The organism is Streptomyces sp. NPDC002309 (genome assembly GCF_053593375.1).
Map to the genome: position 1 here is coordinate 57,194 of NZ_JBSFCI010000025.1, position 57,671 is coordinate 114,864.

45 protein-coding genes and 1 tRNA gene (2 of these 46 running past the window's edge) are annotated in these 57,671 nt (G+C 71.8%); 22 read left to right on the forward strand and 24 right to left on the reverse strand.

Going from position 1 to position 57,671, the window contains the following annotated elements:
- Positions 1-513, forward strand: partial view of a DsbA family protein gene (locus ACWCPM_RS21620; protein WP_450977852.1) — the 3' portion only. The gene continues 261 nt to the left of window position 1, outside the view; only the last 513 of its 774 coding nucleotides appear in the window; its start codon lies beyond the left edge, outside the window; its stop codon occupies positions 511-513.
- 83 nt (positions 514-596) lie between these two features.
- Positions 597-1,595: a prolipoprotein diacylglyceryl transferase gene (gene lgt / locus ACWCPM_RS21625; protein WP_450977853.1), complete on the forward strand. Its 999-nt coding sequence runs from the start codon at positions 597-599 to the stop codon at positions 1,593-1,595.
- 67 nt (positions 1,596-1,662) lie between these two features.
- Here the strand turns inward: lgt and ACWCPM_RS21630 are convergent, their stop codons facing one another.
- The 6 genes from ACWCPM_RS21630 to ACWCPM_RS21655 are packed head-to-tail and all read right to left on the reverse strand — an operon-like array spanning position 1,663 to position 8,733.
- The gene (locus tag ACWCPM_RS21630) at positions 1,663-2,490 is read right to left on the reverse strand and encodes an HpcH/HpaI aldolase/citrate lyase family protein (RefSeq protein ID WP_450977854.1); all 828 of its coding nucleotides are present in this window, start codon (positions 2,488-2,490) and stop codon (positions 1,663-1,665) included.
- Entirely contained in the window at positions 2,487-3,683 is a 1,197-nt protein-coding gene (locus tag ACWCPM_RS21635) for a CaiB/BaiF CoA transferase family protein (protein ID WP_450977855.1), read from the reverse strand. Before ACWCPM_RS21635 ends, ACWCPM_RS21630 begins: the two co-directional genes overlap by 4 nt.
- Before the next feature lie 19 nt (positions 3,684-3,702).
- A complete protein-coding gene (locus ACWCPM_RS21640; protein WP_450977856.1) occupies positions 3,703-5,070 on the reverse strand; it encodes an ADP-ribosylglycohydrolase family protein in 1,368 nt (455 codons plus the stop codon).
- Entirely contained in the window at positions 5,058-6,233 is a 1,176-nt protein-coding gene (locus tag ACWCPM_RS21645; protein WP_450977857.1) for an ADP-ribosylglycohydrolase family protein, read from the reverse strand. Before ACWCPM_RS21645 ends, ACWCPM_RS21640 begins: the two co-directional genes overlap by 13 nt.
- A gap of 8 nt (positions 6,234-6,241) precedes the next feature.
- Complete coding sequence (locus ACWCPM_RS21650) at positions 6,242-7,684, reverse strand: ADP-ribosylglycohydrolase family protein (RefSeq protein WP_450977858.1); 1,443 nt, start codon at positions 7,682-7,684, stop codon at positions 6,242-6,244.
- Positions 7,681-8,733 carry an ADP-ribosylglycohydrolase family protein gene (locus ACWCPM_RS21655; protein WP_450977859.1) on the reverse strand — a complete coding sequence of 351 codons (1,053 nt, stop codon included), beginning with the start codon at positions 8,731-8,733 and terminating at the stop codon, positions 7,681-7,683. The genes ACWCPM_RS21650 and ACWCPM_RS21655 overlap by 4 nt, the downstream gene beginning before the upstream one ends.
- A gap of 248 nt (positions 8,734-8,981) precedes the next feature.
- Here ACWCPM_RS21655 and ACWCPM_RS21660 point away from each other — a divergent pair, with 248 nt between their 5' ends.
- The 5 genes from ACWCPM_RS21660 to qcrB all read left to right on the forward strand — a co-directional run bounded on the left by ACWCPM_RS21660 (position 8,982) and on the right by qcrB (position 18,744).
- Positions 8,982-9,713 (forward strand): VIT1/CCC1 transporter family protein, encoded by a 732-nt coding sequence (locus ACWCPM_RS21660; protein ID WP_450977860.1) that lies wholly within the window; start codon positions 8,982-8,984, stop codon positions 9,711-9,713.
- A gap of 371 nt (positions 9,714-10,084) precedes the next feature.
- The gene (gene gltB, locus ACWCPM_RS21665; protein WP_450977861.1) at positions 10,085-14,680 is read left to right on the forward strand and encodes a glutamate synthase large subunit; all 4,596 of its coding nucleotides are present in this window, start codon (positions 10,085-10,087) and stop codon (positions 14,678-14,680) included.
- Complete coding sequence (locus ACWCPM_RS21670; protein WP_450977862.1) at positions 14,673-16,136, forward strand: glutamate synthase subunit beta; 1,464 nt, start codon at positions 14,673-14,675, stop codon at positions 16,134-16,136. Before gltB ends, ACWCPM_RS21670 begins: the two co-directional genes overlap by 8 nt.
- A 144-nt stretch (positions 16,137-16,280) precedes the next feature.
- Complete coding sequence (locus ACWCPM_RS21675; protein WP_450977863.1) at positions 16,281-17,006, forward strand: vWA domain-containing protein; 726 nt, start codon at positions 16,281-16,283, stop codon at positions 17,004-17,006.
- A gap of 103 nt (positions 17,007-17,109) precedes the next feature.
- Entirely contained in the window at positions 17,110-18,744 is a 1,635-nt protein-coding gene (qcrB, locus tag ACWCPM_RS21680; protein WP_450977864.1) for a cytochrome bc1 complex cytochrome b subunit, read from the forward strand.
- Here the strand turns inward: qcrB and ACWCPM_RS21685 are convergent.
- Positions 18,728-19,684 (reverse strand): acyl-CoA dehydrogenase family protein, encoded by a 957-nt coding sequence (locus tag ACWCPM_RS21685; protein WP_450977865.1) that lies wholly within the window; start codon positions 19,682-19,684, stop codon positions 18,728-18,730. The genes qcrB and ACWCPM_RS21685 overlap by 17 nt on opposite strands.
- The gene (locus ACWCPM_RS21690) at positions 19,684-20,823 is read right to left on the reverse strand and encodes an acyl-CoA dehydrogenase family protein (RefSeq protein WP_450977866.1); all 1,140 of its coding nucleotides are present in this window, start codon (positions 20,821-20,823) and stop codon (positions 19,684-19,686) included. The genes ACWCPM_RS21685 and ACWCPM_RS21690 overlap by 1 nt, the downstream gene beginning before the upstream one ends.
- Before the next feature lie 88 nt (positions 20,824-20,911).
- Between ACWCPM_RS21690 and ACWCPM_RS21695 the strand changes: the two genes are divergently transcribed.
- Genes ACWCPM_RS21695 through ACWCPM_RS21705 form a run of 3 tightly spaced genes read left to right on the forward strand, consistent with a single transcriptional unit; the run spans position 20,912 to position 23,515 of the window.
- Positions 20,912-21,700: an SDR family oxidoreductase gene (locus ACWCPM_RS21695; RefSeq protein WP_450977867.1), complete on the forward strand. Its 789-nt coding sequence runs from the start codon at positions 20,912-20,914 to the stop codon at positions 21,698-21,700.
- 16 nt (positions 21,701-21,716) lie between these two features.
- Positions 21,717-22,331: a TetR/AcrR family transcriptional regulator gene (locus ACWCPM_RS21700; RefSeq protein ID WP_450977868.1), complete on the forward strand. Its 615-nt coding sequence runs from the start codon at positions 21,717-21,719 to the stop codon at positions 22,329-22,331.
- 26 nt (positions 22,332-22,357) lie between these two features.
- Positions 22,358-23,515, forward strand: a complete 1,158-nt coding sequence (locus ACWCPM_RS21705; protein ID WP_450977869.1) for an acetyl-CoA C-acetyltransferase — start codon at positions 22,358-22,360, stop codon at positions 23,513-23,515.
- 65 nt (positions 23,516-23,580) lie between these two features.
- Here the strand turns inward: ACWCPM_RS21705 and ACWCPM_RS21710 are convergent, their stop codons facing one another.
- The 4 genes from ACWCPM_RS21710 to ACWCPM_RS21725 form a co-directional block, all read right to left on the reverse strand.
- Positions 23,581-24,639: an NAD(P)H-dependent flavin oxidoreductase gene (locus ACWCPM_RS21710; protein WP_450977870.1), complete on the reverse strand. Its 1,059-nt coding sequence runs from the start codon at positions 24,637-24,639 to the stop codon at positions 23,581-23,583.
- Complete coding sequence (locus ACWCPM_RS21715) at positions 24,639-25,484, reverse strand: CoA-transferase subunit beta (RefSeq protein ID WP_450977871.1); 846 nt, start codon at positions 25,482-25,484, stop codon at positions 24,639-24,641. The genes ACWCPM_RS21710 and ACWCPM_RS21715 overlap by 1 nt, the downstream gene beginning before the upstream one ends.
- A complete protein-coding gene (locus ACWCPM_RS21720) occupies positions 25,481-26,341 on the reverse strand; it encodes a CoA transferase subunit A (protein WP_450977916.1) in 861 nt (286 codons plus the stop codon). Before ACWCPM_RS21720 ends, ACWCPM_RS21715 begins: the two co-directional genes overlap by 4 nt.
- A gap of 140 nt (positions 26,342-26,481) precedes the next feature.
- Positions 26,482-27,237: an enoyl-CoA hydratase family protein gene (locus ACWCPM_RS21725; protein ID WP_450977872.1), complete on the reverse strand. Its 756-nt coding sequence runs from the start codon at positions 27,235-27,237 to the stop codon at positions 26,482-26,484.
- 105 nt (positions 27,238-27,342) lie between these two features.
- Between ACWCPM_RS21725 and ACWCPM_RS21730 the strand changes: the two genes are divergently transcribed.
- Positions 27,343-28,185, forward strand: a complete 843-nt coding sequence (locus tag ACWCPM_RS21730; RefSeq protein WP_450977917.1) for an SDR family oxidoreductase — start codon at positions 27,343-27,345, stop codon at positions 28,183-28,185.
- Between the two features lies 1 nt (position 28,186).
- Positions 28,187-29,098, forward strand: coding sequence for an SDR family oxidoreductase (locus ACWCPM_RS21735; RefSeq protein ID WP_450977873.1), 912 nt, complete (start codon positions 28,187-28,189; stop codon positions 29,096-29,098).
- 156 nt (positions 29,099-29,254) lie between these two features.
- Here ACWCPM_RS21735 and ACWCPM_RS21740 read toward each other — a convergent pair whose 3' ends face one another.
- Positions 29,255-30,211 (reverse strand): hypothetical protein, encoded by a 957-nt coding sequence (locus ACWCPM_RS21740; protein WP_450977874.1) that lies wholly within the window; start codon positions 30,209-30,211, stop codon positions 29,255-29,257.
- 164 nt (positions 30,212-30,375) lie between these two features.
- Here ACWCPM_RS21740 and ACWCPM_RS21745 point away from each other — a divergent pair, with 164 nt between their 5' ends.
- The 7 genes from ACWCPM_RS21745 (at position 30,376) to pyk (ending at position 40,394) form a co-directional block, all read left to right on the forward strand.
- Complete coding sequence (locus ACWCPM_RS21745; RefSeq protein ID WP_450977875.1) at positions 30,376-31,170, forward strand: S1 family peptidase; 795 nt, start codon at positions 30,376-30,378, stop codon at positions 31,168-31,170.
- A 539-nt stretch (positions 31,171-31,709) separates the two neighbouring features.
- On the forward strand, positions 31,710-32,057 hold the full coding sequence (locus ACWCPM_RS21750) for a chorismate mutase (protein WP_450977876.1): 348 nt from the start codon (positions 31,710-31,712) through the stop codon (positions 32,055-32,057).
- Positions 32,058-32,326: 269 nt separating this feature from the next.
- Complete coding sequence (gene pepN, locus ACWCPM_RS21755; protein WP_450977877.1) at positions 32,327-34,810, forward strand: aminopeptidase N; 2,484 nt, start codon at positions 32,327-32,329, stop codon at positions 34,808-34,810.
- Between the two features lie 182 nt (positions 34,811-34,992).
- The gene (locus ACWCPM_RS21760; RefSeq protein WP_450977878.1) at positions 34,993-36,351 is read left to right on the forward strand and encodes a pyridoxal phosphate-dependent decarboxylase family protein; all 1,359 of its coding nucleotides are present in this window, start codon (positions 34,993-34,995) and stop codon (positions 36,349-36,351) included.
- Entirely contained in the window at positions 36,348-37,811 is a 1,464-nt protein-coding gene (locus ACWCPM_RS21765) for a lysine N(6)-hydroxylase/L-ornithine N(5)-oxygenase family protein (protein WP_450977879.1), read from the forward strand. The genes ACWCPM_RS21760 and ACWCPM_RS21765 overlap by 4 nt, the downstream gene beginning before the upstream one ends.
- A 233-nt stretch (positions 37,812-38,044) precedes the next feature.
- A complete protein-coding gene (locus ACWCPM_RS21770) occupies positions 38,045-38,764 on the forward strand; it encodes an SIMPL domain-containing protein (RefSeq protein ID WP_450977880.1) in 720 nt (239 codons plus the stop codon).
- Positions 38,765-38,966: 202 nt separating this feature from the next.
- Positions 38,967-40,394, forward strand: a complete 1,428-nt coding sequence (pyk, locus tag ACWCPM_RS21775) for a pyruvate kinase (RefSeq protein ID WP_450977881.1) — start codon at positions 38,967-38,969, stop codon at positions 40,392-40,394.
- Between the two features lie 14 nt (positions 40,395-40,408).
- On the opposite strand, the gene ACWCPM_RS21780 is transcribed toward pyk, so the two are convergent.
- On the reverse strand, positions 40,409-41,185 hold the full coding sequence (locus ACWCPM_RS21780) for a transcriptional regulator (RefSeq protein WP_450977882.1): 777 nt from the start codon (positions 41,183-41,185) through the stop codon (positions 40,409-40,411).
- 107 nt (positions 41,186-41,292) lie between these two features.
- A tRNA-Leu gene (locus ACWCPM_RS21785) sits at positions 41,293-41,367 on the reverse strand.
- A gap of 100 nt (positions 41,368-41,467) precedes the next feature.
- Between ACWCPM_RS21785 and ACWCPM_RS21790 the strand changes: the two genes are divergently transcribed.
- Positions 41,468-42,133, forward strand: a complete 666-nt coding sequence (locus ACWCPM_RS21790; protein ID WP_450977883.1) for an ANTAR domain-containing response regulator — start codon at positions 41,468-41,470, stop codon at positions 42,131-42,133.
- A 79-nt stretch (positions 42,134-42,212) separates the two neighbouring features.
- On the opposite strand, the gene ACWCPM_RS21795 is transcribed toward ACWCPM_RS21790, so the two are convergent.
- The 8 genes from ACWCPM_RS21795 to ACWCPM_RS21830 form a co-directional block, all read right to left on the reverse strand.
- Positions 42,213-42,929 carry an ABC transporter ATP-binding protein gene (locus ACWCPM_RS21795; protein WP_450977884.1) on the reverse strand — a complete coding sequence of 239 codons (717 nt, stop codon included), beginning with the start codon at positions 42,927-42,929 and terminating at the stop codon, positions 42,213-42,215.
- Complete coding sequence (locus ACWCPM_RS21800) at positions 42,926-43,846, reverse strand: ABC transporter ATP-binding protein (protein WP_450977885.1); 921 nt, start codon at positions 43,844-43,846, stop codon at positions 42,926-42,928. The genes ACWCPM_RS21795 and ACWCPM_RS21800 overlap by 4 nt, the downstream gene beginning before the upstream one ends.
- A gap of 3 nt (positions 43,847-43,849) precedes the next feature.
- Entirely contained in the window at positions 43,850-45,676 is a 1,827-nt protein-coding gene (locus tag ACWCPM_RS21805) for a branched-chain amino acid ABC transporter permease (RefSeq protein ID WP_450977886.1), read from the reverse strand.
- A gap of 7 nt (positions 45,677-45,683) precedes the next feature.
- Positions 45,684-46,616 carry a branched-chain amino acid ABC transporter permease gene (locus tag ACWCPM_RS21810; RefSeq protein ID WP_450977887.1) on the reverse strand — a complete coding sequence of 311 codons (933 nt, stop codon included), beginning with the start codon at positions 46,614-46,616 and terminating at the stop codon, positions 45,684-45,686.
- A gap of 114 nt (positions 46,617-46,730) precedes the next feature.
- Positions 46,731-47,957: a branched-chain amino acid ABC transporter substrate-binding protein gene (locus ACWCPM_RS21815; protein WP_450977888.1), complete on the reverse strand. Its 1,227-nt coding sequence runs from the start codon at positions 47,955-47,957 to the stop codon at positions 46,731-46,733.
- Between the two features lie 903 nt (positions 47,958-48,860).
- On the reverse strand, positions 48,861-49,262 hold the full coding sequence (locus ACWCPM_RS21820; RefSeq protein ID WP_450977889.1) for a hypothetical protein: 402 nt from the start codon (positions 49,260-49,262) through the stop codon (positions 48,861-48,863).
- Between the two features lie 58 nt (positions 49,263-49,320).
- The gene (locus ACWCPM_RS21825; protein WP_450977890.1) at positions 49,321-49,809 is read right to left on the reverse strand and encodes a hotdog fold thioesterase; all 489 of its coding nucleotides are present in this window, start codon (positions 49,807-49,809) and stop codon (positions 49,321-49,323) included.
- Positions 49,810-49,918: 109 nt separating this feature from the next.
- Positions 49,919-52,198 carry an FdhF/YdeP family oxidoreductase gene (locus tag ACWCPM_RS21830; protein WP_450977891.1) on the reverse strand — a complete coding sequence of 760 codons (2,280 nt, stop codon included), beginning with the start codon at positions 52,196-52,198 and terminating at the stop codon, positions 49,919-49,921.
- Between the two features lie 465 nt (positions 52,199-52,663).
- Between ACWCPM_RS21830 and polA the strand changes: the two genes are divergently transcribed.
- Positions 52,664-55,390 carry a DNA polymerase I gene (gene polA / locus ACWCPM_RS21835; protein WP_450977892.1) on the forward strand — a complete coding sequence of 909 codons (2,727 nt, stop codon included), beginning with the start codon at positions 52,664-52,666 and terminating at the stop codon, positions 55,388-55,390.
- Between the two features lie 848 nt (positions 55,391-56,238).
- Here the strand turns inward: polA and ACWCPM_RS21840 are convergent.
- Positions 56,239-57,096, reverse strand: coding sequence for a DUF4184 family protein (locus ACWCPM_RS21840; RefSeq protein WP_450977893.1), 858 nt, complete (start codon positions 57,094-57,096; stop codon positions 56,239-56,241).
- Positions 57,097-57,418: 322 nt separating this feature from the next.
- Between ACWCPM_RS21840 and ACWCPM_RS21845 the strand changes: the two genes are divergently transcribed.
- A protein-coding gene (locus ACWCPM_RS21845) for a lytic transglycosylase domain-containing protein (RefSeq protein ID WP_450977894.1) crosses the window boundary here: on the forward strand, positions 57,419-57,671 show its 5' portion. 1,496 nt of this gene lie beyond the right edge of the window; the window shows 253 of its 1,749 coding nt (coding positions 1-253); its start codon is at positions 57,419-57,421; its stop codon lies beyond the right edge, outside the window.

Genomic DNA, 57,671 nt, shown 5'->3' on the forward strand with positions numbered 1-57,671 from the left:
GCCAAGTCGACTCTCACGGTCTGGGAGGACTTCCGCTGCCCGGCGTGCCAGTCCTTCGAGCGGACCTACCGCTCGACGATCCATGAGCTGACGGACGCCGGACAGCTGAGGGTGGACTACCGGCTGGCAACGATCATCGACGGCAACATGGGCGGCACCGGCTCCCGCAACGCCGCCAACGCCGCGGCCTGCGCACAGGACGCCGGCCACTTCACCGCCTACCACGACGTGCTCTACGACAACCAGCCGCCCGAGACGGACGACGCCTTCGCGGACGACGCGAAGCTGATCGAGCTGGCCGGGAAGGTCAAGGGCCTGGACACGCCCGCGTTCCGCACGTGCGTCGAGGACGGCCGGCACGACAGCTGGGTCGACAAGTCCAACGAGGCCTTCGGCAAGGGCGGCTTCTCGGGCACGCCGACCGTGCTGCTCAACGGCAAGAACATCTACCAGGACCAGACGATGACGCCCGCGAAGCTGAAGCAGCAGGTGCAGGAGGCCGCGGCCGGCTGAGCCGCGCCCACCGGGCCTGTTATGGAGCCGTAGCCGGGCAGCTCGACATCGGGTGTGCCCGGCACGGTAGCGTCGACCCTGCCATGGAACTTGCCTACATCCCCAGCCCGTCGCGCGGAGTGCTGTACATCGGCCCGGTCCCGCTGCGCGGCTACGCGTTCTGCATCATCCTCGGCGTCTTCGTGGCCGTGTGGTACGGCAACAAACGCTGGATCGCCCGTGGTGGGCGCACCGGCACTGTGGCCGACATCGCGGTCTGGGCGGTGCCGTTCGGCCTGGTCGGCGGCCGTCTCTACCACGTGATCACGGACTACGAGCTGTACTTCAGCGAGGGCCGTGACTGGGTGGACGCCCTCAAGATCTGGGAGGGCGGCCTCGGCATCTGGGGCGCGATCGCGCTGGGCGCGGTCGGCGCGTGGATCGGCTGCCGCCGGCGGGGCATCCCGCTGCCCGCGTACGCCGACGCCGTCGCCCCCGGTATCGCCCTGGCGCAGGCGATCGGACGCTGGGGGAACTGGTTCAACCAGGAGCTGTACGGGCGGGAGACCGACCTCCCCTGGGCGCTGCACATCACGTCCACGGAGGCCGGGCGGGTGCCGGGGTACTACCACCCGACGTTCCTCTACGAGTCCCTGTGGTGCATCGGTGTCGCGGTGCTGGTGGTCTGGGCCGACCGGCGGTTCAACCTCGGCCACGGCCGGGCCTTCGCGCTGTACGTGGCCTCCTACTGCGCGGGCCGGTTCTGGATCGAGTACATGCGGGTCGACGACGCCCACCACATCCTGGGCCTGCGGCTGAACAACTGGACCGCGCTGGCGGTGTTCCTGCTGGCGGTGGTCTACCTCGTGGTCTCCGCGAAGAAGCGTCCGGGCCGCGAGGCCGTGGTCGAGCCGGACCCCTCCGGCGACGGCACCGGGAACGCCGACAAGAGCGACGCGGCCGACGCGGCGGACGCCTCCGGCGACACCGACGCGGCGGAGAAGGACGGGAAGGCCGACGGCTCCTCGGAGGAGGCCGGCTCCGAGGACGCCGAGCCCGCGAAGGCCGAGGACGAGGCGGGGACGGCGACGAAGAAGAGCTGACGATTCCGTCGTACGCGGCCGAGGGCGCCCGGAGTTCTTCCGGGCGCCCTCTTCGTGTTCCGGCGCGTCAGTCGCGTCGGGCCAGCGCCAGGGTCCGGGTGGCCTCGCCGACCACCGCCGCGTCGACGAACGTGCCGTCCGGGAGGGCCTGCGCGGAGTGGTTGACGGCCGCCGCCTTGAGGATGGTCTCGGCCTTCTCGATCTCCTCGGGGGTGGGGAGGTAGGCCCGTTCGATGATCGGGAGCTGACGGGGGTGGATGGCGGCCCGGCCCAGGAAGCCGAGGGCCCTGCCGTGGGCGCAGGTGGCCGCGAGCCCGTCCAGGTCGCGGACGTCGGGGTGCACCGACTGGGGTGGCGGGGCGAGGGCAGCCGCCCGCGCCGCGTTGACGATGCGCGAGCGGGGCCAGTCGAGGCCGCTGTCGCATCGCACGCCGAGGTCGGCCCGCAGATCGGCCTCGCCCAGGGAGATGCCGCGCAGTGCGGGGTGGGCGGAGGCGATGGCGTAGGCGTGCTCGATGGCGAGGGCGGACTCCAGCAGCGCGTACAGGGGCGGCGGCCCGCCGTCGGCGTCCGTCCGGTCCGCGGTCTGCGTGATGTGGCGGGGCGAGGCCACCTTCGGCAGGCGCAGGCCCGACACGCCGGGGAGCGCGGCGAGGGTCTTCAGGTCCGTGTCCGCCCACGGGGTGTCCAGGGCGTTGACGCGGACGTGCACCGGCGCGGGGTGGTCGGGCTCGGACAGGAGTTCCGCGGTGGCGGAGCGGGCGTAGTCCTTGCGCTCGGGCGCGACGGCGTCCTCCAGGTCGACCACGACGACGTCGGCGCCCGCGGCGAGGGCCTTGCGGACCACGTCGGGGCGGTCGCCGGGGGCGTAGAGCCAGGTCAGCAGGGTGGTCACAGGGCGCCCTCCGCGCGCAGGGCGGTCAGTTCCTCGGGCGTCAGGCCCAGTTCGGTGAGCACCTCGTCGGTGTCCGCGCCGTGGGCCCGGCCCGCCCAGCGGATGGCGCCGGGCGTGGCGGAGAGGCGGAAGAGGACGTTCTGCATGCGCAGGGGGCCGAGGTCCGGGTCGTCGACGGTGGTGACGGTGTCCAGGGCCGCGTACTGGGGATCGGTCATCACGTCGCGGATGTCCTGGATCGGGGCCACCGCCGCTTCCGCCTTCTCGAAGGCCGCGAGGACCTCGTCGCGGGGGCGCTCCGCGATCCAGCCGCCGACCGCCTCGTCGAGGACGTCCGCGTGCCGGGCGCGGTCGGCGCCGGTGGCGAACCACGGCTCGTCGATCAGCTCGGGGCGGCCGACCAGACGCATCACGCGTTCGGCGATGGACTGGGCCGAGGTCGAGACCGCGACCCAGCTTCCGTCCGACGTGCGGTAGGTGTTGCGGGGGGCGTTGTTCTGGGAGCGGTTGCCGGTGCGGGGCTGGACATGGCCGAGCTGGTCGTACCAGAGGGGATGCGGGCCGAGGACCGTGAGGATCGGCTCGATGATCGCCATGTCGACGACCTGGCCCTCACCGGTGCGGTCGCGGGCGGCCAGGGCGGCCATCACCCCGTACGCCGTGGCGAGGCCCGCGATGGAGTCGGCGAGCCCGAAGGGCGGGAGGGTGGGGGGCGAGTCGGGTTCGCCGGTGATCGCGGCGAAGCCGCTCATCGCCTCGGCGAGGGTGCCGAAGCCCGGCCGGTGGGCATAGGGGCCGAACTGCCCGAAGGCGGTGACGCGGGTGAGGATCAGACGGGGATTGACGGCGGAGAGTTCCGGCCAGCCGAGGTCCCATTTCTCCAGGGTGCCCGGGCGGAAGTTCTCGATGACGACGTCCGCGCCAGCGGCCAGGCGGCGCAGGGTGGCCTGGCCGCCGGGCTTGGAGAGGTCGAGCGTGATGGTGCGTTTGTTGCGGCCGAGGTGCTTCCACCACAGGCCGATGCCGTCCTTGGCGGGGCCGTGGCCCCGGGAGGGGTCCGGTTTCCCGGGGTGCTCGATCTTGATGACCTCCGCGCCGAAGTCGCCGAGGAGGGTGGCGGCGAGAGGTCCGGCGAAGAGGGTGGCCATGTCGAGGACGCGGAGGCCGCCGAGGGGCGGGGTGGGCGTGGTCATGCCGTGCACTCGGTACGGGTCATGGGCGGGTCGCCTCCAGGAGGGTGAGGTGGGCCAGCGTGTCGAAGCCGGTGCCGTCGAAGTCCGCGATGGAGGTGGCGAGGCGGTTCTTGAGGGGGGCGGTCCAGTGGTCCGGGAGCGAGCCGGGGGTGCCGGCGAGGAGGCCGGCGACACTGCCGGCCGTCGCCCCGTTGGAGTCGGTGTCCCAGCCGCCGGAGACCGCGCGGCAGACGGCGCCCGTGAAGTCGCCGTCCGCGTGGGTGAGGGCCGCGGCGATCAGGGCGGTGTTGGGGACGGCGTGGACCCAGTGGTAGGCGGCGTGCCGGGTGTGCAGTTCGTCCACGACCGTCTCGAAGTCCTCCTGGCAGGACGCGAGTTGCACGGCGTGGCGGACGGCCTCGGCCAGCCGGGACCACGGGGGGACGACGGAGAGTCCGGTGCGCAGGCAGGTGTGGACGTCGGCGGAGCCGGTGGCGGCGGTGGCAAGGGTGGCGGCGGTGAACATCGCCGCGTAGACCCCGTTCGCGGTGTGGCTGAGGGTGGCGTCCCGGTACGCCTGTTCGGCCGCCGCGGCGGGGTCGCCGGGGTGGGTCCACCCGTGGACGTCGGCGCGGATGAGGGCGCCGATCCATTCGCGGAAGGGGTTGCGGTGGCGGGCGGTGTGCGGGGGCTCGATGCCGGTGAGGAGATTGCGGTAGGCGACGCGTTCCGCCGTGAAGGCGCGGCCCGCGGGGAGTTCGTCGAGCCAGAGGCCGGCCACGTCCGCGGTGGTGAAGTCCTTGCCGCGGCGCTGGAGCAGGAGGAGGTTGAGCAGGGGGTAGTTGAGGTCGTCGTCCTCGGGCATGCCGTCGATGTTCTCGGCGAGCGAGGTGCCGGCCGAGCGGCGGTTCCAGGGGTGGGTGTCGAGGAGTGACCGGGGGACTCCGCGGGCGGTGAAGTAGCCGGTCAGGGGCCAGTTGCCGGTGGCGCGGGCGAGTTGACGGATTCCGGTGAGAGGGAGCTTCTCGACGGGTTTGCCCAGCAGGCAGCCGACGGCCCGGCCCAGCCAGGCCGCGTGCAGGCGTGCCTCCAGATCGGCCGGGGGGACGGTGGTGCGCTCCGGTGACGGCCAGTCGGGGCACAGGGCCCTGATCCGCGCCAGGCCCGTCGGCTCCCGGTCCTGGAGCCGGCTGGGCAGGTCCGCCAGCTCGTCCAGCAGGTCCTCGGCCAGTTGCCGCAGGTAGCGGGAGGCCGGTCGCGGGGAGGCGCCCGCCCGGACCGGGGCGTCGGGACCGCCCGCCAGGTTCCAGCGCCTCTCGACGGCGGTCGGCCGGCGGCCGTCCTGGTGCGCCTGGTGGAGTTCGTGGCCGAGCAGGTCCTCGGGCTGGACCCAGGTCAGCCGGAGCATCCGGTGCCTCCCAGAGCGGCGAACGACTCCTCGTGGGTGCGGCGCCGGCGCACGTCCCGCCGGAAGATCTCCTGCGCGACCTCGCCGAGCGCGCGCGCCGGTTCCCACAGGTCCAGCCGGCTGGCCTCCGCCACCGTCTTCGACCACTCGTCCGGGACCGGGGAGCCCAGGGCCCCGGCCAGCGCGCCCGCCATCGTGGCGATCGAGTCGCAGTCGCGGCCGTAGTTCACCGAGCCCAGGACCGCCTGGCGGTAGTCGCCGCCCGCGACCAGCAACATGCCGAGCGCGATGGGGAGTTCCTCGATGGAGTGCAGGCGGGAGGGTCGGCGGGCGCCGAGCGAGGGGGTGCGGTAGTCGGGGCCCACGGTGTCGTAGGGGGTGACCGCCTCGCGCAGCGGCACCAGCGCCGACTCGAAGTCCGAGTGTCCGGAGGCCACCTCGCACACCGCCGCGATCGCCGCACGGGTGCCGTCCTTGGCGTGCTCCAGGCAGGTCGCCACCACCGAGTCCGGTGTCGCCCCGGGAGCGCAGGCCGCCGCCACCGCCGCCGCGAAGACGGCCGCCGCCTCGCGGCCGTACGACGACTGGTGGGCGCCCGCGACGTCCAGCGCCTCGGCGTAGGCACCCGCCGGGTTGGCCGCGTTGACCAGCCCGACCGGGGCCATGTACATCGCGGCACCGCAGTTGACGATGTTGCCGACGCCGGCCTCCCGGGGGTCGACGTGGCCGTAGTGGATCCGTGCCACCAGCCACTTCTCCGCCAGGAAGATCCGCTGCAGGGGGAGGGCCCGTGCCTCCAGCTCCGGGATCCAGCGCGGTGTGGTGATGAGGTCCGGGACCAGGTGGTCGGCGACGGCGTAGGCGTCGAGATGGTCGCGGACCTCGGTGTAGACCCGTACCAGCGCGTGGGTCATCAAGGTGTCGTCGGTGACGTGGCCGTCGCCCTTGTGGTACGGCGCGAGGGGGCGGGCCGTACGCCAGGCGCCGCCGTTCCAGGGGCCGACGACGCCGTGGACGCGGCCGCCGTGGCGCTCGGTGATCTGGTCGGGGGAGTAGCCCTCGACGGGGCCGCCGAGGGCGTCGCCGACGGCCGCGCCGACGAGGGCACCGGTGATCCGCTCACTGAGGGAGTCTGCCCGGTTTTCTTCTCCTTTGGGGGTCATGAGCCGAATCATCCTCCTGGCGGGGCCGGTTGCGCGGCTTCCAGGAGTTCGGCGAGTTCCACCAGGTCGGTGCCGGTCAGCCGGGGGAGTGCGCAGCCGGAGAGGTGCCGGCAGGCGTCGCGCCAGGTGCCGGGGATCGCCGCGCTGCCGCCGAGCGCGCCGGTGAGGGCGCCGGTGAGGGCCGGGGCGGAGTCCGCGACGCGCGAGAGGCAGGCCGCGGCGGGCACCGCCTCCGCGATCCGGCCCCGGGAGGCCACGGTGAGGGCGAGCGCCACCGGGACCGTCTCGGCGGCGGCGATGCCGTAGCTGTAGACGTGGTCCACGATCTGGTGTTCCAGGAGGGGGATCAGCGCGAAGGCGCCGACGGAGTCCGCGGCCAGCTTCAGGGCGTGGCGGGCGTTGCGGCCGATCTCCGTGCCCTCGGGCAGTTCGGCGAGCGCCGCCGTCACACAGACGTGCGGCGTGGCGCCGGTGAGGGCGACGGAGACGGCGGCGGCCATCGCGCGGGCGCCGTGCACGCCGTCGCCGTCCTGGGTGTAGCGGGCGTCGAACTCGGCGAGGGACGCGGCACGCGCGGGGTCGCCCGGGTGGGCGACGGCGAGCACACAGGCCCGGACGCAGGCGGCGTCGTCGAAGTAGTGCGGGTTGTCATGACCTGTGGCGGGCGGGCGCAGGCCGGCGGCGAGGTTGCCGAGGCCGGCCCGGACGGAGATGCGGGCGCGCAGCGGGAGGACGGCGGACTCGACCTCGGGGGCGCGCATCGCCGCCGCCGCCACCTCGCTGGCCACGGAGTTCCAGGTCAGGTCGATGGCCGCGCGTACCCGGCGTTCCCGGCTGAGGTCGCCGAGGACGGTGTCGTCGCCGGCGCGCAGCACGGCCTCGGCGGCGAAGGCGGCCCACTCGGCGTCGTCGGAGGGGCCGAGGCGGAGGGGTTCGGGGGGCTGGTTGAGGGCGATCGGGACGGGGAGGGTGGTCGTGGCGTTGTGCTCGGCGAAGGTGTCGAGTTCGCGGGTGAGGCGGCGGGTCCACTCGGGCATACGGGCGGCCCGGTGGCGGGCCGCGGGCCAGCCGGCGGCGTCGCCCGCGGCGAGGCCGAGCAGGAGGCCTTCGATTCTGCTGCCGGTGGAGGGGCGCGGGGTCTCGGCCCCGACTTCGCCTTCGGCGCTGTGTTTTTCGCCCGCACCGCCCGAACCGCCCGAACCGCCCGCACCGCCCGTGCGGCTTTCGTCGGCGGGAGTGGGTGGCCCCGGTGGGTGGTGCTCGCCGTCAGCGGGTGCGGGTGCGGGTGCGGGTGCGGATACGGATACGGGGACGAGGACGGGGCCCGGGCCCAGGTCCGGGTCTGGGCCCGGGTCCGGGTCGCTTGTCAGGGCCCCGTCCAGGTCCGTCGACGTCGGGGGCGTGTCCAGGGCCAGGGGGGCTGTCTCGTCCCACGGGGTCGGAGGTTTCATCGGTTCGCCTCTTCCGCCGCGGCCGTCGCACGGCCGGCGCGGTAGGGGCCGTCGTCCTCCGGGGTGAGCAGGTCCGCCACGTCCAGTACGTGGTGGCCGGCCATCGACGGCAGGCAGCTGCCCCGCGCCGGGCCGATCGCCGCCGCCCACTCCCGCGGGATCGCGGCCTCGCCCTGCGACGCGCCGGCCAGGGCGCCCGCGACCGCGGCCGTGGTGTCGGCGTCCCGGCCCATGTTGACGGCCGTCAGCACCGCCTCCTCGAAGTCGCCGTCGGCCGCCGCGTACGCGCCGAAGGCGAGGGCGACGGCCTCGGGGGCGAGGTCGGTCCACGGGTAGCCGCCGATGACGACGGCCGAGCGCACCGCGCGTTCCCCGCGGTGGGCGACGACCACGGCCCGTCGCAGGGAGCGCGCGGTCCAGGAGTCGTCGGGCACGACGGCGAGCGCCGAGGCGACCACGGCGGTGGCCGGGGCGCCCGCCATCGCCGCCGCGACCCCGGCCGCGACCGCCTGTCCGCCGTAGATGCCCTCGCCCTCGTGGCTGACGGAGCCGTCGATCGCGACCAGGCGGGCCGCCTCGGCGGGGCGGCCCGCGGCGAACACCCCGAAGGGCGCGGCGCGCATCGCGAGGCCGTCGCTCCAGGCGTGCCGGTGCTGGGCGGAGATCGGGGCGGCGAGGCCGCGGCGGAGGTTCTCCAGGGTGCCGCGTTCGCTGAAGCCCGCGCCCCGGAACTGGCCCTCGGCACGGTCCGCGATCCAGGCGTGCCAGGCCGCCTCCACATGGGCGGGGGTGAGGGCGGAGCCGTGCCGGGCGAGCAGCAGGCCCGAGAAGATCGCGTACTCGGTGTCGTCCGTTCCCGAGGGGCGTTCGGCGACGTAGCCGGTGATACGGCCCCAGCGGGCACGGATCTCGGACGGTTTCATGTTCTCGGCGGGGGCGCCCAGGGCGTCGCCGACGGCGAGGCCGAGCAGGGCGCCGCGGGCCCGGGAACGGAGACCGGCGGCGTCCCCGGGGGCCGGTACCGGGGGAACGCGGGCGATCGATGGCATCGCGGCCTCTCCTCTCAGGGCGGGTGACCCTTTGCGGAACTGTCCCCGGTGCGGTGCGCCGCGCAGCCTCACGAGCCTCAGAGTCACCCGGTCGACATCTGAGCGGATAGATCATCTAATGAGCGAGAACGGGTAAAACCGCAGGTTAGCGGAGCCTTTCCTTCCTGGCGGGGGCGGATTCGGCGACATAGGCTGGTGCTTGTCAAAAAGTGGAACACATCCAAGTAGGCATTCTCCGGGGGATCGGCATGGCCATCATCGAGACCGAGGCGGCGCTGCACGAGGCGCATCGCGACAACCACACGCACCGGGACGTCAACGGCGGCTGGCTGCGCCCCGCCGTCTTCGGCGCGATGGACGGCCTGGTCTCCAACCTGGCGCTGATGACCGGCGTCGCGGGCGGTGCGGTCGGCCGGCAGGGCATCGTGCTGACCGGGCTCGCGGGGCTGGCCGCCGGCGCCTTCTCCATGGCCGCCGGCGAGTACACGTCGGTGGCCTCCCAGCGGGAGCTGGTCGAGGCCGAACTGGACGTGGAGCGCCGTGAACTGCGCAAGCACCCGAAGGACGAGGAGGCCGAGCTGGCCCGGCTCTACGAGGCGCGCGGTGTGGAGCCGGAGCTGGCCCGCGAGGTGGCCCGGCAGCTGTCGGCCGACCCCGAGCGGGCGCTGGAGATCCATGCCCGCGAGGAGCTCGGCATCGATCCCGGCGATCTTCCGTCGCCGCTGGTCGCGGCGGTGTCGAGCTTCGGAGCCTTCGCGCTCGGCGCCCTGCTCCCCGTACTGCCGTATCTGCTCGGCGCGACCGCGCTGTGGCCGGCGGTGCTGCTCGCGTTGCTCGGACTCTTCGGGTGCGGCGCCGTGGTGGCCAGGGTGACGGCGCGGACCTGGTGGTTCAGCGGGTTGCGGCAGCTCGCCCTCGGCGGCGCCGCGGCCGGTGTGACGTATGCCCTGGGCAGTCTGTTCGGAACGGCCGTAGGATAGTACGGCCTGGGCTTTATGCGGAGGGTCGCATAACTAGCCGTTACTGCCTGGTTTCGAGGGTGTAATCGCCGGGCATGAGCCGTAAGCGCTGTGGGCAATGAGGCCTCCGGCGCACTCACGGGGCGAGCGGCGCTGCTCGCCCTGTCGACCGGGCCGACGGACAGGGATCCGTCCTCCCGACACCCACACATCGCTGCCGCAGAACCGCGGCGTCTTCGTCGCGCACCCTTGCGAGAAGTCCGCATGTTGGAACGGTCTATCCGCTTCCCGAGACCCGCTCCATCATGTAACCTGCACGAAATTTTGATCTCACGCGAGGGCCAGCGTCGTCCCTCGGCACTTGAAAATGCCACTTGACGACGGGAGAGCCGATGCGTACGCCGCGCCAGCCGTCCCAGCACTCCGCGAATGGCCAGAACTGGTCCTTCATGGATGCTCGCCCTGCCGCGCAGGGTATGTACGACCCCCGCAACGAGCACGACGCCTGCGGCGTCGGCTTCGTGGCCACCCTCACCGGTGAGGCGAGCCATGCGCTGGTCGAACAGGCGCTCACCGTGCTGCGCAACCTGGAGCACCGCGGGGCCACCGGCTCCGAGCCGGACTCCGGTGACGGCGCCGGCATCCTCGCCCAGGTGCCCGACGCCTTCTTCCGTGAGGTGGCCGGTTTCGAACTGCCTCAGACCGGCGGCTACGCGGCCGGTGTCGCCTTCCTGCCCAAGGACGGCACCGAGGAGTCCGTCTCACGGATCGAGACGATCGCGGCCGAGGAGGGCCTGACCGTCCTCGGCTGGCGCGAGGTCCCCGTCGCACCCGAACTGCTCGGCGCCACCGCCCGCTCGACGATGCCCGCCTTCCGGCAGATCTTCGTGACGGACGGGGTTTCCGAGGGCATCGCCCTGGACCGCAAGGCCTTCGTGCTGCGCAAGCGCGCCGAGCGCGAGGCGGGCGTCTACTTCCCGTCGCTGTCCGCGCGCACGATCGTCTACAAGGGCATGCTGACCACCGGCCAGCTGGAGCCGTTCTTCCCGGACCTGTCCGACCGCCGGTTCGCCTCCGCGATCGCGCTCGTGCACTCCCGGTTCTCCACCAACACCTTCCCGTCGTGGCCGCTGGCCCACCCGTACCGCTTCGTCGCGCACAACGGTGAGATCAACACCGTCAAGGGCAACCGCAACTGGATGCGGGCCCGCGAGTCCCAGCTGCACTCCGAGCTGTTCGGCGCCCCGGGGAAGCTGGAGCAGGTCTTCCCGGTCTGCACGCCCGACGCCTCCGACTCGGCGTCCTTCGACGAGGTGCTCGAACTGCTGCACCTCGGCGGGCGCTCGCTGCCCCACTCGGTGCTGATGATGATCCCCGAGGCGTGGGAGAACCACGACTCCATGGACCCGGCCCGGCGCGCCTTCTACCAGTTCCACTCCACGATGATGGAGCCCTGGGACGGCCCGGCCTGCGTCACCTTCACCGACGGCACCCAGGTCGGCGCCGTCCTCGACCGCAACGGTCTGCGCCCCGGCCGCTACTGGGTCACCGACGACGGCCTCGTCGTCCTCGGCTCCGAGGTCGGCGTCCTCGACATCGACCCCGCGAAGGTCGTCCGCAAGGGCCGCCTCCAGCCCGGCCGCATGTTCCTCGTGGACACCGCCGAGCACCGGATCATCGAGGACGACGAGATCAAGCGCTCGCTCGCGGAGGACCAGCCCTACGCGGAGTGGCTGGAAGCCGGCGAGATCGAGCTCTCCGACCTGCCCGAGCGCGAGCACATCGTGCACACCCACGCCTCGGTCACCCGCCGTCAGCAGACCTTCGGCTACACCGAGGAAGAGCTGCGCATCATCCTGGCGCCGATGGCCAAGACCGGCGGTGAGCCGCTGGGCTCGATGGGCACGGACTCGCCGATCGCGGCACTCTCCGAGCGCCCGCGCCTGCTCTTCGACTACTTCACCCAGCTGTTCGCGCAGGTCACCAACCCGCCGCTGGACGCGATCCGCGAAGAGCTGGTCACCTCGCTGCGCTCCTCCCTCGGCCCGCAGGGCAACCTGCTCGAGCCGACGGCCGCTTCCTGCCGCTCGGTCACCCTGCCCTTCCCGGTGATCGACAACGACGAGCTGGCCAAGCTCATCCACATCAACGCCGACGGCGACATGCCCGGCATGAAGGCCGCCACGCTCTCCGGCCTCTACCGCGTCAGCGGCGGCGGCGACTCCCTCGCCGCGCGGATCGAGGAGATCTGCGCCGAGGCCGACGGCGCGATCGAGAACGGCGCCCGGCTGATCGTCCTGTCCGACCGGCACTCGGACGCCGAGCACGCGCCGATCCCCTCGCTGCTGCTCACCGCGGCCGTCCACCACCACCTCATCCGCACCAAGCAGCGCACCCATGTGGGCCTGCTGGTCGAGGCCGGTGACGTCCGCGAGGTCCACCACGTCGCCCTGCTCATCGGCTACGGCGCCGCCGCCGTCAACCCGTACCTGGCGATGGAGTCCGTCGAGGACCTGGTCCGCGCCGGCACCTTCCTGCCCGGTATGGAGGCCGAGCAGGCCATCCGCAACCTGATCTACGCGCTCGGCAAGGGCGTGCTGAAGGTCATGTCCAAGATGGGCATCTCCACCGTCGCCTCCTACCGCGGCGCCCAGGTCTTCGAGGCCGTCGGTCTCGAGGAGACCTTCGTGGAGAAGTACTTCAACGGCACCGCCACCAAGATCGGCGGCGTCGGCCTCGACGTCGTCGCCCAGGAGGTCGCCGCGCGGCACGCCAAGGCGTACCCCGCCTCGGGGATCGCCCCGGCGCACCGCGCGCTGGAGATCGGCGGCGAGTACCAGTGGCGCCGCGAGGGCGAGCCGCACCTGTTCGACCCGGAGACGGTCTTCCGCCTCCAGCACTCCACCCGCACCGGCCGCTACGACATCTTCAAGAAGTACACCGAGCGCGTGAACGAGCAGTCCGAGCGCCTCATGACGCTGCGCGGCATGTTCGGCTTCAAGTCCGGCCGGCAGCCGATCTCCGTCGACGAGGTCGAGCCGGTCAGCGAGATCGTCAAGCGCTTCTCCACCGGTGCCATGTCCTACGGCTCCATCTCGCGCGAGGCGCACGAGACGCTCGCCATCGCCATGAACCAGCTGGGCGGCAAGTCCAACACCGGCGAGGGCGGCGAGGACCCGGACCGCCTGTACGACCCGGCCCGACGGTCGTCGATCAAGCAGGTGGCCTCCGGCCGCTTCGGCGTGACGAGCGAGTACCTGGTCAACGCCGACGACATCCAGATCAAGATGGCCCAGGGCGCCAAGCCCGGCGAGGGCGGTCAGCTGCCCGGCCACAAGGTGTACCCGTGGGTGGCCAAGACCCGGCACTCCACGCCGGGCGTGGGGCTCATCTCCCCGCCGCCGCACCACGACATCTACTCCATCGAGGACCTGGCCCAGCTGATCCACGACCTGAAGAACGCCAACCCGCAGGCCCGCATCCACGTGAAGCTGGTCTCCGAGGTCGGCGTCGGCACGGTCGCGGCCGGCGTGTCCAAGGCCCACGCGGACGTCGTGCTCATCTCCGGCCACGACGGCGGTACGGGCGCCTCCCCGCTCACCTCGCTGAAGCACGCGGGCGGCCCCTGGGAACTCGGTCTCGCCGAGACCCAGCAGACGCTGCTGCTCAACGGCCTGCGCGACCGGATCGTCGTCCAGACCGACGGCCAGCTGAAGACCGGCCGTGACGTCGTCATCGCCGCGCTGCTCGGCGCCGAGGAGTTCGGTTTCGCGACCGCGCCGCTCGTCGTCTCCGGCTGCGTCATGATGCGCGTCTGCCATCTGGACACCTGCCCGGTCGGCATCGCCACCCAGAACCCGGTCCTGCGCGACCGCTTCGACGGCAAGGCCGAGTACGTGGTGAACTTCTTCCGGTTCATCGCCGAGGAGGTCCGCGAACTGCTGGCCGAGCTGGGCTTCCGCTCCATCGAGGAGGCCGTCGGCCACGCCGAGGCGCTCGACGTCACCCGCGCCGTCGACCACTGGAAGGCGCAGGGCCTGGAGCTGGAGCCGCTGTTCCACGTGCCCGAGCTGCCCGAGGGCGCGGTGCGCCACCAGGTCGTCGCCCAGGACCACGGCCTGGAGAAGGCGCTCGACAACGAGCTGATCAAGCTCGCCGCCGACGCCCTAGCCGCTGCCGGCGCCACCGACGCCCAGCCGGTGCGCGCCCGGGTCGCCATCCGCAACATCAACCGCACGGTCGGCACCATGCTCGGCCACGAGGTGACGAAGAAGTTCGGCGGCGCAGGCCTGCCCGACGACACCATCGACATCACCTTCACCGGCTCGGCGGGCCAGTCCTTCGGCGCCTTCGTCCCGCGCGGCATCACGCTGCGCCTGGAGGGCGACGCCAACGACTACGTCGGCAAGGGCCTGTCGGGCGGCCGTGTGATCGTCCGTCCGGACCGCGGCGCCGACCACCTCGCCGAGTACAGCGTCATCGCGGGCAACACCCTCGCGTACGGCGCGACCGGCGGCGAGATGTTCCTGCGCGGCAAGGTCGGCGAGCGCTTCTGCGTGCGCAACTCCGGCGCCCTGGTGGTCTCCGAGGGCGTGGGCGACCACGGCTGCGAGTACATGACCGGCGGTCACGCGGTGGTGCTCGGTGAGACGGGCCGCAACTTCGCGGCCGGTATGTCCGGTGGCATCGCGTACGTGATCGACCTCGACCGCGACAACGTCAACGTCGGCAACGTGGAGGCCGTCGAGGCCCTCGACGAGACCGACAAGCGATGGCTGCACGAGGTGGTGCGCCGCCACCAGGAGGAGACCGGCTCCACGGTCGCCGAGAAGCTCCTGGCCGAGTGGGACACCGCGGCCGACCGCTTCAGCAAGATCATCCCCAGCACTTACAAGGCAGTGCTCGCCGCCAAGGACGCCGCCGAGCGTGACGGTCTGACCGAGTCCGAGATCACCGAGAAGATGATGGAGGCGGCGATCAATGGCTGACCCGAAGGGCTTTCTGAACCACGGCCGCGAGGTCGCCGAGTCCCGTCCCGTCGAGGAGCGCAAGAAGGACTGGAACGAGGTCTACGTCCCCGGCTCCCTGCTGCCGATCATCAGCAAGCAGGCCGGCCGCTGCATGGACTGCGGCATCCCGTTCTGCCACAACGGCTGTCCGCTGGGGAACCTGATCCCCGAGTGGAACGACTACGCCTACCGCGAGGACTGGGGCGCCGCGTCCGAGCGGCTGCACGCCACGAACAACTTCCCGGAGTTCACCGGCCGTCTGTGCCCGGCTCCGTGCGAGTCGGCGTGTGTCCTCGGCATCAACCAGCCCGCGGTCACCATCAAGAACGTCGAGGTCTCGATCATCGACAAGGCGTGGGAGACCGGCGAGGTCGCCCCGCAGAGCCCCGAGCGCCTGTCCGGCAAGACGGTCGCGGTGATCGGCTCGGGCCCGGCGGGCCTGGCGGCGGCCCAGCAGCTGACCCGCGCCGGCCACACCGTGGCGGTGTACGAGCGTGCGGACCGCGTCGGCGGCCTCCTGCGCTACGGCATCCCCGAGTTCAAGATGGAGAAGCGCCACATCAACCGCCGTATCGAGCAGATGCGCGCGGAGGGCACCCGCTTCCGCACCGGCATCGAGATCGGCCGCGACATGAAGGCGACGGACCTGAAGAAGCGGTACGACGCGATCGTCATCGCCGCCGGCGCCACGACCGCCCGGGACCTCCCGGTCCCCGGCCGTGAACTCAAGGGCGTCCACCAGGCGATGGACTATCTGCCGCTGGCCAACAAGGTCCAGGAGGGCGACTACGTCACCACCCCGGTCTCGGCCGAGGGCAAGCACGTCGTCGTCATCGGCGGCGGTGACACGGGCGCCGACTGCGTGGGCACCGCCCACCGCCAGGGCGCGGCCTCGGTGACCCAGCTGGAGATCATGCCCCGCCCCGGCGAGGACCGCGACACCGCCCGCCAGCCGTGGCCGACGTTCCCCACGCTGTTCAAGGTCACGTCCGCGCACGAGGAGGGCGGCGAGCGGGTCTACGCCGTCTCGACCACCCACTTCGAGGGTGACGAGGACGGGAACGTCCAGTGGCTGCACCTGGTCGACGTCGAGTTCGTCGACGGCAGGCTGACCCCGCAGCCGGGCACGGAGCGCAGGATCCCCGCCCAGCTGGTGACGCTGGCGATGGGCTTCACCGGCACCGACCGGGAGAACGGCCTGGTCGACCAGTTCGGACTGGACCTCGACGAGCGCGGCAACATCGCCCGCGACGCGGACTACCGGACCAATGTGCCCGGCGTCTACGTCGCCGGTGACGCCGGTCGCGGCCAGTCGCTCATCGTGTGGGCGATCGCCGAGGGCCGCTCGGCCGCCCGCGGTGTCGACCGCTTCCTCACGGGCGCCAGCGACCTCCCCGCCCCGGTCCGTCCGACGGACCGTGCGCTGATGGTCTGACGGGCCATCGAGAAGACGTCCCGTACAACGGCGTACGGGCTGGTGTCCGGGGGTTTTCCCCCGGCCCCCCGAGACGGCGCCTGACCGCCAGTCCCCGACCGGACGACAGGGCAGGCGCCGTCGCTTGTGCCGTAACCTCGCCGCGTGGCAGCCATCAGTCTCACCAAGGTCGAACAGAGCGCACCCGCACTCGTGAACCTCTTCAAGAGCGCCGCGGTCTCGCTGGCCGCACACGGCCTGGAGGGGATCCGGGCGGCCGTGTACCTGGTCGTCGACTACTCGGGGTCCATGAAGCCGTACTACCGGGACGGCAGCGTGCAGGCGCTGGCCGACCGGGTGCTCGGGCTCTCGGCGCATCTGGACGACGACGGCAGGGTGCCGGTGGTGTTCTTCTCCACGGACGTCGACGCCGTCACCGAGATCGCGCTCGCCGACCACCAGGGGCGGATCGAGCGGATCGTGGCGGGCCTGGGCCACATGGGCAGGACCAGCTACCACCTGGCCATGGACGCCGTCATCGACCACCACCTCGACAGCGGCTCCCGCGAGCCCGCCCTCGTCGTCTTCCAGACCGACGGCGGGCCCATCAACCGGCTCGCCGCCGAGAAGTTCCTGTGCAAGGCGGCGAAGCTCCCCCTGTTCTGGCAGTTCATAGGATTCGGCGATCCGCACAGCAAGCAGTTCGACTTCCTGCGCAAGCTGGACGAGCTGCCCGTGCCGCAGCGGCGCGTGGTCGACAACGCCGGGTTCTTCCACGCCGGCGAGGATCCGCGGCGGATGCCCGACGCCGAGCTGTACGACCGTCTCGTGGGCGAGTTCCCCCGGTGGCTGGCGGCCGCGCGGGAGCGGGGAATCGTGACGGGCGGCTGAGGCGCGTCGCCGGCGGCCGGGATCTTTCCGGCACCTTCGGGTTGAGCTCTCCACCGTGTCGCTGTCACCCTGAGGGGTGATCCGACGGGGAGGGCGGCGACGCATGGACGGCGCGGGATCGGTGAACACGGCCAGAGACAGGGGGAGTTCCCGGGCGCGGGGCGAGAAGGTGGCCGACTGGGCCGACGGACGCCTCGGGCTCTACTCGCTCGCCAAGGCCAACTTGCGCAAGGTCTTCCCCGACCACTGGTCCTTCATGCTGGGAGAGGTCTGCCTCTACAGCTTCCTGGTCCTCATCCTGACCGGTGTCTACCTCACGCTGTTCTTCGAGCCGAGCAGCGCCGAGGTGGTGTACGAGGGGACGTACACACCGCTCAACGGCATGGTGATGACCAGGGCCTTCGAGTCCACCCTGGAGATCAGCTTCGATGTGCGGGGCGGGCTGCTGATCCGGCAGATCCACCACTGGGCGGCGCTGGTCTTCGTCGCCGGAATGCTCGTGCACATGATGCGGGTGTTCTTCACCGGCGCCTACCGCAAGCCCCGCGAGGTCAACTGGGTGTTCGGCTGGACCCTGTTGCTGCTCGGCATCATCACGGGCCTCACCGGCTACTCGCTCCCCGACGACCTGCTCTCCGGCACCGGCCTGCGCTTCGCCCAGGGCGCCATCCTGTCCGTCCCGATCGTCGGCACGTATCTGGCGTTCTTCCTGTTCGGCGGAGAGTTCCCGGGCCACGACATCATCTCGCGGCTCTTCCCGATCCATGTGCTGCTGCTGCCAGGGATCATGCTGGGCCTGGTGGTGGCCCATCTGATCCTGGTCTTCCACCACAAGCACACCCAGTACCCGGGCCCCGGCCGTGACGAGAAGTCCGTGGTCGGCATGCCCTTCATGCCCGTCTACATGGCCAAGGCCGGCGGCTTCTTCTTCCTGGTCTTCGGCGTGCTCGCGATGTTGGGCGGACTGGCGCAGATCAACCCCGTGTGGGCCTTCGGCCCCTACCGTGCCGACCTCGTCACCACCGGCGCCCAGCCCGACTGGTACCTCGGCTTCTCCGAGGGCCTGATCCGGGTGATGCCGGGATGGGAGATCGACCTGGGCGGACACACCCTCGCCCTGGGGGTCTTCATCCCCTTCGCGCTGTTCCCGCTGATCCTGGCCGCCATCGGCGTCTACCCCTTCGTCGAGGCGTGGATCACCGGCGACCGACGCGAGCACCACCTGCTCGAACGGCCACGCAACGCCCCCGTCCGCACCGGACTCGGCGTCGCCTGGCTCACCCTGTACGTGGTGTGCCTGATCGGCGGCGGCAACGACATCGTCGCCACCCATCTGCATCTGTCGATCAACGCCATCACGTGGTTCGTGCGGATCGCGTTCTTCGCCGCGCCGGTGCTGGCGTTCGTCGTCACCAAACGGATCTGCCTGGGCCTGCAACGCCGCGACCGCGACAAGGTGCTCCACGGCCGGGAGACCGGCACCATCAAACGGCTGCCGCACGGCGAGTACGTCGAGGTCCACGAACCGCTCGGCCAGGGCGAGCTGTTCACCCTCACCCAGCACGAGCAGCCCCCGCCCTACGAGATCGGGCCGCGCGTTGACGCCAACGGTGTGCGGCGTCGCGTCACCTTCGCCCAGCGGGTGCGCGCGCGGCTGGCCCGCGCCATGTCCGGACCGGACAGCCGGATCGCGAAGCCGACGCCGGAGGAGTACCGGGAGATCACGCGCGGGCACTGAGGACGACGTCCCGGCACTCGTCGGGGCTGCCCCAGGCGCCGAGCAGGGCGCGCGCCTTGGTCAGCCAGAGGGACAGGTCGCACTCCGCCGTGTAGCCGATCGCGCCGTGCAGCTGGAGCGCCGTACGCGCCGTGGCGTACGCGGCCTCGCACGCCGTGACCTTGGCGGCGGCCACGTCGGCGGGGTCCATGGTCAGCGCGGCGCCGAAGAGCAGCGGGCGCGCGAATTCCAGGGCGATCCGGGCGTCGGCCAGCCGGTGCTTGACCGCCTGGAACGAGCCGATGGCGACACCGAACTGGGTGCGCTGCCGCACATGTGCGACGGTCCGCTCCAGCAGCGCGAGGCCCACGCCGAGCGCCTGGGCGGCGGTGGCGAGCCGGGCCCAGAGAAGTGCCTGGCCGGTGGGCGGGGCGGAGGAGAGCAGCTCGCCGCCGGGGAGGAGCGGGGTGAGCCGGCGGGCCGGGTCGAGGGAGGCGCGGGCCGGAGCGGCGGGGCCGGGGGAGAGGCGCAGACCGTCGGCCGAGAGGCTCAGATGGAGGGTGGCCGCGTCGCCGTCGAGGGCGTACGGGGAGTGCGCCGGCGTCAGTGTCGCCATCGTCGCGCCCGCCGCGAGCTGCGGGAGGAACCGCTTGGCCTGCGCCGGTTCCGTGAGCAGCGCCGCCGCCGCGACCGTCTCCACCAACGGGCCCGGGACGGCGTGCCGGCCCAGCTCGACGAAGGCGACGGCCAGTTCCACCGGGCGGGGTCCGAGCCCCTCGTACTCCTGCGGCACGGCCAGCGCGAAGACGCCCGCCTCGGCGATCCGGGACCACAGCGCGCGCCCGCCGGTGAGGTCGCCGCGGCTCCAGTCCCTGACCACGGCCGGGGTTCCGGCCGAGGTGAGCTGTGCGTCCAGGGAGGCGGCGAAGGCGCGTTGCTCGGGGTCGAGGAGGAAACGCATCAGCGACGTCCCTTCGGCAGGCCCAGCAGGCGCTCGGCCACGATGTCGCGCTGGATCTCGTTGGTGCCGGCGTAGATCGGGCCGGCCAGGGCGAACACGTACGGCTCGGACCAGGGCGTGCCGGACAGCTCGCCCTCGGGGCCGAGGAGGTCGAGGGCCGTCTCGTGCAGCGCGATGTCGTACTCCGACCAGAACACCTTGTTCAGGCTGGACTCCGCGCCGAGCGGCTCGCCGTCGAGGAAGCGGGCGGCGGCGGCGTAGGTGAAGAGCTGGTACGCGCGGGCGCCGATCAGCGCGTCGGCCACACGGGCGCGCGCGGCGGGCGGGCTGCCCTGCGCCTGCCACAGCCGGTGCAGACGGTCGGCGGCTGCCAGGAAGCGGCCCGGGGAACGGAGCGTGAGGCCACGTTCGTTGGCCGCCGTCGACATGGCGACGTACCAGCCCCGGCCGGGTTCGCCGATGACGTCCTCGTCGGGGACGAAGACGTCGTCCAGGAACAGCTCGGCGAAGGCCGGTCTGCCGTCCAGGCGGGCGATCGGACGGACCGTGACGCCGGGTGCGCGCAGGTCGAACATCAGATACGTCAGGCCCTGATGGGGTTTCGGGGTGTCCCGCTCGCTGCGGAACAGGCCGAAGGCGCGGTCCGCGAAGGGCGCGCGGGAGGACCAGGTCTTCTGGCCCGACAGCAGCCAGCCGCCGTCGGTGCGGACCGCCCGCGACGTGAGGGACGCGAGGTCCGAGCCCGCCTCCGGCTCCGACCATGCCTGCGCCCAGACGACGCGGCCCGAGGCCATGGGGGGCAGGACGCGGTCCCGCTGCTCCTCGGTGCCGTGCGCGAAGAGGGTGGGGGCGAGCAGATGGATGCCGTTCTGGCCGACGCGGGCCGGGGCGGCCGCGGCGTAGTACTCCTCCTCGAAGACCAGCCACCGCAGCAGTCCGCTGTCCCGGCCGCCGTACTCCCGCGGCCAGTCGACGACCGACCACCGGTCCGCGGCCAGCGCGGCCTCCCACGCGCGGTGCGCCGCGAAGCCCTCGGCCGTCTCCAGGGACTGCAGCGGTGGGCGCGGCACATGGGTGTCGAGCCAGGCGCGCGCCTCGGCACGGAACGCCTCGTCGTCGGCGGAGTGCGTGAGGTCCACGGTCGTCTCCCTCCCTGCTTCCCTGCCCCGGGCGTTCCCTCTTCCCGGATTCTTCCCTAACAAGTGTTTGGTAGGTTAGCGTGGCCCCATGACAGACGTCGAGGGTCCGGCCTACGAGCCCGGGCACGGTCTGCTCCGCGGCCGCAGCGCCGTCATCACCGCGGCGGCGGGCGCCGGGATCGGCGGCGCGACCGCGCGCCGGTTCCTGGAGGAGGGCGCGCGGGTGCTCATCAGCGACGCCCACACGCGCCGTCTGAAGGAGCACGAGGCCGCCCTCACCGCGGAGTTCGGCGCGGGCTCCGTCAGCGCGCTGCCCTGCGACGTCACCGACGAGGCGCAGGTGCGGGAGCTGTTCGACTCCGCCGTCGCGGAGCACGGGAGGCTCGACGTCGTCGTCAACAACGCCGGCCTCGGCGGCACGTCGGCCCTCGTCGACATGACCGACGAGCAGTGGTCCCGCGTGCTGGACGTGACGCTGAACGGCACCTTCCGGTGCACCCGGGCCGCCCTGCGCTCCATGAGGGCGACGGGCGGCGGTGTGATCGTCAACAACGCCTCCGTCGTCGGCTGGCGGGCCCAGGCCGGACAGGCGCACTACGCCGCCGCCAAGGCCGGGGTGATGGCGCTGACCCGGTGCGCGGCGATCGAGGCCGCGGAATACGGGGTGCGGGTCAACGCCGTCGCGCCGAGCCTCGCCATGCATCCGCACCTGGCGAAGGTGACCACCCCCGAACTGCTCGCGGAACTCACCGGGCGCGAGGCCTTCGGGCGGTACGCGCAGCCCTGGGAGGTGGCCAACGTGATCGTGTTCCTGGCGTCGGGCTACTCCTCGTATCTGACCGGAGAGGTCGTCTCCGTCAGCGGCCAGCACCCCTAGGACCACAATGGGTGCCGTGCCGACCAAGAAAAACCCCCAGGTGACCGCCTCCGCACCGGCGCGCCGCCACGAACTCCTGCGCACCGCCGCCGAGGTCTTCGCCGAGCAGGGGTACAACGCCACCACCGTGCGGACCATCGCCGACCACGCCGGCATGCTCGCGGGCAGCCTCTACTACCACTTCGACTCCAAGGAGTCGATGCTGGAGGAGATCCTGCGCACCTTCCTCGACGAGCTCTGGGGCGGCTACGACGCCGTCCTGGACGCCGGGCTCGGGCCGCGCGAGACGCTGCGGGCGCTGGTCACCGAGTCGTTCCGGGAGATCGACCGGCACCGCGCGGCCGTCGCGATCTACCAGAAGGAGTCCAGGCAACTGGCGGCGCAGGAACGGTTCGCGTTCCTCGCCGAGTCGCAGCGCAAGTTCGAGAAGGCGTGGCTGTCCACGCTGGAGCGCGGGGTCGCCGACCGGGTCTTCCGCGACGACCTCGACGTCCGGCTCACCTACCGGTTCGTGCGGGACACCGTGTGGGTCGCCGCGTCCTGGTACCGCCCGGGCGGACAGCACAGCCCGGAGGAGATCGCCCGGCAGTACCTGTCGATGGTGCTGGACGGGATCGCTCTACGCACATAACTCGCAGATCTTGCTGGGGAGTCGCCATGGCCGAGGCATACATCGTCGAAGCGGTCCGCACGCCCGTCGGGCGACGCGGGGGAGGGCTCAGCACGGTCCATCCCGCCGACCTGGGCGCGCATGTGCTCAAGGAACTGGTCGCGCGGGCCGGTATCGATCCGGCGGCGGTCGAGGACGTGGTCTTCGGGTGCCTGGACGCGGTCGGACCGCAGGCCGGGGACATCGCGCGGACCTGCTGGCTGGCGGCCGGACTGCCCGAGGAGGTGCCGGGCGTGACCGTCGACCGCCAGTGCGGGTCCTCGCAGCAGGCCGTGCACTTCGCCGCGCAGGCCGTGCTGTCCGGGACGCAGGACCTGGTGGTGGCCGGCGGCGTGCAGAACATGTCGCAGATCCCCATCGCCTACGCCACCCGGCAGGCCGCCGCGCCGCTCGGCTTCACGCAGGGGCCGTTCGCGGGCAGCGAGGGCTGGCGGGAGCGCTACGGGAACCGGCCGGTGAACCAGTTCGCCGGGGCCGAGATGATCGCCGCGAAGTGGGGGATCAGCCGGAGCGACCAGGAGGAGTTCGCGCTGCGCTCGCACCGCAGGGCGGTACGGGCGATCGACGAGGGGCGCTTCGCCCGCGAGACCGTGCCGTACGGGGACGTGACCGTCGACGAGGGCCCGCGACGGGACACCTCGCCGGAGAAGATGGCGGCGCTGAAGCCGGTCGTCGACGGCGGCACGGTGACGGCCGCCTGCTCCTCGCAGGTGTCCGACGGGGCGGCGGCGCTGCTGCTGGCCTCGGCACGGGCGGTGCGCGAGCACGGACTGACGCCGCGCGCCCGCGTCCACCACCTCTCGGTGCGCGGCGAGGACCCGATCCGCATGCTCACCGCGCCCATCCCGGCCACCGCCCACGCCCTGAAGAAGACCGGGCTCACCCTCGACGCCATCGACCTCGTCGAGATCAACGAGGCCTTCGCGCCGGTCGTCCTGGCCTGGCTGAAGGAGACCGGCGCCGACCCCGGCAAGGTCAACGTCAACGGCGGCGCGATAGCCCTGGGCCACCCGCTGGGTGCGACCGGCGCCAAGCTGATGACGACGCTGCTGCACGAACTGGAGCGCACGGGCGGACGGTTCGGGCTGCAGACGATGTGCGAGGGCGGCGGGCAGGCCAACGTGACGATCATCGAACGGGTCTGAGCCCTCCCCGGGGAGGGGAGGGCGTCACCGATCGGCTCCGAGCCCTTCCTGGCAGGGGGAGGGCGTCACCGATCGGCTCCGAGCCCCTGCAGCGACTTCAGCACCGCCTCCGCCTCCTCGCCGATCCGCTCGACCAGCTCCGCGCACGACGGCAGGTCGTCGATGACCCCGGCGACCTGCCCGGAGGCCATCACGCCGAGATCCGTCCGGCCGTCCACCATGGACGCCTTCAGCAGCATCGGCGTGTTCGCGGCCAGCAGGACCTGACCCCAGGTCAGGTCCTTGCCGTGCTTCATGGCGAGGCCCTCCTGGGCCATACGGCGCCACGTCAGGCCCGAGATCCGCCGGAACCCGGCCGCCCGGTGGACGGCCCGCACGAGCCGGGTGACCCGGCCGGACCCTTCCAGCGCGTCGACCAGTTCGGTGCGCAGCATGCGGTGGGGCAGGCCGTCGATCGCCGTCGTGACCGTGACGTCCCTGGCCGCCGCCGCCAGATATCTCGCCTTCACCGCGTCCGGCACCGTCGAGTCCGACGTCAGCAGGAACCGCGTCCCCATGGCCACGCCCGCCGCACCGTAGGCCAGCGCCGCGACCAGCCCCCGCCCGTCGAAGAAGCCGCCCGCCGCCACCACCGGGATGTCCACGGCGTCCACCACCTGCGGCAGCAGCACGGTCGTCGCCACCTCCCCGGTGTGCCCGCCGCCCTCGCCGCCCTGCACGATCACCGCGTCCGCGCCCCATGCCGCGACCTTCTCGGCATGCCGCCGCGCGCCGACCGACGGGATGACGACGACCCCCGACTCCTTGAGCGCGGTGATCAGTTCACGCGACGGTGCCAGGGCGAAGGACGCCACCCGCACCCCCTCCTCGATCATGATCTGCACCCGGTCGGCCGCGTCCCGTGCGTCCGCCCGCAGATTGACCCCGAAGGGTGCCGTCGTCCGAGCCCGGACCTCCCGTATCGCCTCGCGCAACCGGTCGGTGGTCATCGTGGCCGACGCCAGGATTCCCAGCGCCCCCGCGTTCGCCGTCGCCGAGACCAGCCGAGGGCCCGCCACCCAGCCCATCCCGGTCTGCACGATCGGATGCCGCACCCCGACCAGCCTGGTGAGCGCCGTCTCCATCAGGGCCGCACCTCCCGCTCCCGGCCGCCCGCGGGATCGAGCACCTCGCGGATCAGACGCAGCTCCGCCGGGGTGGGGGCGCGGGTCCGCGGTACCTCGGCCGGGATCGTCAGCTCGAAGCCGGTGGCTGCCACGATCTCCTCGACGGTCACCCCCGGGTGCAGCGAGGCGACCCGCATGGAGTGGTCCGGCGTCGCGAAGTCGAGGACGCCGAGGTCCGAGACGACCCGGCCCAGTCGGTGGAAGCGGGCCGTTCCCGGATGGCGGGCCGCACGGTCGTGACCCACCCCGCACACCATGTCGACCCGCTCCACGAAGACCCGGCGGGAGTGCCGCGGGATCCAGTAACTCGTCGGGTTGTTCAGCGTGTTGACCGGGGCCCCGCGCACGCCGAGCAGCTGCCGGGTCGGCTTGGCCCAGTCGCCGATGCAGGAGATGTTCTGGTTGCCGAAGCGGTCGATCTGGCTCGCGCCCATCATCACGTGCCGCCGGCCGCCGGTGACGTGGGTGAGATGACGGCGGTACGGCAGCCAGCCCTCGGCGTTGCCGTCGGCGTCCACCAGCGTCGCCTCGCCGTCGGTGAGGAGCAGGTCGGGGGCGAAGGTGTGCCGGGCGAGCCGGGCGCCGAGCGAGGGGATCAGGCCCATGGGGCTCGCGAGGACCTCACCGGCACCTCGCCATGCCTCGGCGCAGGCGATCACGCAGTACTCGGCGCGGGTCGGCGCGGAAGCGTCTTCGGGAGTGGGCGTGGGCGTGGGGGTGGGAGTGAGGGCGGGCGTGGGGGCGGGCGTGGGGACAGAGGTGGGAACGGGGTCGGGAACGGGGTCGGATGCTGTCGGGGTCATGGCCGCTCCTCGAAATCCGGACGCCGGACGTTCTCCTCGTGCCAGTCGCGGACCGCGGACCGGTACGCGTGCTCGTCGCCGGTGAGGAAGCGCGCGGCGAACTCCGGCCAGGGTGTGGTCGCGTAGTGCCTCTGGAATGCCTCGTCGCGCGGGTGGTCCGGCGCGCACGACGTGAAGTGGGCGCCGTTCGGGGCCTCCACCACGCCGGTCACCGTGTGCCGTGGGACGAGCAGCGTCTGGGGTGCCGCGTCCTTCGTCAGCTCGGCCGTCTCCACGATCCGCTCGCACGAGAGGAACGCCGTGTCGGCCGCCGCGCAGAACAGGTCGTCGAAGTACGGATCGGGGCCGAGATACTGTCCGTTGCCCCGCCGGTCGGCGCGGTTCACATGGACCAGGGCCGCGTCCAGGCGCAGGGCGGGCATGGCGACGAACGTCTCCCCGTCGTCGTAGGGCGAGGTGACCGTGCGCAGACCGGGGTTGACCCGCATGACGTCGGAGCCGATACCGGCCCGTACCGGCAGGAAGGGCAGCCGGTTCGCCGCCGCCCGCAGTCCCCACAGGAACATCGCCTCGTCGATCTCCATGAGCTCGAACGCCCCGCGCTCGCGTGCCGCGCGGTAGTGCGGTTCGAGCGGGATGGAGTCGAGGGTGGTGAAGGCGGCGACCAGTTTGCGGATCCGGCCGGCGGCGGCGAGCATGCCGACGTCCGGGCCGCCGTACGAGACCACGGTGAGATCGGTGACGCCGGTGCGCAGCAGAGCCCTGACCAGGGCCATCGGTTTCCGCCGCGAGCCCCAGCCGCCGATACCGAGGGTCATGCCGCTCTCCAGACGGCCCACGGCCTCGTCCGCGCTCATCGTCTTGTCGGCAGGCGCAGCCCCGGTCTCCGCCGTGCCGCTTCCGGTCTCCGCCGTGTTGTTTCCCGTCTCCGTCGCGCTGCTTCCGGTCCTCTTCGTGTCGCTTCCGGTGTCAGTCGTACGGCTTCCGGTCTTCGTCGTCACGCGTGTTTCTCCCTCCCTGCCGCTCCGAAGGTGCTCCGCACCTCGTCCGCGACCCCGCTGAGTTCGGCCTCGAAGGTGAAGCCCTGCTCGAACCGGTAGGCGCGGCGTACGTCCACGGGGTCGATACCGTTGATCGCCGCCTTGGCCAGGCGCAGCAGCCGGCCGTCCTTAGCGGCGATCTCGCGGGCCAGTTCCAGGGCCGCGCCGCCCAGTTCCTCGCCCGGTACCACCCGCCACACCGAGCCGTGCGCGTGCAGCTCGGCCGCGGTGGCCGTGCGGGAGGTGTAGTACAGCGCGCGCATGAGGTGCCGCGGGACCAGGCGGGACAGGTGCGTGGCCGCGCCGAGGGCGCCCCGGTCCAGCTCCGGCAGGCCGAAGGTGGCGTCCTCGCTCGCCACGATCGCGTCCGCGTTGCCGACGAGCCCGATGCCGCCGCCGAGGCAGAAGCCCCGCACGGCCGCCACGACCGGGACCTCGCACTCGTACACCGCCGCGAAGGCCTCCGCGCAGCCGGAGTTGGCGCCGAGCAGGGCGGCGGGTCCCCGCGCCTGTATCTCCTTGATGTCCACACCCGCGTTGAAGCCGCGTCCCTCGGCGGTCAGCACGACACAGCGGACACCGGGGTCCCGCCCGGCCGTGCGTACCGCGTCCGCCAGGGCGTGCCAGCCCCGCACCGGCAGCGCGTTCACCGGGGGGAAGTCGACCGTGACGACGCAGATCCCCTTTTCCGGGGTCGAGGTGGAGACACCCATGGCCGCATCAGCTACCTTTCCACCAAACATTTGTTAGGTGTTCGACGCTTCGAAGCTAGCAGCCGCCGGATCAGCGTGGGAGCCCCTGTGGACAACGCAGCCCCTGTGGACAACTCGCCGGTTCCACGGCGCTCTTCAGCGGCCGCGCGCCTCGACGGCCGGACCGTCGTCGTCACCGGCGGCACGCGAGGCGTCGGCGCCGGGATCGCACGGGCCTTCGCCGAGGCCGGCGCCGAGGTCGTGACCTGCGCCCGACGGCCGCCCGAAGTCCCCTTCGAGGGCGCCCGGTTCGTCCCTCTCGATCTGCGGGAGCCCGCCGCCGTCCGGGACTTCTTCGCCGCTCTGCCCCGTCTCGACGTCCTCGTCAACAACGCCGGCGGCACGCCGTACCGGCTGCTGGCCGATGTCGACGCCGAGCGGCACGCCCGGGTCGTCGAGCTGAACCTCGTGGCCCCGCTCACCGCGTCCCTCGCCGCTTACGAGGGCCTGCGGCGGACACGGGGGTGCGTGGTGATGATCGGCAGTGTCAGCGGCGGCCGTCCGTCACCCGGGTCGGCGGCGTACGGCGCCGCGAAGGCCGGTCTGGAGAGCCTCGCCCGCTCGATGGCGGTCGAGTGGGCGCCCGACGTACGCGTGAACACGCTCGTCGTCGGCATGGTCCACACCGAGTCGTCGTATCTTCACTACGGCGGTGAGGAGGGTGTCGCCGCCGTCTCCCGCACGGTTCCTCTCGGACGGCTCGCCGCCCCCGCCGACGTCGGGGCGGCCGCCGTGTTCCTCGCGTCCGACGGCGCCTCGTACATCAGCGGCGCCAGTCTGCAGGTGCACGGCGGCGGCGAACGCCCCGCCTTCCTGAGCGCCGCCACCGCCGACGCGTACGCCGTCACCGCCGACGCGTACGCCGTCACCGCCGACGCGTATGGCGTCACCGCCCCCGAGGAGCGCTGATATGAACCGTGTCCGTGAGGGACGTGTCGTCGTCGTCACCGGGGCCGGCCGGGGGCTCGGACGGGCGCACGCGCTCGCCTTCGCCGCCGAGGGAGCCCGGGTCGTCGTCAACGACCTGGGGGTGGGTCCGGCCGGGGAGCCCGGCGTCGACGGCCCGGCCGTCCAGGTGGCCGAGGAGATCCGTGAGGCGGGCGGCGAGGCCGTCGCGCACACCGGTGACATCGCCACCACCGAGGGCGCCGCCTCGCTGATCGGCACGGCGCTGGAGGCTTACGGCCGACTCGACACGCTGGTCAGCAACGCGGGCTTCCTGCGCGACCGGATGCTGGTCAACCTCGACGAGGACGACTGGGACGCCGTACTGCGCGTCCACCTCAAGGGGCACTTCCTGCCGCTGAAGCACGCCGCCGCGCACTGGCGGGCCGAGGCCAGGGCGGGGCGCGCACCAGAGGCCCGGATCGTCCACACCAGCAGCGGGGCCGGGCTGCTGGGCTCGGTCGGGCAGGGCAACTACAGCGCCGCAAAGGCCGGGATCGTCGGGCTGACCCTGGTCGCGGCGGCCGAGTTGGGCCGCTACGGCGTCCAGGTCAACGCCATCGCCCCGGCGGCGCGTACCCGTATGACGGAGCGGACGTTCGCCGAGGCCATGGCGGCACCGCGCACCGGCTTCGACGCCATGGCCCCGGAGAACGTCTCCCCGCTCGTCGTCTGGCTAGGGTCCGCGGCGAGCGCGGGCGTCACCGGCCGGGTGTTCGAGGCGGAGGGCGGCCGCATCACCGTGATGGAGGGCTGGCACGCGGGACCCACCGCGGACAAGGGCGCACGCTGGGACGTGGCCGAACTCGACGAGGTGGTACGGAAACTGCTGGCCGGGTCCCGGATGCCCGGTCCGGTGTACGGCACCCAGACGTGACGCCGCCGGCGACTGCGGGCCCAGGCAGTTGCCTTAGCCCCCGGGGCGTGACGTGGGCCCCAAGGGCAGTTGCCGTAGCCCCCGAGACGTGACGCGGCCACCGAGGCGTGACGTAGCCACCGGCGCGTGACGCGGCCCACGGGGCGCGCACGCGGCCTACGTGTCGCACTCCAGCACCGTCCGGCACAGCGCGCACCGTGCCCGCACCCGCCCTCGCACCGGCACCCTGATCCGCTGGTGACAGGTGGGGCACGGGAACGACACCCGCAGCGGGCCGCCGGCGCAGGGGGAGAAGGCGTACGGCGCGCCCGTCGCGTCGGCCCCGGCACGGTGGTCCTGGGCGGCGTGGCTCTGAGCGGCGTGATTCTGAGCGGCGTGATTCTGGGCGGCGTGGTTCTGGGCGTGGCGGCGGTCGCGGGCGTAGCGGCGGCGTCCCGCCCAGCCCGCCGCGGTGAGCGGCGGCTGCCGCTCGTCGTGCCGGGCCAGCGTCATACCTTCGGCGTACGCCGTGTACGCCTGCGGGCTGGTGAACCACGTCGAGGGGTCCTCACCGAAGACCAGGGCGCGCTTGGCGAGGACGTACCCGAACTCCTCGGGGGTCAGATAGCCCAGCTTCTGGCTGGACGCCGCGTTCTCCCGGTAGGCGTCCAGGAGCAGCCAGCCGGCACCCAGATACGTCGTCGCGGTATCCGTGAGGATCTCGTTGTCGCGCGTGCCGGGGAACGACAGGTCCAGGCGGTGCAGATAGACATGCATGATCTCGTGCGCGAGCGCCGCGCCGATGTCCCGGCGGTGGGTGCGGAACCGGTCGTTCAGCTCCACGAAGTACTCGGGACCTGCGGTGAGTTCGACGTTCGCCGCGTGCTGCATCTCGCGGAAGTTGACGATCAGGCGGGCGTCCGGCAGCCGGTAGTGCCGCACCAGTTCGCGCGCCACGCGCTGGGCGCCCAGATACAGGTCGTCGGTGTCGCAGAACGCCACGTCGGCAGGGGGGACGCTGGCCGCGAACGTCTGGATCGTGTCGTACGACAACCGTCTGTAGAGCGCCGTGACGGCGGCCCGCACCGTCTCCAGGTGTGGGTAGCCGTGTTCGACCGGTCCGTCGTTCGCCACGCCCGTACCCCCTAGACGCCGTGAACCCCCATCCACTCTACGAGGGAGAGAGCGGAATTTCCCTCGGTGGGTTGCGCGGTGGGGGCGTGAGATCAGTCCTTGTCATGGCCGCCGCTCGATCTTCATACTGGCGAGCCGCCCAATCTGCCACGAAGGGAAGTACGTTGACCCAAAACGCGACGACGAGAAACGGTCTGACCCTGGCCAAGAGAGCCGCGGCGGCCGGTGCTGTCGCTCTCGCGGTCGCCAGCCTCCAGCCCGTCAGCGCGCACGCCGCCGACACGCGTGTCATCGGGGGCAAGCCCGCTGTACAGAACGAGTTCCCGTTCATGGTCCACCTCTCGATGGGCTGTGGCGGCGCGCTCTACAAGAAGGACGTCGTCCTGACCGCCGCCCACTGCATGAACGGTTCCGGCAACAACACCGGCATCACGGTCACCGCGGGCGTCGCCGACCTCAACTCCTCCGCCGCGATCAAGGTCAAGTCGACCAAGGTCAAGGTGGCGCCGGGCTACAACGGCGTGGGCAAGGACTGGGCGCTGATCAAGCTCGCCCGACCGATCGACAAGCCCACGCTGAAGATCGCCACGACCAACCGCTACGACCGTGGCACCTTCACCATCGCGGGCTGGGGCGACACCCGTGAGGGCGCGGGTACCGGCACCACCAAGCTCCAGAAGGCCTCGGTGCCCTTCATCACCGACCGTTCCTGCAAGTGGCACTACGGCAACCGGCTCATGGCCGCGGAGGAGCTGTGCGCCGGCTACCAGCGGGGCGGCGTCGACACCTGCCAGGGTGACTCCGGCGGCCCCATGTTCCGCAAGGACGACGCCGGCAAGTGGATCCAGGTCGGCATCGTCAGCTGGGGCGACGGCTGCGCCCGCACCGGCGTTCCCGGTGTCTACACCGAGGTCAGCCACTTCGCGAAGGACATAGCCCGGGCAGCGAACGCGCTGTAGCGCCGTAGGCCGGCGGTTCGCCGGGGCGGAGACCCGTGGCGGAGCGCCCGCGGCCCCGGCCGTCCGGTCGCCGGTGGGTCCGCCGGGCCTGGAGCGGTCGTTCGGCGGGTCCTTCGGGCTCGGGCTGTTCGTTCGGCGGGTCCGCCGGGCCTGGAGCGATCGGTCGGCGGGCCCTTCGGACTTGGGCTGTTCGTTCGGTGGGTCCGCCGGGCTCGGGCTGTTCGCCCGGTGGGTTCGCCCGGCCCGGTCGTTCGGCGAGTCCGTCCGGCCCGGGTCGGTCGTTCGGCGAATCCGTCCGGCCCGGCCCGGTCGTTCGGCGAATCCGTCCGGCCCGGGTCGGTCGTTCGGCGGTTCCGCCGGGCTTCGGGCCGGTGGTCGGTGGGTCCGTGCGCCCGGCGTGACCCGGGGCGTGACCGGACCGCCGGCCGCCGTGTCGCTCCAGGTCGGCGGCGAGGACGTCGACCTGGAGGGACGCGGCCGGCCGACGCCAGGACTTCACCCGGGGCCGAGCAGATGCCGGCCGCGTAGGGTGGGCACCCATGAGCACGCGCGACACCACCCCTGACGACGTCGAACCGGCCGTCCGCGAGGAACTCTCGCGCCTGCGCGACAGCATCGACAACATCGACGCCGCCGTCGTCCACATGCTGGCCGAGCGCTTCAAGTGCACCCAGCAGGTCGGCCGGCTCAAGGCCCTGCACCGGCTGCCGCCCGCCGACCCGGCCCGCGAGGCACGCCAGATCGACCGGCTGCGCGCCCTCGCCGAGAGCGCCAAACTGGACCCCGGATTCGCCGAGAAGTTCCTCAACTTCATCATCGGCGAGGTGATCAGGCACCACGAGCGCATCGCCGAGGACACCGTGAACGCCGCCCCGGCAACGGATTGACCCCGGCGTACACCCTCCGGCACGGACCGGTCGGACCTGCGCCTCCCCTCAGGGCCGTGCGCTGATCGTCAACGGATGGGCACTGTCCGTCACAGCCCCACGGGCCCCCGTCCGTCGGATCCTCGCGGACCCCGGTGCAGGCCGAGGGAGCGGACGGCCACCAGGGACCGGCGCGCACCCGCCGCGCGTCGGCGCGCGGGACCGCGCACGACACCGGGATACCGCCCGCCCCTGTCCCGCGGTCACCGGCATCAGGCAGCATGTGATCCATGTCCGTACTCACGCGCGACGAAGCGCGAGCCCGTGCCCAGCTCATCGACGTCCGTCACTACCAGGTCGACCTCGACCTGACCACGGGTGACGAGACCTTCGACTCCCTGACGGTGATCGGGTTCACCGCGCGCACGGACGCGGACACCTTCGTCGAGCTGAAGCCGGCCGAACTACGCGCGGTGACCCTGGACGGGCAGCCCCTGGACCCGGAGAGCCTCGACGGCAACCGCCTGCCGCTGAAGAACCTCACCGCCGGCGAGCACGAACTGCGCGTCGACGCCGCCATGCGCTACTCGCGCACCGGCGAGGGCATGCACCGCTTCACCGACCCCAGCGACGACGAGACCTACGTCTACACCCAGCTGTTCCTCGACGACGTGCAGCGCGTCTTCGCCGCCTTCGACCAGCCCGACCTGAAGGCCGTCTTCGAGGTGTCGGTGAAGGCGCCGGAGGGCTGGACCGTCCTGTCCAACGGCGTCACCACGCACACCGGCGGGGTGTGGAAGGCCGCGCCGACCCCGCTGATCTCCACCTACCTCGTCGCCGTCGCGGCCGGCCCCTGGCACTCGGTGCGGACCGAACACCGCGGCCTGCCCTTCGGCATCCACTGCCGTCGCTCCCTCGCCCCCCACCTGGACGCGGACGCCGACGAGATCCTGGAGATCACCCGGCAGTGCTACGACCGGTACCACGAGAAGTTCGAGGAGCCGTACCCCTTCGACTCCTACGACCAGGCGTTCGTACCCGAGTTCAACGCGGGCGCCATGGAGAACCCCGGCCTGGTCACGTTCCGCGACCACTTCGTCTACCGCTCCGCCGTCACCGACACCGAACGGCAGACCCGCGCGATGGTCATCGCCCACGAGATGGCCCACATGTGGTTCGGCGACCTCGTCACCCTCAAGTGGTGGGACGACATCTGGCTGAACGAGTCCTTCGCCGAGTACATGGGCTACCAGACCCTCACCGAGGCCACCCGCTTCACCGACACCTGGACGGACTTCGGGGTCGTCCGCAAGAGCTGGGGCTACGACGCCGACCAGCGTCCCTCCACCCACCCCGTCGCCCCCGAGGCCGTCGACGACACCGCCGCCGCCCTGCTCAACTTCGACGGCATCTCCTACGCAAAGGGCGCCTCCGCCCTGCGCCAGCTCGTCGCCTGGCTCGGCGAGAAGGACTTCCTCGCCGGCATCAACACCCACTTCGCCCGGCACCGGTTCGGCAACGCCACCCTCGCCGACTTCATCGACTCCCTCGCCTCCGCCACCGAACGCGACGTGCACTCCTGGGCCGACGCCTGGCTGCGCACCACCGGCGTCGACACCCTCGCCCCGCGCGTCACCACCGGCGACAACGGCGTCTGCGCCCTCACCGTCGACCGCACCGGCACCCGCCCCCACCGCATCGCCGTCGGCCTCTACGACCAGGACCTCGGCGACGAGGGCCGCCTCGTCCTGCGCGAACGCCTCGACCTCGACGTCCCGCAGGCGGAAGCCCGCCCCATCGGCAAGCGCCCCACGCTGCTCCTCCTCAACGACGGCGACCTCACCTACGCCAAGGTCCGCTTCGACCCGCGGTCCTTCCGGACGGTGCGCGACGAACTGTGCGGCCTTCCCGACCCCCTCACCCGCGCGGTGGTGTGGAACGCCCTCAGGGACGCCGTCCGCGACGCCGAACTCCCGGCCGGCACCTACCTGGAAGCGGCCCGCGCCCACCTCCCCCACGAGACCGACCTCGCTCTCGTCCAGGGTGTCCTCGGCTTCGCCACCGGCCAGATCACCGGCCGCTACCTCAACCCCGAGGACCGGCCCGCCGCCCAGAGCACGCTGTCCGCCCTCTGCCGCGATCTGCTGCGCCGCACCGAGGACGGCGACAACCCCGGCCTGCGCCTGCTCGCCGTGCGCCACTTCGTGGACGTCGCCGCGCACCCCGACACGATCGCCGCCTGGCTCGCCGACGGCATCGTCCCCGGCGGACCCGAGCTCGACCCCGAGCTGCGCTGGCGCATCCTCGGCCGGCTCGCCGTACTCGGCGCGACGGACGAGGCCGCCATCGCCGCCGAGCTCGACCGCGACCCGAGCGCCACCGGCCAGGAGGGCGCCGCCCGCTGCCGCGCCGCGCTGCCCGACCCGGCGGCCAAGCGGACGGCGTGGGAGGCGATGTTCGCCCGCGACGAGCTGTCCAACTACCTGTTCAAGGCCACCGCCCAGGGCTTCTGGCAGCCCGAACAGGCCGACCTGGTGCGGGAGTACGTGCCGCGCTACTACGAGGACGCCGTCGCCCTCGCGGCCCGCCGGGGCCCCGCCATCGCCGAGGCCGCCGGCTTCTGGGCCTTCCCGGCCCACGCGGTCGACACCGAGACCCTGCGCCTGGGCGAGGAGTGCCTGCGCGACGCGGACCCGGTGCCCGCGCTGCGCCGACGGCTCGCCGACCAACTCGACGACCTGTCCCGGGCGTTGCGGGTGAGGGGGGCGGTCTAGGCCCCGCCGGGGGGCGAGCTCGGCGGCGAACCCGGGGGCGAGCTCGGGGCGAACCCGGGGGCGAGCTCGGGGGCGGTCCCTCGTCGCGGGGGAACACGCACACGCCCGGTGCGTACCCTCTTTCGGGTCGTTCTGGCAGGACGTTTCGGGCGCGTCGCCCGCCGCGCGTACAAGCTGGGTACATGCCCACGCCGCCCCTCGCCTCAGGCCCCGACGGCCCGGGCGCCCTGCGGCCGCTGCTCGACACCGTGCTCGGGGCGCTGGCCGCCGGCGGCCGGGCACGCGGCGGCCCGCTTCCCGCGGGCGGCCCGGAGGCGGTCGCCGCGCGGATGCGCGCCACGCTGGGCGACGTACTCCCGGACAAGGGCGACCCCGACGCCCTGCGCGCCCTCGTGCAGGCGCTCGCCGAGGGCGCCGCCGACCCGGCCGACCCCCTGTGCGCGGGCCATCTGCACGGCCCGCCGCTCGCCCTCGCCGCCGCGGCCGACCTCGCCGCCGGTGTCCTCAACCCCTCCCTGGACTCCTGGGACCAGGCCCCGGCCGCCTCCGCCCTGGAGGCCCTGGTCACCCGCGCGCTCGCCGCGGAGACCGGCGCCGCCGACTGCCTCGTGACCACCGGCGGCACCGAGTCCAACCAACTCGCCCTGCTGCTCGCCCGCGAGGCACACGGCGGCACCGTCCAGCTCGTCACCGCGGCTTCCGCCCACCACTCGCTCACCCGCGCCGCCTGGCTGCTCGGCCTGCCCGCCCCCGTCCTCGTCCCGGCCCCGGCCGGAACCCTCGACCCGGCCGCCCTCGACGAGACCCTCGCCGGTCTGCCCGGCCCGGTGCTCGTCGCCGCCACCGCGGGCACCACCGACGCCGGGCTCATCGACCCGCTGCCCCGGATCGCCGCCCTGTGCCGCTCACACGGGGCCCGGCTGCACATCGACGCCGCCTACGGGGGCGGGCTGCTGTTCAGCCGGCGGCACCGCCACCGGCTCGGCGGGCTCGACGCCGCCGACACCGTCACCCTCGACCTGCACAAACTCGGCTGGCAGCCGATCGCCGCCGGCCTGCTCACCGTCCGCGACGCCCGCGACCTCGCCGCCCTGCACCAGCGCGCCGACTACCTGAACGCCGGCGACGACACCGAGGCCGGCCTCCCCGACCTGCTCGGCCGCTCCCTGCGCACCACCCGCCGACCCGACGTCCTCAAGATCGCCGTCACGCTGAGGAGTCTCGGACGGAGCGGCCTCGGGGCGCTCGTGGACCAGGTGTGCGAGCTCGCCGACGAGCTGGCACGGATGATCGCCGCGCACCCGGACCTGGAGCTGTACGACCGGCCCACGATCAGCACCGTCCTGTTCCGGCCCGCGGACGCCGGCGACGACGCCGTGGCGGGCGTCCGCCGAGACCTCCTCGCCGGCGGACACGCGGTCCTCGGCCGCGCCCGGCTGGACGGCCGGCTCTGGCTCAAGGCCACCCTCCTGAACCCCCGCACCCGGCCGGCCGACCTGGCCGCCCTCCTGACCCTGGTGGAAGGACACACCCCCCGATGACCCGCCCGACGAACCCGCCGACCACGGCACACGTGAGCCCGTACGCCGCCGCCCACCCGGCACCGCACGACGCCCAGGCCCCCCGCGACGTGGTCGGCATCGGCATCGGCCCGTTCAACCTCTCCCTCGCCGCGCTCGCCCACCCACTCGCCGAACTCGACGCCGTCTTCTACGAACAGCGCCCGGCCTTCGACTGGCACCCCGGCCTGCTCGTCGACGGCGCCACCGTCCAGGTCCCCTTCCTCGCGGACCTCGTCACCCTTGCCGACCCCGCCAGCCCCTGGTCCTTCCTCAGCTACCTCAGGGCCTGCGAGCGGCTGTTCCCCTTCTACTTCGCCGAGCGCTTCCACATCCGGCGCGGCGAGTACGACGCCTACTGCCGCTGGGTCAGCGAAAGCCTCCCCGGGCTGCACTTCCGCCACCAGGTCGACGCGGTCCGCTGGAACGCCGAGCGCGATGTCTTCGAGGTCGACTTCACCCGGCTCGACGCCGACGGAGAAGCCGAGTCCCTCGGCCGCACCCACACCAGGAACATCGTCCTCGGCATCGGCACCGAGCCCCATGTCCCCGACCCGCTCACGCCCCTCGTCGAGGCACCCGGCGTGCCCGTGATCCACGCCGCCGACTACCTCGACCACCGCGCCGCCCTGCTCGCCGCCGAGCACATCACCGTCGTCGGGTCGGGACAGTCCGGCGCCGAGGTCTTCCTCGACCTGCTGCGGCACCGCCCCGCCGGCCGTGAGCGACTGCACTGGATCGGCCGCAGTGAGGCGTTCGCGCCCATGGAGTACTCCAAACTCGGCCTGGAGCACTTCACCCCCGACTACACGCGCTACTTCCACGCCCTGTCCGAACCGGTCCGCGAGCAGCTGGTCGCCTCGCAGTGGCAGCTCCACAGGGGCATCGACTCGGGCACCATCGCCGCCATCCACGACGAGCTCTACCGGCGCAACCTGGACAGCGGCTGGCCCGACGCCGTACTCACCCCCGGTGTCCGCGTCCGTACCGCCGGCCGGATCGCCACCACCCAGGTCGAACTGCACCTGGAACACATCCAGCAGGGCACCCGCTCCCGGCTCACCACCCACGCCGTCGTCCTGGCCACGGGATACCGCGAACGCTCCCTCGACCGGATCCTCGCCGGCCTCGACCCCTATCTGCGCCGCGACAGCCACGAGCGCCCGCGCATCGACGAGGAGTTCCGCCTGCTCCTCGACCCGTCCGTCACCGGAACGGCCTTCGTCCAGAACGCCTCGCTGCACACCCACGGCGTCGGCAGCCCCGACCTGGGGCTCGCCGCCTGGCGCAGCGCCACCATCCTCAACGCCCTGACCGGCAAGGAGCCGTACCCGCTGCCGCACCGCACCGCGTTCACCACCTTCGGCCTGGACCAGCAGCGCTCCCAGGTCCCGCCCGCCCGGCACCCGGGCACACTCACCCCGCTGCGGGACGGGACCTGACGCACGCCCTCGGCGGTCACCCGTTCCGCGATCCGGGTGCGTCGTCGTAGCCGGGCGGTCGCCCGCCCCGGTCAGCCTGTCCACGTCGACCGGAACGCCGACGGCCGCCCGCACGAAGTCGACCTACGCGCCCAGTCCCTGACCCGGACCCGACCGTCGCGGACGGTCCCGGACGTCGACATCCGGCGACCGGCCGGGGTCGCGCCGGCGCGGTCGGTGACAGAGTGGGACGTATGACCTCACCGACCGAGGAACCCCAGCAACCCGCCGTCCCCTACGGGACCCCCGACGCTCCTCGCATCGCCGTCCGCGGTGAGGCGCGCCTGGAAGTCGACCCCGAGATCGCCCGCATCGGCGTCACGGTGAGCGCCCGTGGACGCGACCGGCGTTCCGCGCTCGACGACCTCACCCGCCGCAACGCCGGCGCCCTCGACCTGGTCAAGTCCTACGGAGACGCCGTCGAACGAGTGGAGACCGGCGCCTTCTCCATCACCCCCGAGCTCACCAAGCACGGCCGCGGGGAACGCATCCGCACGTATCACGGCGCCGTCCACATCACCGCAGAACTCACCGACTTCACCGCCCTCGGCGAGCTCACCTCCCGCCTCGCCGACCTCGACCTCACCCGCGTCGACGGTCCCTGGTGGGCGCTGCGCCCCGACTCTCCCGCCCACCGCGAGGCCCGCCGACAGGCCGTCCGTGAGGCGGTGCAGCGCGCCCGTGAATACGCGGACGCGCTGGGTACGACCCTTTCGGCCCTGGTCGAACTCGCCGACATCGGCGCCGAGAGCCCTCAGCCCTATCCGGCGGCACCCCATGGACGTATGCGTTCGGCGGCCTATGCCGCGGCCGCCGAGGACTCGAGTGCGGCACCTCTCGACCTCGAACCCCAGCGCCAGCACGTACACGCCCAGGTCAACGCCCGCTTCACCATGGTGCCGCCACGGCTGTGAGGTAATTCGGAAATCGACCCGGATGAATATCCGACCGATGCATGGTCATTCCCCGGTTGTGAAAGGGGTGCGGACTGCGAAATGCTCATCGGAGCGGCCCCGTGCACAATTCAACACTTGTCAACACCCCTTAAACGCAAAGGTTGTTGAGTGGTCATGCCCGGCCAATTTTCTACCCGCCGGTAAGGCATAGGCTCGCCTCATGCGCCGAGCGAAGATCGTCTGCACTCTGGGCCCCGCCACCGACACGTACGACCAGATCAAGGCACTGGTCGACGCCGGAATGGACGTCGCCCGCTTCAACCTCAGCCACGGCGGACACGCCGAGCACGAGGAGCGCTACCAGCGCGTACGCAAGGCCTCCGACGAGACGGGGCGCAGCGTCGGCCTGCTCGCCGACCTTCAAGGCCCGAAGATCCGGCTCGGCCGCTTCACCGAGGGACCTGTACTCCTTGAACGCGGCGACACCTTCACCATCACCGTCGAGGACGGCGCGCAGGGCGACGGGCACTCGTGCGGAACGACGTACAAGGGCCTGGCGGGCGACGTCACCCCCGGCGAGCGCATCCTCGTCGACGACGGCAAGGTGTGCCTGGAGGTCACCGAGGTCGACGGGCCCCGGGTGCGCACCCGGGTCGTCGAGGGCGGCATGATCTCCGACAGCAAGGGACTGAACCTCCCCGGCGTCGCGGTCTCCGTCCCCGCGCTCTCCGAGAAGGACGAGGCCGACCTGCGCTGGGCCCTGCGCACCGGCTTCGACGTCATCGCCCTCTCGTTCGTCCGCAGCGGCCGGGACATCGAGGACGTCCACCGCATCATGGACGAGGAGGGCCGCCGACTGCCGGTGATCGCCAAGGTGGAGAAGCCCCAGGCCGTCGACGCCATCGACGACATCGTGGCGGCCTTCGACGGCATCATGGTAGCCCGCGGCGACCTCGGAGTGGAGATGCCGCTCGAACAGGTCCCGATCGTCCAGAAGCGCGCGATCAAGCTCGCCAAGCGCAACGCCAAACCGGTGATCGTGGCCACCCAGATGCTGGACTCGATGATCGAGAACTCCCGGCCCACCCGCGCCGAGGCCAGCGACGTCGCCAACGCCGTCATCGACGGCACGGACGCCGTCATGCTCTCCGGGGAGACCAGCGTCGGGAAGTACGCCGTCGAGACGGTCCGGACGATGGCGAAGATCGTCGAGGCGGCGGAGGAGGACATCCTCGCCAAGGGGCTCTCCCCCCTGACCGAGCTGAACAAGCCCCGCACACAGGGCGGCGCGGTCGCCCGCGCGGCGGCCGAGATGGGCGACTTCCTCGGCGCGCGGTTCCTGGTCGCGTTCACCCAGTCCGGCGACACCGCCCGCCGCCTCTCCCGCTACCGCTCCCCGATCCCCCTCCTCGCCTTCACGCCCGAGCCCGCGACCCGCTCGCAGCTGAGCCTGACGTGGGGCGTGGAGACCTTCCTCGGCCCGCACGCGGAGTCGACGGACGCGATGATCGCCCAGGTGGACGAACTGCTGACCAGGTACGCCCGCTGCGAGCCCGGAGACACGGTCGTCATCACGGCCGGCTCGCCCCCCGGAATGCCGGGCACCACGAACATGGTCCGGGTGCACCACATCGGTGAGAGGTCGTAGCAGCGGTACGGCCGTCAGAACTTGGGGCCCACGTGGGCGTCGAGCAGGGCGACGGAGGCGCTGCGCGCGACGGAGATGTTGAAGGGGATTCCGTCGCGCGTGCACTGCGTCCACTCGACGCCCAGGCCGTCGAGCGTGTCGGTGTAGAGCCGACGGATGTCGCCGGAGACGTTGGTGAAGAAGTACCGGGGGTATTCGTAGCGCCTGCGCTCGCCGCCGACCGTCCGGGTCGTCCAGTTGGTGACCCGGCAGCCGTCCGAGTGGATGAGGCCCCGCACGAACTCCCAGGGGTGGGTGTCGACGATCTCCTGCTGCCAGGGTTCCAGGGCGATGGGGCGTCGATGCTTCTTGCCGGGGCCGTGCTGGGGAAAGAGGCAGGGCCAGTGGCGGCTGTAGCCGACGACCGAGGTGTAGCCCACCGCTTGGACCCGGTAGGACCTTCCTGCGGGGTTGACGGCCTCGACGGCGGCGGCGCAGGCAGCGATCAGGCCGGGCCATGAGTCGGCGCACGCGATCCTGAGGAAGTAGCCCGACCTCATGCCGGGGCTGATGCATCCGTCGCCCAGGTAGAGCCCGAGCAGATAGCTGTAAGCCTCCCGGTCGGCGGGCGGTTCGGCCGTCGGACCGCACAGCGAGCAGTGCAGGTGCTGCCTCCCGGACAACGGGGTGATGCGCGTCAGCCAGGAGCGGATCGCGGCGCGCGAGATCCCGGTCTCCTTGCTGACGGAATTCAAGCTGCGCCCCTGCGCCACCAGAGCCAGTGCTCGTTCACGAGTGTCGAGGTCGTACATGCGAACACTCTGGAAGCGCCGACCCGCCGGTGCGCGGCACAATGCGGATGTTCACGGGAACGTGCACATCCGCATTCAGCTTGCTGACCTTGGAATTACAGGAAAAGTGCCCCGGGTCGGACTCGAACCGACACTGTACGGGTTTTGAATCCGTTGCCTGCTGCCAATTGGGCTACCGGGGCCAATGAATCTAAGGTTGACGGTGACCTGCCGCGTTCCTACCTTACCGCAGCTAGGTACGCTCTTGTCAGCAGTACCCCTGCCCCTGAACGAGGAGCCCGAGTGACCGCCCCCGAGTCGCCCCAGCCCGACCACGTGTCCGACGACAAGTCGCATGTGCCTCCGCTGACGACCCGTGTCGTCATCGCCGAGGACGAGGCACTGATCCGGCTCGACCTCAAAGAGATGCTGGAGGAGGAGGGCTACACGGTGGTCGGCGAGGCCGGTGACGGCGAGCAGGCCGTCGAACTGGCCCGGGAGCACCGCCCCGATCTGGTCATCCTCGACGTGAAGATGCCCAAGCTGGACGGCATCTCCGCGGCGGAGAAGATCACCGAGGAGTCCATCGCGCCCGTCCTCATGCTCACCGCCTTCTCCCAGCGCGACCTCGTCGAGCGCGCTCGGGACGCCGGTGCCATGGCGTACCTGGTGAAGCCGTTCAGCAAGAGCGACGTCGTACCGGCGATCGAGATGGCCGTCTCGCGGTACACGCAGCTGAGGGAGCTGGAGAAGGAGGTCGCCGACCTCAGCCAGCGCCTGGAGACGCGCAAGCTGGTCGACCGTGCGAAGTCGGTCCTGCAGACCGTGTACGGCCTGACCGAGCCGGCCGCGTTCCGGTGGATCCAGAAGACGTCCATGGACCGCCGGATGTCCATGCAGCAGGTCGCCGAGGCGGTCATCGAGGACGCCGCGGAGAAGAAGGCGGCCAAGAGCTCCGACAAGGGCTGAGCCGACAGACGGTACGAGGCCCGCGCCCCCTGTCCGTCAGGGGGCGCGGGCCTCGTCGTACGCGCGGTGCGTGCCGGGTCTAGTCCTCGCCCAGGTACGCCTTGCGAACCGACTCGTCGTGCAGCAGGTCCTGGCCCGAGCCGGACAGGACGATGCTGCCGACCTCCATCACATGGCCGTGGTCGGCCAGGGACAGGGCCGCCTGGGCGTTCTGCTCGACGAGCAGGATCGTCGTGCCCTGGGACTTCAGCTCGGCGATCGTCGCCATGATCTTCTGCATCATGATCGGCGAGAGACCCATCGACGGCTCGTCCAGCATGAGCAGCTTCGGCTGGGACATCAGGGCGCGGCCCATCGCAAGCATCTGCTGCTCACCGCCCGAGAGGGTGCCCGCGGCCTGCTTGCGCCGCTCCCCGAGGATCGGGAAGAGGTCGTAGGCGCGCTGGATGTCCTTCTCGATGCCGGGCTTGTCGCTGCGCAGGAACGCGCCGAGGCGCAGGTTGTCCTCGATCGTCATGCGCGGGAAGATGTGCCGCCCCTCGGGGGAGTGGGCGAGCCCGAGCGAGACGATCTGGTGGGCGGGGGTCTTCTTCAGCGACTTGCCGTTGAAGCGGATCTGCCCGCCGACGGGCTTGAGCAGGCCCGACAGGGTGCGCAGGGTCGTGGTCTTGCCGGCGCCGTTGGTGCCGATCAGGGTGACGACCTCGCCGGCGTCGACCTTGAAAGAGATGCCCTTGACGGCCTCGATCTTGCCGTACGCGACCCGGAGGTCCTCGACTTCGAGCAGTGCGGTCATCGGTCGTTCTCCTTGCCGGACGACGTGCTGTCGGCCTGTGCCTCGGAGGCGTCCGCCTCGGAGGCCGACGCTCCGGAGGCCTGTGCCTCGGCGGCCTCGACCTCCGCCACCTCGGCGGAGCCGGGCTCGCCTTCGAACGGCTCGCCCAGGTACGCGGCGACGACCCGCTCGTCGCCCTGGACGGTGGCGCTGTCGCCCTCGACGAGCTTCTCGCCCTGGACGAGCACGGCGACGCGGTCGCAGAGGTTGAAGATGAACCGCATGTCGTGCTCGATGACGAGGACGGCGATGCCCTTGTCGCGGATGGCGAAGACCAGTTCCTCGGTGGTTCGGGTCTCCTGCGGGTTCATGCCCGCGGTGGGTTCGTCGAGCAGCAGCAGGCCGGGCTCGCTGGCGAGCGCCCGCGCGATCTCCAGCTTGCGCTGCTCGCCGTAGGGCAGGTTGCGGGCGAGGTGCTCCGCCTTGGACGCGAGGCCGACGAACTCCAGGAGTTCCATGGCGCGTTCACGGGAGGCGGCCTCGGCCTTGTGGAAGCCCGGTCCGCGCAGCAGGGCGGACCACAGGCCCTCCTTGGTGCGGGTGTGCCGGCCCACGAGCACGTTCTCCAGCACCGTCATGTTGGCGAACAGACGGATGTTCTGGAAGGTGCGGGCGATGCCCGCCGCCGTCACCTTGAAGGACTTCGGCGGCAGGACGGTGCCCTTGTAGCGGACCTCTCCCTCGGTGGGGATGTAGAGGCCGGTCAGGCAGTTGAAGAAAGTGGTCTTGCCGGCGCCGTTGGGGCCGATGAGGCCGACGATCTCGCCGCTGTTGACCTGGAGGTCGACGCCGCGGACGGCGGTCAGACCGCCGAATCGCATGGTGACGCCGCGGGCGTCGAGGACGGTCTCCCCGGTGGTGGTGGTGTCGGTTGTCATGGGTCAGGCCCCTGCCTTGCTGAGGACTGTGGGTGCTTCCGTCTCTTCGTGGAACTCGAGCTGGCGGCGCCGGTTGGGGATGAGGCCCTCCGGGCGGAAGCGCATCAGCAGGACCAGCGCGAGACCGAAGGCGAAGAGCTGGAAGTCGCCGAGGAACTGGAGCTTGGCGGGGATGATGTAGAGCAGCGCGGCGCCGACGAGCGGACCACTGATCGTGCCCATGCCGCCGAGGACCACCGCGGCCAGCAGGAACGCCGAGTTGGGCGGGACCACGTGGGCGAACTGGTACTGCTCGGGCGTCACGGTGTAGGTGACGTGCGCCTGGACCGTGCCCGCGAGACCGGCGAGTGCGGCGCCGAGGGCGAAGGCGATGAGCTTGACCCGGAAGCCGTTGATGCCCATGGCGAGGGCGGCGGTCTCGTCCTCGCGGATGGCGATCCACGCGCGGCCGATGCGGGAGTCGCTGCTGCGCCGGAAGACGATCACGACGATCAGCGTGATCAGCAGCATGAGCAGGAAGTAGTTGGCGAACCGCGCGATGGTGAAGCCGGCGATCGTGTGTTCCTGGCCGAAGTCGAAGCCCAGGATGTTGAGGTTGGGGATCGACGAGATGCCGTTGGAGCCGTTGGTGATGTCCGGGCCGGAGGTGCCGTCCATGTTGAGGACGGTGATCCGGAAGATCTCACCGAAGCCGAGCGTCACGATGGCGAGGTAGTCGCCGCGCAGCCGCAGTGTCGGGGCGCCGATGATGACGCCGAACACCATGGCGACGGCGGCACCGGCCAACGCCGAGGCCCAGAAGGGAAGCTGGATGTCGAACGGCGAGGAGGGCGAGCCGGAGACCATCGCCGCGGTGTACGCGCCGACGCCGAGGAAGGCGACGTAACCGAGGTCGAGGAGGCCGGCGAGGCCGACGACGATGTTCAGGCCGAGGGCGACGGTGGCGAAGATCAGGATGTAGACGCCGATCGTCGCGTACTGGTCGTCGGACTGCGTGAACGGGAAGGCGGCCGCCGCGACGAACGCGCCGATCATCGTCACGTTGCGGTGCTTGCCGGTGAGCGCCGAGACGCGGCCCACGAGGCCGGCCTTGGCGGCCGCGGCGAAGCCGAAGCCGGCGGTGATGAGGAAGCCGACGAACAGCTCGTCGTACTCGGTGCCGATGCCGTAGGTGAAGACCATCAGGCCGACGGCGAGTGCCGCGACGATCACCAGGATCTCGGCGTAGGCGGGGAGCTTACGGGCGGGGGCCGCGGTGCCGGAGGCGTGGGCGGCCTTGAGGACGGCCCGGTCGCCCCGCATGCGGTGGAGGAACTGCTCCCAGCCGGTGTCGTCGGGGTCCACCGGCTCGGGGGTGGGCCACTGGAACGGCAGGGCGTACGCGCCGAGGGCGGCGGTGAGGGTGGCGACCGCCGCGATCCAGCCGCCGGGCTCCAGGTTGACCAGTCCGCCGAGCTGGGCGGACATCGCGAGGACGGTGTACCAGGCGGTGGCGAACGTGCCGAGCGCGGAGAGCCTCAGGGCGCTGTCGGCACCGGCCGGGGTCAGCCACTTCAGGCCCTTGACGCCGTAGGAGGCGAGGCCGAACAGGGTGGTGAGGATGCCGCCGACGAGGACGAGGACCTGCAGGCCGCCCGGGTAGCCGTAGACGGTGAGGTCACCGGGGAACTCGGACGTCCAGGTCCAGGCGAGGAAGGCCGAGACGATCGTCAGGACACCGCCGCCGGTGGCGAGGGCGCGGCCGGTCTGCGCGGGGATTCCGATGAGTCCGGCGTGCTTGCCGGCGTCGACCTGGCCAGGGGCCGTTGGTGCTGTGGTCTGTGTGGTCATCGGTGGATCACGCCCTGTCCGCGACGCGCTCGCCGAGCAGACCCTGGGGCCTGAACAGGAGTACGAGGATGAGGAGTACGAACGCCCAGACGTTGGCCCAGGACTGGCTGCCGAACTGTTCCATGCCGGGGATGTCGGAGATGTAGGCGGTCGACAGGGCCTCGGCCACACCGAGGACCAGGCCGCCGAGCATGGCGCCGTAGATGTTGCCGATGCCGCCGAGCACCGCGGCGGTGAAGGCCTTCAGGCCGAGGATGAAGCCCATGCGGAACTGGACCTCGCCGTACTTGAGGCCGTACGCGACGGCTCCGACGGCGGCGAACGCGGCGCCGAGGGCGAACGCGACCACGATGATGCGGTCGGTGTTGATGCCCATCAGCTTGGCCGTGTCCGGGTCCTGCGCGGTGGCCTGCATACCGCGGCCGGTCCGGGTCTTCATCACGAAGTAGGCGAGGATCGCCATGCTGACGGGAGCCGCGACGAGCAGGAAGACGTCACCGGTCTGGATCGTGACGTTGCCGAGCTCGAAGGGCCCGCCGGGGATCTGCGGGAACGTGATGGCGGAGCGCGCGTCGGGGTACCAGGCCCACACCGCCTGCTGCAGCGCGAGGGAGAGACCGATGGCGGTGATGAGGGGCGCCAGGCGTGGAGCCGTGCGCAGAGGGCGGTAGGCGAACCGTTCCGCTCCCACGGCGGCAAGGACGGCGACGATGATGCCGCCCATGAGCATCAGCGGGAGCGCCACCCACAGGGACGTGCCGTCGGGCAGCACGTACAGATAGACGGTGAGGGCGCCGAAGCCGCCCATCATGAAGATCTCGCCGTGGGCGAAGTTGATGAGCTGGACGATGCCATAGACCATCGTGTAGCCGATGGCGACCAGCCCGTACATGGATCCTAGTAGCAGGCCGTTGACCAGCTGCTGCGGCAGTTCGTTCACCGCATGTCCTCCGAGACTTCGGATGATTCGTCGACAGGGGGCCGGATGCGAGTCCGCGCGGGGCGCCAGTGATGCGGCGCCCCGCGCGGCTCGGTCAGGTGGTGCGGCTGGGGATCAGCCCTCGTAGGTGCCGGACTTGGCGGCCTTCCAGGCGCCGTTCTCCACGGAGTACACGGTGAGCTGCTTGTTGGTGGCGTCACCGAACTCGTCGAAGGCGACCTTGCCGGTCACACCGTCGAAGGTGACACCCTGCATGGCCTCGGTGACCTTGGCGCGGGCGTCCTCGGGCAGCTTGCCGTTGTTGCCCTCGACGACCTGCTTGACGGCCTCGATGATGGCCCAGGCGGAGTCGTAGGAGTAGCCGCCGTAGGCCTCGTAGGCCTCCTTGTAGCCCGCGGCCTCGTAGTTGGCGACGAACTCCTTGGCGGACGGGAGGTCCTCCACCGGGGCGCCGACGGAGGTGGCGAGGTCGCCGGTGCCGCTGGCGCCGGCCAGCTTGATGAAGTCGGCGCTGTAGATGCCGTCACCGCCGACCAGCGGGATCTTGGCGCCCGCGGCCTTGATCTGCTTGCTGAGCGGGCCGGCCTGCGGGTACTCGCCGCCGTAGTAGACGACGTCCGCGCCGGCGGCCTTGACCTTGGTGGCGACCGCCGAGAAGTCCTTGGTCTCGGGGTCGATGTGCTCGGTGCCGACGACCTTGCCGCCGAGCTTCTTGAACTCCTCGGAGAAGGTGGCGGCGAGGCCGGCGCCGTAGGTCTTCTTGTCGTCGATGACGAAGACCTTCTTCTTCTTGGCGTCGTTGTAGACGTACTGCGCGGCGAACGGGCCCTGGATGGCGTCCGTGGTCGCGGTGCGGAAGTACGACTTGTACGGACGCGCCTTCGAGGTCTGCCAGTCCGGACCCTGGGTCAGGGCCGGGTTGGTGTTGGCCGGCGAGACCTCCACGAGCTTGGCGTCGTCGAAGACCTTCTGCATGGACTCGGCCACGGAGGAGTTCAGCGGGCCGACCACACCGAGGACGTCCTTGTTGGCGACGAACTTGGTGGCGTTCTGCTGGCCCGCGGAGGGCTGCGCCTGGTCGTCGAGGGCCTCGACCTTGAAGGTCACACCCTCGACGTACTTCTCCTTGTTGGCCGTCTTGGCAGCCAGGTCCACGGAGTTCTTGATGCCCAGACCCAGAGCGGACAGGTCGCCGGTCAGCGGGGCGTCGATACCGATGACGACGGTGGTGCCGCCGCCGGTGTCCGAGCCGCCGTCTCCGTCGCGCGAACCGCAGGCGGTGAGAGTGAGTGCTCCCGCCGCCAGCGCGGCGGTCATGGCGATGAGCGAACGTTGACGCACGATCAGTCCTTTCCCTGGCGCGGCGCTTCCCCCTGGAAGACGCCGAGTCGAGCGCTCGGGCCGAAGAAAGGCCCGATGACGTCGATTCCGACGGCGCGGTGACTGGCCGTGACTCTAAGCGGGTGCGGGGAACGTGGAGGAGAGTCTGACCAAGGCTGTGACGCTCTTGTTATGACACGACGTAATGCAGAGCGGTACTGAGCGGGTGGAAGCGCGGAATTCCGGCCGATTCGCCCCGTCCGCATTATGAGACGTGCAGGACCGCCCGCTCTCCATCAGTAGTGTTCCCGGGTTTTGGTGATGGCAACGTGTCGTTGCTGCAGGCTACTTGAAGTGCATCCGAGAGGTCCTGGGCATAGCGCTCACCCAGGATGAAACTGTGCGCTTCCCTTGCGCGCGTATTACGCAGGGTTACATCCAGGAAAGGGAGTCCGGCGTTCCGCGGCACTTTTCCGCAATCGGTGACCCTCATGGCGACCTCGATCCTGTGCGGGATTCCGGTCCGGGGACGGAAAGGCGGGCGGGGAATCGCCGTCAGGGAAAGCCCTTCGTACGGCTGGCTTATCCGGGCCACCGTGACCGGCGGGCCGTAGCTCGCGGTCACCGTCACGGTGAAGCGGAAGGCGACCGCCGGGAGGCGGGCGGGGAGTCGGCCGACGTAGGCGAAACGGACAGTCTGGGACGGGGGCGGCGGATCGGCCGGGGGAGGAGCCTCGGGGCGGGTGACGAGGAGGGCCGCGCCGGCGGCACCGAGGGCGGTGGCCGAGGCGGTGACCAGAAGGGCCCGGCGGTGCCGGGCGCCCCGCCGCGCGGCGCGACCGCGCGGGCGCACGGCGGCGGGCGGGGTGGCCGTCGGATCCCACGCGCGCGTGCCCTCGCCCGGCTCGACCGGACCTGTGCCGCTCAACTCCACGGCCCTCCGGTCGGCCCGCCCTCGCGGTACCGCTCCGCGCAGCGCTCCCGCGTCTGACGGACGATCAACCGGTCCGCCGCCGACCGGCCTTGGCGCCGGCGCTCGGCGCGGGCGGCGTCGACGACGTCCCGGAGGATCCCGTACTGCCCGTCGGACAGGCCCATCGACTGGTAGTCGCCGTAGGTGCCGCCGTCGAGGACCTCCCGGGACCAGTGGGTGATGATCCGGGCGCAGACCTCGGCGGGCGGGGTCGCGCGCGGGGAGGGGGAGGACGGTGCGGAGGGCCTGTCCGCAGCTGTGCCGGGGGCCGGGCCGGCGCACCCCGCGAGGAGGGCGCCGATCAGCAGTGCCGGCACGAGGGCCGCCGATCGGGTGGATCCTCCCGCTGCCATGTGCCGACGCTACGGCGCGGCGTGTCGAGCGGGCAACGGCAAGGGAGTCGGGACCGGGTCAGCCCGCCGTGCGCACCCGGTCCGCGTCACCCGGGCCCACGTCCCTCAGCAGGCACGTCAGTCGGGCCGTGCACACCCGGCGGCCGTCCTCGTCGCTGATCACGATCTCGTACGTCGCCGTCGAACGGCCCCGGTGCACGGGCGTGGCCACGCCGGTCACCAGGCCGGAGCGGACGCCCCGGTGGTGGGTGCAGTTCAGGTCGACGCCGACGGCGATCTTGGTGACGCCGCCGTGCAGCATGGAGCCGACCGAGCCGAGGGTCTCGGCCAGCACGGCCGACGCGCCGCCGTGCAGCAGCCCGTACGGCTGCGTGTTGCCCTCGACCGGCATCGTGCCGACGACGCGGTCCGCCGACGCCTCCAGGATCTGCACGCCCATCCGCGTGCCCAGATGCCCGGCGGAGAACAGGGCGGGCAGGTCGACGCCGAGTGCCGCGTACTCGTCGATGACCTCTTGCGGGAACTTCACCTGGTGCTGCTCGCCCATCGGACAGGCTCCGTTTCGTCTTCTTCGTCCGCTTCGTCGTACGTGCCCTGGTCGACGCGTACGACTGAGTGGGGCGCGTCGTGGTCGACACGCCTCGCTGAGCAAACGCTCAGTCGGTCGCCGATTGTTCCAGACGGACGACGACGGACTTGCTGGCCGGGGTGTTGCTGACGTCGGCGGTGGCGTCCAGCGGGACCAGGACGTTGGTCTCCGGGTAGTACGCGGCGGCGCAGCTCCGCGCGGTCGGGTAGTGCACGACCCGGAAACCGGGGGCCCGTCGCTCCACGCCGTCGCGCCACTCGCTCACGAGGTCGACGTACGACCCGTCGGCGACACCGAGTTCACGCGCGTCCTCGGGGTTCACGAGGACGATCCGGCGGCCGTTCCTGATGCCCCGGTAGCGGTCGTCCAGGCCGTAGATCGTGGTGTTGTACTGGTCGTGCGAGCGCAGCGTCTGCAGCAGCAGCCGTCCCTCGGGCAGCCTCGGGTACTCCACGGGCGCCGCGGTGAAGTTGGCCTTTCCGGTGGCCGTGGGGAAGCGGCGCTCGTCACGCGGGGCGTGCGGCAGGGTGAAGCCGCCGGGGCGGGCCACGCGCGCGTTGAAGTCTTCGAAGCCCGGGATCACGCGCGCGACGCGGTCGCGGATCGTGGCGTAGTCCTTCTCGAACTCCTCCCACGGCGTGGCGCTGTCCTCGCCCAGCACCCGGCGGGCCAGCCGGCAGACGATCGCCGGCTCGGACAGCAGATGGGCGCTCGCGGGCTCCAGGCGGCCACGGGAGGCGTGCACCATGCCCATGGAGTCCTCGACGGTCACGAACTGCTCGCCGCCGCCCTGGAGGTCGCGTTCGGTGCGGCCCAGCGTGGGCAGGATCAGCGCCCGCGCGCCGGTGACGACATGGCTGCGGTTGAGCTTCGTCGACACGTGCACCGTGAGCCGGGCGCGCCGCATCGCCGCCTCCGTGACGTCGGTGTCGGGCGAGGCGGACACGAAGTTGCCGCCCATGGCGAAGAAGACCTTCGCCTCGCCGTCGCGCAGGGCGCGGATCGCCCGTACGACGTCGAAGCCGTGCTCGCGCGGGGGAGCGAAGCCGAACTCCCGCTCCAGGGCGTCCAGGAAGGCGGGTGCCGGGCGTTCGAAGATGCCCATCGTGCGGTCGCCCTGCACGTTCGAGTGGCCGCGCACCGGGCAGACGCCCGCGCCGGGTCGCCCGATGTTGCCGCGCAGCAGCAGGAAGTTGACCACCTCGCGGATGGTCGGCACGGAGTGCTTGTGCTGGGTGAGGCCCATGGCCCAGCAGACGATGGTGCGCTCCGAGGCAAGCACCATGTCCAGGGCCTGTTGGATCCGCTCCTCGTCGAGGCCGGTCGCGATGAGCGTCTCGTCCCGGTCGGCGGCGCGGGCCGCGGCGGCGAACTCCTCGTAGCCGTGCGTGTGTTCGCGGACGAACTCCTCGTCGACGGCGCCCTCGGTCTGGAGTATCAGCTTGTTGAGCAGGCGGAACAGGGCCTGGTCGCCGCCGATGCGGATCTGCAGGAACAGGTCCGTGAGCGAGGATCCGCCGGTCAGGCCCTTGGCCGTCTGCGGGTTCTTGAACCGCTCCAGGCCCGCCTCGGGCAGCGGGTTGACGCTGATGATCCGCGCGCCGTTCGCCTTCGCCCGCTCCAAAGCGGAGAGCATGCGCGGGTGGTTGGTACCGGGGTTCTGGCCGGCGACGATGATCAGGTCGGCCTCGTGGAGGTCCTCCAGCAGGACGCTGCCCTTGCCGACGCCGAGGGTCTCCGACAGGGCCGAACCGGACGACTCGTGGCACATGTTCGAGCAGTCGGGAAGGTTGTTCGTGCCGAGTTCGCGGGCGAAGAGCTGGTAGAGGAACGCGGCCTCGTTGCTGGTGCGTCCCGAGGTGTAGAAGACCGCCTCGTCGGGCGAGTCGAGGGAGGTGACCTCCTCGGCGACGATGTCGAAGGCGCGCTCCCAGGAGACCGGCTCGTAGTGCTCGGCCCCCTCGGGGAGGTACATGGGGTGCGTGAGCCGGCCCTGCTGGCCCAGCCAGTAACCGCTGCGCGTCGCGAGGTCCGCCACCGGGTGCGCGGCGAAGAACTCCGGGGTGACCCGGCGCAGGGTGGCCTCCTCGGCGACCGCTTTGGCGCCGTTCTCGCAGAACTCCGCCTTGTGCCGGTGGTCCGGTTCGGGCCAGGCACAGCCGGGGCAGTCGAAGCCGTCCTTCTGGTTCACGCTGAGCAGCGTCAGCGCGGTGCGCCGCACGCCCATCTGCTGCTGGGCGATGCGCAGGGTGTGTCCGACGGCCGGGAGCCCGGCCGCCGCGTGCTGCGGCTCGGCGACCTGCGGCGCGTCCTGAACAGGGTCGGCCTTGGGCGGCTTTGTTGCCATCGCCCGCTCTCCTTCGACTCCACATGTGAGCAAGGTCTCCGATCCTCGCACGCGGCAGCAAGGGTGCGGGAGGGCGGTCTTACCTGGACTTTGGCCTGGACGTTGGCCTGGACTCGGAGTCGGATCCGGGCTCGGACACCGGCGCGGCTCGCACGGTCGTCGGTTGCCGGCGCGACGGGTGCGAGGGTGCGGGCGGTCAGGGACGCGCGGCGGGGGTCGGGGTGGCCGGCGGGAGTGTCAGGGGGGCGGTGGTGGGGGTGAGCGCGAGGGGGTGGCGGGGTGAGCGCGAGGGGTGGCGGTCGTAGCGGGTGTGAAGGGGCTCTGCGTGATGCCCGCGCGCGTGTCCGCTGCGTCGGTCGCGACCCCGTTCGCGGCGCCGGCCGCCAGGGAAGGTGATCACCGCCGCCCCGGCGGGCGGCGGGAGGACGGGGCCGGTTGTCAGTGGAGCGTGGCAGGATCGGGGGCGTGGCAGAGACAGCAGCGAAGCAGACCGACAGCACCCCCGGCGGCAGCCGCCCGCGCCTGATGCTCATGGACGGGCACTCACTGGCCTACCGCGCGTTCTTCGCGCTGCCCGCGGAGAACTTCACGACCGCGACGGGCCAGCCGACGAACGCGATCTACGGCTTCGCGTCGATGCTGGCCAACACGCTGCGCGACGAGGCGCCGACGCACTTCGCGGTGGCCTTCGACGTCTCCCGCAAGACCTGGCGCTCCGAGGAGTTCACCGAGTACAAGGCGAACCGCTCCAAGACCCCGGACGAGTTCAAGGGCCAGGTCGAGCTGATCGGCGAGCTGCTCGACGCGATGCACGCCCCGCGCTTCGCGATCGAGGGGTACGAGGCGGACGACGTCATCGCCACGCTCGCCACGCAGGCCGAGGCCGAGGGCTTCGACGTGCTGATCGTCACCGGCGACCGTGACTCCTTCCAGCTCGTCTCCGAGCACACGACGGTGCTCTACCCGACGAAGGGCGTCTCGGAGCTGACCCGGTTCACCCCGGAGAAGGTCTTGGAGAAGTACGGGTTGACGCCCGCGCAGTACCCCGACTTCGCGGCGCTGCGCGGTGACCCGTCGGACAACCTGCCCGGCATCCCCGGTGTCGGCGAGAAGACGGCCGCCAAGTGGATCAACCAGTTCGGTTCGTTCGCAGAGCTGGTCGCGCGCGTCGACGAGGTCAAGGGCAAGGCCGGGCAGAACCTGCGCGACCACCTGGAGGCGGTGAAGCTCAACCGCCGGCTCACGGAGCTGGAGCGTCAGGTGGAGCTGCCCAGGACAGTCACCGACCTCGCGCGCGCGCCGTACGACCGCAAGACCGTGGCGATGGTGCTGGACACGCTGGAGATCAGGAACCCCTCGCTGCGCGAGCGGCTCTTCGGCGTCGACCCGGGCGCCGAGGAGGCCGAGACGACGCCGGTCGTCACGGAGGGCGTGGAGCTGGACGGCACGGTGCTGGGCGCGGGCGGGCTGACGCCGTGGCTCACCGAGCACGGCACGGGCGCGCTCGGCGTCGCCACCGTCGACACCTGGGCGCTGGGCACGGGCTCGGTCGCCGAGGTCGCGCTCGCCGCGCCGGGTGGGGCGGCCGCCTGGTTCGACCCGGCCGAACTGGACGAGGCCGACGAGAGGGCGTTCGCGGCCTGGCTGGCCGACGCCGGGCGGCCCAAGACCTTCCACAACGCCAAGGGCGCGATGCGGGTCTTCGCCGAGCACGGCTGGACCATCGAGGGCGTCGCCATGGACACGGCGCTCGCCGCGTACCTGGTCAAGCCGGGGCGCCGCTCCTTCGACCTGGACGCGCTGTCCCTTGAGTACCTGCACCGGGAGCTGGCACCGGCCGCCGCGGCCGACGGACAGCTCGCCTTCGGCGCGGACGACGGCGCCGAGGCCGAGGCGCTGATGATCCAGGCCCGCGCGATCCTCGACCTGGGCGAGGTCTTCGAGAGCAGGCTGGAGGAGGTCGGCGCAGCGGACCTGCTGCGCGACGTGGAGCTGCCGACCTCCGCGCTGCTGGCCCGGATGGAGCGCGACGGCATCGCGGCCGACCGCGCCCACCTGGAAGCCATGGAACAGATGTTCGCCGGCGCGGTGCAGCAGGCCGTGAAGGAGGCGCACGCGGCGGCCGGGCACGAGTTCAACCTGGGCTCGCCCAAGCAGCTCCAGGAGGTCCTGTTCGGCGAGCTGGCCCTCCCCAAGACGAAGAAGACCAAGACCGGCTACACCACGGACGCCGACGCCTTGGCCTGGCTGGCGACCCAGACCGACAACGAACTGCCGGTGATCATGCTCCGGCACCGTGAGCAGGCGAAGCTGCGGGTCACGGTCGAGGGCCTGATCAAGACCGTCGCGACGGACGGCCGGATCCACACGACGTTCAACCAGACGGTGGCCGCGACCGGCCGCCTCTCGTCGACCGACCCGAATCTGCAGAACATCCCGGTCCGCACGGACGAGGGCCGCGCCATCCGCCGCGGCTTCGTCGTCGGCGAGGGGTACGAGTCGCTGATGACGGCCGACTACAGCCAGATCGAGCTGCGCGTCATGGCCCATCTGTCCGAGGACGCCGGCCTGATCGAGGCGTTCACCTCCGGCGAGGACCTGCACACGACGGCGGCCTCGCAGGTGTTCGCGGTCGAGCGGACGGCCGTCGACGCGGAGATGCGCCGCAAGATCAAGGCGATGTCGTACGGCCTGGCGTACGGCCTGTCGGCCTTCGGCCTCTCCCAGCAGCTGAACATCGAGGCGGCGGAGGCACGCGCCCTGATGGACGCGTACTTCGAGCGGTTCGGCGGCGTGCGGGACTATCTGCGCCGAGCGGTCGACGAGGCGCGGGCGACGGGGTACACGGCGACGCTCTTCGGGCGGCGGCGCTACCTCCCGGACCTGAACAGCGACAACCGCCAGCGGCGTGAGGCGGCCGAGCGGATGGCGCTCAACGCGCCCATCCAGGGCACGGCGGCGGACATCGTCAAGATCGCCATGCTCAAGGTGGACGGGGCGCTGCGCGAGTCCGGCCTCAGGTCCCGCCTGCTGCTCCAGGTGCACGACGAAGTCGTCCTGGAGATCGCTCCCGGGGAGCGCGAGGAGACGGAGGCACTGGTCCGCCGCGAGATGGCCGTCGCCGTCGGCCTCAGGGCGCCCCTGGACGTCTCGGTGGGCGTGGGCCCCGACTGGGAGTCCGCGGCTCACTAGTGCCGCGTCGGCCGAGGTCCGCCCCGTCGCGGTGTCCGGCACGCCCGCTCGCCGCACCGGACGGAAGCCCGAGTACGTCCCAGTACGAGGGCTTCCGGCCGGCACGCCGAGAGACCGCACCGGGCGCCGCTCCTCACGGGCGAACCTCGACCGACGCGGCACCGGGAAGGCTCGACGGCACCCCGGACCTCCACGGGCCGCTACGGCACCCCGGACCTCCACCGGCCGCTACGGCGCCCCCGGACGTCCACCGGCCTCCACCGGCGCATGCGGACGGCGCCGAGGGCGGCCACCGGCCGAGGCGGACGGCGTCGGGGGCGGCCACCGGCCCGAAGTAAAAGCCCCTGACCAGGACAAACGTCGTTCCGGGGCGTCGCCACGGAGCGTGCGCCCGGCCGCGTCTCCCCTTCCCCGCCCCGGAACCCCGGCCTCCGGCCCCACCCCCGGAGGGACCTTCACCCGCGTGGCCCCCGCGGAAAAGCACCGCGGTGCTCGCGCCCGTCAAGATGCCGCCATGGGTATACGCATGCTCAGCCGCCGGACGGCCCCGGCTCAGCTCCCGCCCGTGCCCCCGCCGCACGCGGTGGGCGCAAGCACCCCCCGCATCCCCGTGGGCCCGGCGACGGCCCTGTGCCACGCCGCGGTGGACCTCCGTCAACGGGTCGCCGTCGACTGGGAGAGACGCAGGACCGCCGCCCTCCGCTCCCGCGACACCCCGGCGTGGTACCTCTGGGCCGATCTGGCCCGCGGCTACCTGGCACTCTGCCTCACCCTGCTCCCCCGAGCCCCGCGCCCGGCACGCACACTCACCGTGTTCGTCGCCCCGCTCCCCACCGTGGCCGGAGTGATCAAGCCTCCTGACGGCTCGGGTCCCGCTCCCTGTCGACGTCTCCCGAATCGCTAGGCGGGAGAGCCGGCCGCCGCAGCCGCACGGCCACGGCACAGGCCGGCACCCCGAGTGCCAGCCCCGCCCCGGCGCCGAAACACAGCGTCGGGATCAGCTCCCAGGGCTTGGCCGCGGACCCCCAGTACGCCCACCACCGCGCCGCCCGATGAGCCGCCGCGAGTACGGCACAACCGACGATCAGAAGGCCGGCCAGCCACCGGTCCCGTACCGGCAGCAAGGGAACCCCCACCGGCTCGGCCGCGGGCATCCGCCGGAGCGCGACGGCCACGAACACGGCGATCACGGCCGCGGCCACCGCCGAGCCGCCGTACTGCAGGTACCAGTACAGCGGCGAGCCCGCGACCTCCCGTCCCAGCACCGGAAACAGCCGCATGCCCCACCTGTCGAGATGGGTGAACGCGTCCCAGACGACGTGGGTGAGCGCGCCGAGCACCGCGGACGCGTACCACCGGGCCGCCAACGCGGGCCGTACCCGCGCGCGTGCCGCCCCGCAGCGCAGCAGGGCGGCCACCCGGGGCTGCCGCCGGCGCGGCAGCAGTGCCACCAGTGGCTCGCGCACCAGCAGCCAGAGCCACACCAGCGCCCAGGCGATCAGCACGTCGATCGTGAACACCCCCGCGAAGGAGTGCGTCACGTCGCCGAACTCCATCGCTCCGGACAGCGCACTCGCCATGTAATAGGTCATGTCGGGCGCGAAGGTCCCGGCTACGAGTACGGCCGGCACCAGGGGGCCACGGCCGGTTCCGTCAGGGCGGACGACGGGCAGCACGGCTGCCGCATGGCTGAGGGTGAACGGCAACGGTGCTCCTCGGGGCGGGCGTTGGCGTCCAGTATCGGCGACCGGACGTGGCCGGCCGGCGAGCCCGAGGTGAGGACAACGCCACAACGCCGTATGGCCAAGCGGTGAAAACCGGGCGGGAACGGGTGCCCGCGCGATCGAAGTTGCCGTAGGGTCGCGTGGGTTGACGTACGGGGAAGTGCGTGCAACCGGGACCAGGGTGACAGCGGTCCCGGGGCACCGCTGAGCAGCGTCAACAGAGCAGTACCAGAAGTAGTAGTACAGAGCAGTGGCAACAGGGCATATGCGGGCGACTCGGGCGCCCAAGGGAGGGGTTCAGTTCATGGCGGCGCATTTCGGCAGGAGGCTGCGCAAGGGCGCGACGAACACCGCCGTGGCCGCGGCCGTGGCGGCGGCACTGGTCGCCTCCCAGGCCCCGGGCGTCGAGACCGACGACGCCGGCAGACAGAGCACCACCGGCACCCAGCCCTCGCCCGACACGCTCACCGACGACAGCGCGACCGGCAACTCGCCGTACTACACGGACCTGCCGCCGCTGGAGAGCCCCCGCCCCGCGCCCACCACCGGTCCCACAG

Bases quoted from the DNA above. Each gene is read 5' to 3' on its own strand.
- ACWCPM_RS21635 (WP_450977855.1), bottom strand. From the start codon at position 3,683: ATGACCACGCCCACCCCGCCCCTCGGCGGCCTCCGCGTCCTCGACATG.
- pepN (WP_450977877.1), top strand. From the start codon at position 32,327: ATGTCCGTACTCACGCGCGACGAAGCGCGAGCCCGTGCCCAGCTCATC.
- ACWCPM_RS21735 (WP_450977873.1), top strand. From the start codon at position 28,187: ATGAACCGTGTCCGTGAGGGACGTGTCGTCGTCGTCACCGGGGCCGGC.
- ACWCPM_RS21760 (WP_450977878.1), top strand. From the start codon at position 34,993: ATGCCCACGCCGCCCCTCGCCTCAGGCCCCGACGGCCCGGGCGCCCTG.
- gltB (WP_450977861.1), top strand. From the start codon at position 10,085: ATGCGTACGCCGCGCCAGCCGTCCCAGCACTCCGCGAATGGCCAGAAC.
- qcrB (WP_450977864.1), top strand. From the start codon at position 17,110: ATGGACGGCGCGGGATCGGTGAACACGGCCAGAGACAGGGGGAGTTCC.
- ACWCPM_RS21685 (WP_450977865.1), bottom strand. From the start codon at position 19,684: ATGCGTTTCCTCCTCGACCCCGAGCAACGCGCCTTCGCCGCCTCCCTG.
- ACWCPM_RS21800 (WP_450977885.1), bottom strand. From the start codon at position 43,846: ATGACAACCGACACCACCACCACCGGGGAGACCGTCCTCGACGCCCGC.
- ACWCPM_RS21710 (WP_450977870.1), bottom strand. From the start codon at position 24,639: ATGGAGACGGCGCTCACCAGGCTGGTCGGGGTGCGGCATCCGATCGTG.
- ACWCPM_RS21705 (WP_450977869.1), top strand. From the start codon at position 22,358: ATGGCCGAGGCATACATCGTCGAAGCGGTCCGCACGCCCGTCGGGCGA.
- ACWCPM_RS21715 (WP_450977871.1), bottom strand. From the start codon at position 25,484: ATGACCCCGACAGCATCCGACCCCGTTCCCGACCCCGTTCCCACCTCT.
- ACWCPM_RS21695 (WP_450977867.1), top strand. From the start codon at position 20,912: ATGACAGACGTCGAGGGTCCGGCCTACGAGCCCGGGCACGGTCTGCTC.
- ACWCPM_RS21640 (WP_450977856.1), bottom strand. From the start codon at position 5,070: ATGCTCCGGCTGACCTGGGTCCAGCCCGAGGACCTGCTCGGCCACGAA.
- lgt (WP_450977853.1), top strand. From the start codon at position 597: ATGGAACTTGCCTACATCCCCAGCCCGTCGCGCGGAGTGCTGTACATC.
- ACWCPM_RS21650 (WP_450977858.1), bottom strand. From the start codon at position 7,684: ATGAAACCTCCGACCCCGTGGGACGAGACAGCCCCCCTGGCCCTGGAC.
- ACWCPM_RS21725 (WP_450977872.1), bottom strand. From the start codon at position 27,237: ATGGGTGTCTCCACCTCGACCCCGGAAAAGGGGATCTGCGTCGTCACG.
- ACWCPM_RS21780 (WP_450977882.1), bottom strand. From the start codon at position 41,185: ATGTACGACCTCGACACTCGTGAACGAGCACTGGCTCTGGTGGCGCAG.
- ACWCPM_RS21805 (WP_450977886.1), bottom strand. From the start codon at position 45,676: ATGACCACACAGACCACAGCACCAACGGCCCCTGGCCAGGTCGACGCC.
- pyk (WP_450977881.1), top strand. From the start codon at position 38,967: ATGCGCCGAGCGAAGATCGTCTGCACTCTGGGCCCCGCCACCGACACG.
- ACWCPM_RS21765 (WP_450977879.1), top strand. From the start codon at position 36,348: ATGACCCGCCCGACGAACCCGCCGACCACGGCACACGTGAGCCCGTAC.
- ACWCPM_RS21825 (WP_450977890.1), bottom strand. From the start codon at position 49,809: ATGGGCGAGCAGCACCAGGTGAAGTTCCCGCAAGAGGTCATCGACGAG.
- ACWCPM_RS21820 (WP_450977889.1), bottom strand. From the start codon at position 49,262: ATGGCAGCGGGAGGATCCACCCGATCGGCGGCCCTCGTGCCGGCACTG.
- ACWCPM_RS21670 (WP_450977862.1), top strand. From the start codon at position 14,673: ATGGCTGACCCGAAGGGCTTTCTGAACCACGGCCGCGAGGTCGCCGAG.
- ACWCPM_RS21720 (WP_450977916.1), bottom strand. From the start codon at position 26,341: ATGAGCGCGGACGAGGCCGTGGGCCGTCTGGAGAGCGGCATGACCCTC.
- ACWCPM_RS21655 (WP_450977859.1), bottom strand. From the start codon at position 8,733: ATGCCATCGATCGCCCGCGTTCCCCCGGTACCGGCCCCCGGGGACGCC.
- ACWCPM_RS21795 (WP_450977884.1), bottom strand. From the start codon at position 42,929: ATGACCGCACTGCTCGAAGTCGAGGACCTCCGGGTCGCGTACGGCAAG.
- ACWCPM_RS21660 (WP_450977860.1), top strand. From the start codon at position 8,982: ATGGCCATCATCGAGACCGAGGCGGCGCTGCACGAGGCGCATCGCGAC.
- ACWCPM_RS21770 (WP_450977880.1), top strand. From the start codon at position 38,045: ATGACCTCACCGACCGAGGAACCCCAGCAACCCGCCGTCCCCTACGGG.
- ACWCPM_RS21645 (WP_450977857.1), bottom strand. From the start codon at position 6,233: ATGACCCCCAAAGGAGAAGAAAACCGGGCAGACTCCCTCAGTGAGCGG.
- ACWCPM_RS21830 (WP_450977891.1), bottom strand. From the start codon at position 52,198: ATGGCAACAAAGCCGCCCAAGGCCGACCCTGTTCAGGACGCGCCGCAG.
- ACWCPM_RS21750 (WP_450977876.1), top strand. From the start codon at position 31,710: ATGAGCACGCGCGACACCACCCCTGACGACGTCGAACCGGCCGTCCGC.